The organism is Algoriphagus antarcticus, from assembly GCF_002150685.1.
Taxonomy (GTDB): Bacteria; Bacteroidota; Bacteroidia; order Cytophagales; family Cyclobacteriaceae; genus Algoriphagus; species Algoriphagus antarcticus.
This window is the reverse complement of the sequence record NZ_MSSW01000063.1, coordinates 1-57,671: the sequence shown is the minus strand read 5'-3', so window position 1 is coordinate 57,671 and position 57,671 is coordinate 1. Positions and strand designations below refer to the sequence as shown.

The window sequence follows — 57,671 nt, the reverse complement described above, 5'->3', positions numbered from 1 at the left end:
CTTGGTAGGAATCTTTTTTCTAGAACCCCCGTCCGCTCAGCTCTTGGGAACCTGCGTAAAATCAGGGTAAACCCACAGGTAGAGAAGAGAATTCTGAAATCTTTGGTCAATCCTGATCAGGATGTCACAGCCTTGCAATACCTCGTCGGGGGCACCATAAAGGTGCTCGGTCAGCCGCTAGGGGTAGGTCAGGGAAATAATCCTACCTGCCAATCAGCTAGAGGTATGAGTATGTGGAGTCAGCATTCCCCAGCCAAGCTCATTGACATGATCATCACGGTAGCTACCCAAAATAATTTGATCATGCGATTTGAAAACTACGATTTGGTATCCAATCAGCTTGGCAAAGGTCTGCTTGATCGTATGGATTACAATTTGGATGTGGTCTCAGTAGTACTAGTACCTCACTTAGATAAGATCTATAATGAAATGATGAAACTGGCTACTGGTCGCTGGGATGATCCGCATCGCTGGGTCAATCTTGCGATGTATGGACAATGGATTCAGGTAGGCTTTGCTTCATGTTATGACTACCTCAGTAATTCCATTTTGGATTTTAGAGGTTTCACCCGAATATTCTATGCATCATTTCACCCTAGCTACAACGGGGATCAGAAAATGGCTTTTCCCAATCCATTGGGAATTTTCATCACCAATAATAATGGGGTTATGCTTGGATTCCATGCCATTTCACTGTTGCGAGTAGATAAAAGCCCCACAGGTGAAATACGTGCTTATTTTCTCAACCCTAATAATGAAGGAAGACAGGATTGGGGACAGGGAATCCGCCCTTCAGTAAATGGTCAAGGCGAAAAACCCGGAGAATCCTCCTTACCCTTTTATCAGTTTTCCGCCAGGATTTATGCATTTCACTACAGCTCCCTGGATGTGAAAAGTTGGCTGGATGGTGTGCCTGAGGAAGAAATCACAAAAGTGGAGGAAATCGCAAAAGAGAGCTGGGGTAAATCCTACTTCTGGAACCAACAAATAAAACTATGGTAAAACACTCATCGAGAATAGAACTCAGTCAATCTTCACTTACTAAAAACGTCAATTTTCTGCTCAAAAAAGTGGGAGAGGGCGTCCGAATCTCCTCTGTAGTGAAGGCAAATGCCTATGGCCATGGGATCAAGCAATTTGTAAAAATGGCAGAAAAGGCTGGAATTGATCACTTCGCTACGGCTTCTGCTTTTGAAGCAGAGGAGGTACTGACTGCGAAAGCCAAAAGTAGCGATGTGATGATTATGGGTATTCTCTATGACGTTGATATTGCCTGGGCGATTCTAAATGAAATTGAATTTTACGTTTTCAATTATGCCCGACTTCCTTTGGTGTTGGAAAACGCAAAAAAATTAGGGATAAAAGCCAAAGTTCATATTGAGGTAGAAACTGGCGCCAACCGAACAGGCCTGCCTCAAAAAGAATTTTCAAAGACGCTTACTTTTCTTAAAAAGCATTCTGACCATTTAGTATTCAAAGGGCTTTGTACTCACTTTGGTGGCGCAGAGAGTTTTTCTAATATGTTTAAGATCAATTCACAGCATCAGCGGTACAAGAATTTTTTAAAAGAATGCAAGCAGAAGAATATCATGCCAGAAATCCGCCACATCGCCTGCTCAGCTGCAGCTTTGGCTTTTAAAGACACCGTCTATGACATGGTGAGAATCGGGGTCGCACAATATGGGTTTTGGCCAAGCCCCGATATTTATTATGCTCACCTTCAAGAGATAGGCAAGCAGTCTGACGGATCGCTGAGAAGAATATTTACTTGGAAAACCGATGTGATGGATGTCCGGGATGTGGATGTGGGAGAGTTTATAGGCTATGGTACTTCCTATCAGGCGACTCAGGATATGAAAGTAGCCGTGATGCCTTTGGGCTATTCCAACGGCTATCCCAAAGCACAATCAAATCAAGGACATGTGCTGATCAAAGGCAAGAAAGCATCCATAGTAGGGCTGATCAACATGAACTTATTCATGGTGGACGTGTCTCATATTGAAGGAGTGCAAGTCGGTGATGAAGTAGTACTTGTCGGAAGGCAAGGAAACAATACAATTAATATCAGCTCATTCACAGAAGTCACCCAATTGCTGAACAACGAGATGCTCAGCCGCCTTCCTGCTGCTATTCCGAGGGAAATAGTGTCATAGTAACTGTAGTGCGCCCTATCAGTTTAAAACGGTTGATGATCTCCCACTGCTCTAAATTCACTTTCAAAATCTCACCAATTCCATTTCCAGCCGCAGATACGTTACCATTTAAAGGATGTGCAATAACACAAGCGGGTTTGGTAGCGGTACGATACCTAGGAGCTGATTTGCTATCCGTCGTAAACTTTATCAATTGCAGTTATTCGTCTGCTTTTCTTTCCAAACTATGCTTTCGAGTCACTTTCAATTTGGCAGTAGAAATCTCGAAAAGCTCTCCTCCTAGGCACTTGAGAAAGTCTTCTTTTTACTAATCAAAGTAGCTACTTTCTTGTAAAATTTTACCCAAACCATTATTGCAGGGGTGTAAAAAGCATACAGTACACCTCCCAAAAAAGAAGCCCATCCAATTGAAAATGGGCGAATTAGCCAAACAATTAGAATTGATAGTAAGGGAAAACTAAACATTCTAATTCGTTGATATTTTGCATGCAAGTGCACATATGGATTTAAGACTAGGCCTTCTTTATTCCAAAACGCCAAATTATAAAACCAAAATAGTACAGTATAAGGCAAATGCGATAGAGCCATTATAGATCATTAAATCAGGAATTTCAATGAGGGAAATCTGTAACGTTAGTTCTGTGCCAAAGATCAAATTGGTCAAGAATAGTGTCAAAAACCGAAATGGATATAGACAGAAGATGATTTGTGCGAGAAAAAGTGAATTGAGAAAAATTAGCCATGGAGCTCGCATGGTTTAAATCTCAGAGAAGCGCACATGTTCTTGCCAAATCACTATCAAAAAACCTATGCTAATCAAAAATGCCGGAAGTGTTTTTGTAAACACAATTAAATCCTCAAGTGAATTTGCACTGGCCATGTTAAAGATTAGCGGTGTCACCGCAATTCCAAAAACAGCATCAGTTAGATTGTCAAGTCTTGAAGGGCTTTCACCTCGGTAAGTAAAGTTTGAATCTCTATTGTCAGATTTAAAAAGTTGATTTCGCATGGTCAAATTATTTCATCCTTTAAGAAAATCGATTTGAATCAGTGGAAAAATTAAGAAAAGTGAAAATCTTCGATCTGAAATTTTCAAGCTCAAATAAGCAATTCAGCCTATTAATCATTTGCCTTGAATGAAATCACAAGCTGTTTTGAAACTTTTCCATAACAACAAATAATAATCTCAATTCTTATTAGAGAAGAGTACTTTAAAAGCTCCTGTTGACCAAAGTGCCCAAATGATCAATACAGGCTGAAAAAACAACCTGATTAGACGCTTCTGATCTGTATCTAATCCAAAAGCATCTGTGCCATTTACATATTGAGCAATATTGCCAGGGAAAATAAGAACATAAAAAATGGCGAGTGCAATCCCAACTTTCACTTTATGCTTTGACAAGAAAATCATCCCAAAACCCAATGCAAATTCCACTAAGCCAGAAAGGATGACTACCAAGTCTTTGGCCAGAGGAATCCATTCTGGTACCTGTGCCTGAAATTCCTGTCTCTGGAAAGTCAAATGCCCGACAGCCGCCAAGATCATAAAAGCTCCCAGGATAATTCTAAAAACAATTTGGATAGTGGATGTTTTGGGATTCAGCATAAGGCATTAAATAGTAGTTGAAATTATTGATTTTGAGTAGATAGATATGGCTTATTAGTCAGTTTATTTGCGAATACTCTCTAAAATAAACTTAACAATAGGCGTAGGATCTTCCAAAGAATGTGGATGATGCCCAATGCCTTGCTTGGGAATTAACTTGATGGTTCCACCTGCTTTGCGGAATTGCTCTGCCAGCAAAGCAGTGTTTTCTTCATGAGGAACCACTTTATCTGAATCTCCATATACGTGAATCACTGGAATTCCAGCTTTCGCAACTTTAATACTTGTATAAATCGGAATGCCTTTGAAATCCATCACAGAAGCTGAATCCAAATCATAAGCCTTTAAGCATCTTCCCCAATCTGCTGGACTACCAGCACCTGCATACAGCCCTCCGGGCCAACTCTTAATATCACAAACTGGTGCGTCTGCATAGATGCTAAATACCTTCTTGGTATTTTGGGCAGCCCAGTTGTAGATGATAAGTCCGCCTCTGCTCATTCCTTCGAGAACTACTTTTTTGTTCAGACCGTATTTCTTTCGACAAAGTTTGTAAAACCTATTCCAAACCTCCACTGCTTCATCATTCCCATATAGATTTGCGACATCCACATAAACCACATGAAAGCCAAGATCCAGCAAAGCTTTATCTAGCTGTGGCTCATGCCCCCAAAATCTAGCTCTCCATATCCAAAGTTTCTCATCATTGGGTTTTGCAGGAAAAACAACCTTGGCATCTTGTCCTTCAAATGAAAACTCCTCTGATTTGTATTCACTGAAAACAGGATCCTGCCCATAGGAACTTAAGCTGATCAGAATAGCAATTATGGTAAAAAGTAGAGTCTTCTGAAGTTTCATCATTGTTCGGTAGCGTATCGATCAAAAAGATAGGGATTTTGATTGTTTACAGAAACAAAAAAAGCGACTGAGAATTAGTCCCAGTCGCTTTTTTCATGTTTGCCTTTCTCCTAATTTTTCAAAGAAGCCATATCTATTACAAATCTATAATGAACATCACCGGCGATTGTGCGCTCGTAAGCTTCATTGATCTGGTCGATCGAGATTACTTCGACATCTGAGACAATATTGTGCTCAGCGCAGAAATCCAACATTTCCTGCGTTTCTTTGATTCCTCCTACTAGGGAACCAACTAAGCTCCTTCGTCCAAAAATCAATGAGCCAGCATGGATCTCTTCCATTTGTGGTGGAACACCAAGTAGTACCATGGTGCCATCAGTTTTCAATAAACCCAAATAAGAATTATAATCATGTTGTCCTGAAACCGTGTCAATGATCAAGTTGAATGAGCTTGCCATTTTTTTCATGTTTTCTGGATTAGTAGTCAATTCGAAATGATGTGCACCTAGCGCGTCAGCATCTTTGGCTTTTTCTGGAGATCTGCTCAGCATGGTTACCTCCGCACCCATTGCTGCGGCAATTTTCACTGCCATATGCCCCAATCCACCAAGTCCTACAACGGCCACTTTATCGCCTTTTTTGACATTCCAATGCTTCAAAGGTGAATAAGTGGTGATTCCTGCGCAAAGCAAAGGAGCGACAGCTTCAAGAGCTAATTTGTCAGAAACGCTCAAGACAAACTTCTCAGTCACCACAATATGCGTGGAATATCCTCCGTAGGTAATCGTTTTCTTATCCTGAAGAAATGAATTGTAGGTTTGAGAATGACCATTTTCACAATATTGCTCTAGGTCTTCTTCACAATTATTGCAGTGACCACAGGAATCTACGAAGCAGCCTACACCTACTGTGTCGCCAACTTTGTGCTTGGTGACTTCAGAACCAACAGCAGAAACTTTTCCAACGATTTCGTGGCCAGGAACCACAGGGTACATGGTGCCACCCCATTCATTTCGGGCAGTGTGAATATCAGAGTGACATACTCCGCAATACAATATTTCAATCTCTACATCGGTTGGGCTTGGAGTTCTTCTATTAAGATCAAATGGAGCCAGTGGTTGATCAGCTTTCTGAGCTGCATATGCTTTTACCTGTGTCATTTAAGTATCAGTTAATGGTTTTTGTATGGTTTGTCAACAAAGGGTTGGAGGATTAAGTTTTTGGATTGAGATTAAATAATCACAATCGAAAACTTAAGAAAAAGCATTCAATCTGGCTGAAAGGTTAGTGATGTCCTTTAAAAATTATTAGAGATCTTGATTTGCGGTGAGGACAATACGAATGCCTGATCTTATCTCAAGCTTCTTTGGATTTGTTATTGGAACCAAAAATATATCCTAAAATGGCGGTAAGTACAGGTAAAAGTAAATTGAGTAGTATCAATTGTGCCGTTGAAATGAAAAACGCCCTCATGTCACTTTTCTCCTCCTTGACCAATTTAAATACCTCTAGTTTTTGAGTAAACAATGAATCTGCCGGATTTAATATAGAAATATCAAAATCCGAAGTAGCATCTAGTGGTGTGATCAGTAAGTAAATGAAGAAAAACAACAAGCATGCGCCAATTGTGCAAAGAACGAATAATGATAATTTGTAGCCAATAATTGGTAAAGATGGCTCCTTAACTATAGGTCTTGAAATGCCTCCCGAAATCACATCATCTTCTTCTGTAATCCCTGCTAAATCAATGCTTGCTGGGATAAAGATAGAGGGTTTCGCTCCCTCTTCTTTATCTTTATTTTCATCAGCCATAGCTACTTCTTGTATTTTGCCATTTCCAAGGTAGGCATTACCACCTTCTTTATATCTCCCCCTTTTTCATCAGTTGTAATGAGGACTCTCTTATTTCTAGCCTCATTCACTGCCCATTTATAGAATGTAAGTGCTTCAGCGGTTAACTGTGAAGCTTTATCAATACCCGTTTCTTTCTTGAGCTCTTCTATAAACTTATCATCGATATTCAATCTGATTTCAGCCATCTCTATTTGATTTGTTTTGTCTAATATAACGAGAAAACGGAGAAACTATCCAGATTTACGCCGCCTTTTTTCCAAAAAAAAGCGAGTTATTTCTGTGCTAATTTAAACCACTGGCCGCGTCCTGGTCCAAAAACCAGATCAATTCACCGTGCTTAGGCTGAACCAAGTTTGCTGGGTAGCTTGCAAAGTCCTTTTCTTTTTTGAAGATTTCCTGCACTTTCTCTGCCTTGCCCGCGCCAGTGACTAAAAAGGCAACTGCTTTGGCATTATTAACAATTTTGCCTGTGATGGTCACTCGTTTTTGGCCGGAATCAGGATGAACAGCCACGACACAATTTTCTTTATCATCCCATAATTTAATTGAATCCGGGAAAATAGAAACCGTGTGTCCGTCATCACCCATTCCTAGCATGACCAGATCAAACTGAGGAATGTCATTCAATTTTGGAAGCTCAGTATCCAGAAGCTGGCTGTATCGTACAGCTTCTGCCTTAGGCTCATTTTCACCCAAAACTCTAAAAATGTTCTCCTCTGGGATTTCTATCTTCGACAGTAAATGATCCACGGTCATCTTATAATTGCTTTCAGAATCGTCGGGAGCTACACAGCGCTCATCACCCCAGTAGAAATTGATTTTTGACCAGTCGATTTCATTTCCAAAATGGGTTGCCAAATAATCGAATATAATCTTTGGTGTACTGCCTCCTGAAAGTGCGACGTGGATTGTTTGATCGCTATTTGCCAAGTATCTGAAATATTCGGAAAACTCCTTCGCAACCTGCTCTTTGGTATCGTATATCTTAAGTTTCATTGGATTTTTGGATTTATGAAGTTTGTATCTGGTTAAAAGCTATCATGCCAATAGCCACGCCTTCTTTGCTTTACCAGTCCGAAGAACGAAGACGCCTGCCTTCCGGTAGTGGGGTGAAAGGCTACAGCGCGCAAGCTGAAGTGGCGAATTTGCTAGGGTTAATCATGTTTTGAAGAAAGTCCCAATTTTAAACTGCGCTCTCTGCGTAATACTCTGCGAACTCAGCGGTTTAATTTTTTTCTAAAGAATGCAGAAGCCAGTTTCGTCCGTCAGCCGATTTCCTGGATTTCTCCATCCAAAATTGCCTTCAAACATGTCATCGGAATTTCTTGGACCCCAAGTTCCAGCGGCGTAACCGTATGTTGGGACATCATCATTTTCCCAGTATTTCAAGATCGGATCCACAAACCTCCAAGCAGCTTCCACTTCGTCAGCTCTCGCATAAAGTGTCGCATCTCCTTGCATAGCATCTATTAGCAACCTCTCATACGCGTCCATAATCTCCGCTGAGTCGAGGTCGGAATAGTAGAAATCCATATTTGCCTGCTCCACATGGAATCCCAGTCCAGGCACTTTTACTCCGAATTTCATCAAGATTCCTTCATCAGGTTGGATACGGATGATGATTTTGTTGTCCTTTTTGTACGCATCCTGACTTTTGAAAACCTCATGCGCCGGGGACTTAAAGTGAATCACCACTTCAGTCACTTTTGTAGGCATGTATTTAGCTGTACGGACGTAGAACGGCACGTCTTTCCAGCGCCAATTGTCCACAAAAAATTTAACTGCAGCAAAAGTCTCTGTCTTGGAATTCGGATCTACCCCTTCTTCCTCACGATATCCTTTTACCTTTTTCCCATTGATGGTCGAGGCCACATATTGGCCTTTCATGGTGTGAGTTGCCAATTCCTCATCACTGCTCATCACCCTTAAAGACTTCAATGCTTTGACCTTTTCATCACGGATTTCCTCCGCACTGGAATTGATCGGTGGCTCCATTACGATGAGTGAAACTACCTGAAGCAAATGGCTTTGAAACATATCGCGAAGCGCACCCGATTTGTCATAATATCCACCTCGCTTTTCCACCCCTACGGTCTCAGCATTGGTGATTTCCACATGGTGAATGTATCGACGGTTCCAGGTTGGCTCGAAAATCGAATTGGAAAAACGCGTTACAAGTAAGTTTTGAACAGTTTCTTTACCCAGATAGTGATCAATTCTATACACCTGAGATTCGTTGAAATACTTTTGCAATCCCTCATTCAGCTCTTTTGCAGTAGCCAAACTATACCCAAATGGCTTCTCCACAATGATGCGTTTCCAGCCATTTTCTTCTTTGGTAAGATTTGCTTCGCAAAGATTCTTGGCAATTATCTCGTACAGACTTGGTGGTGTGGACAAATAGAAAATATAATTTTCTTCACAGCCTTTTTCCTTATTCAAGTCGCCGATCCGCTTAGCCAATCCTTTGTAGCTTCTATCGTAATTGTCTCCCAAGTCCTCATAAAACAACTTATTGGCAAAAGTGGAAATGAATTCTTTGTCCTCTTTACCGATTTTTTCCTTCATGAATTCGCTTTCCTGAACTACCTTTTGGCGAAATTCCTCATCAGTCATTGTACTTCTGCTAGCTCCCAAAACCACAAAATTTTCTGGAAGATGCTCACCTTTATAGAGGTTATAAATTGCCGGAACCAGTTTTCGTGCAGTCAAGTCACCTGATGCACCAAAAATTATTAGCATCTGGTTTTGTGTTTTTTTCATCAGTATAGGCGTATTTTTATGGTTTTGGTATCAAAACCCGACTTTGGGTGATCACAAATTTATCAATCTTACTATAAAGCCAACCTTCAATCCATTAATTTTGGACTGAAGAGACGTAAAAATAACCCATATTTATTTCTAACCTTGCAAGGGATAAGCCTTAGAAGCAAATTTGAAAATCAACAATTAGAAACGATGGAGTACACGAATTATGATTTTGGATTAGTTGGCCTTGGAGTAATGGGGCGAAATTTTATTTTGAATGTTGCGGACAACAATTTCAGCGCTTTTGGATATGATCTGAGTGTAGCACAGGTGGAGGCTCTGAAAGTAGAAGCTGGTGACATGAAGAATGTGAACGCAACCACTGATGTCAATACGTTTGTTCAGGCTCTGGCAACTCCAAGAAAAATCATGCTACTCGTTCCTGCCGGAAAAATTGTAGATCATGCGATAGAAAATCTTCTGCCTCTTCTAGACAAAGGAGATATAATTATAGATGGAGGAAATTCCTTTTTCACAGATACTGACCGAAGAGAGGCTTATTTGAAAGAAAAAGGAATTCACTTCTTTGGTTCTGGAGTATCTGGCGGGGCTGAAGGCGCTAGAAATGGGCCCAGCATCATGCCAGGTGGAGACAAAGAAGCTTATGCTCACGTAAAACCAATATTTGAAGCCGTTGCTGCAAAATATAAAGGCGAGCCTTGCGTCGCTTATTTGGGACCAAAATCAGCTGGAAACTATGTTAAAATGGTTCACAACGGCATTGAATATGCCATGATGCAGCTAACTTCTGAGATCTATGATTTGCTGAAAAAATCCTGTGATCTGTCAAATGAAGAACTTCATCAGGTATACGATACTTGGAATAAAGGTCGTTTACAATCATTTCTAGTAGAAATCACAGCTGAGATTTTCGCTCAAAAGGATGAGCTTACTGATGCAGATCTGATAGATATGATTTTGGATAAAGCCAAGCAAAAAGGAACTGGGAAATGGACTTCACAGAATGCTATGGATTTAGGAATTCCAGTTCCTACCATTGATATGGCGGTAAGTATGCGTGAGATATCTGCCTTAAAAGATGAGCGGGTTCAAGCTGACCAGCTTTATTCAAGACCAGAAGTGGCGCATATAGCAAAAGAGCAATTAATCTCTCAAGCTGAACAAGCGTTATATTTCTCCTTCATCATTGCTTATACTCAAGGATTGCATCAGCTTTCTTATGCTTCCAAGGAATATGGGTACGACCTAGATCTATCTACAATAGCTAAAATCTGGAGAGCTGGATGTATTATTCGCGCGGGGCTTTTGGCTGATATCGCGGAAGCTTACACTACAGATAATAAATTACCTAATTTGCTGCTTTCACCTTCGTTTGCGCCGAAAATTCAGGGCACTTTGCTTGCTGTTCGTGAGGTAGTCGGATTCGCCTCTAAAAATGGAATTCCTGTACCTGGACTTTCCAGCGCTTTGAGTTACTTCGATGCGTACACTTCTAGCAAACTTCCTTTAAATCTAATCCAAGCGCAGCGTGACCACTTCGGCTCACATACGTACGAGCGAACTGATCAAAATGGGATTTTCCATACAGAATGGGGGAAGGAATAGTTGGCAGTTTTCAGGCTGCAGTTTTCAGAAAAAATAATATAAAAGCTCGTTGGGGAATCGACGAACTTTTGTGTTAGATAGGAGCAGAGTCCTGCTTCTTGAGAAGCACAATCTCGACAAACATCAAAATCAAACTGTTGTGCTCTCTGCGTAGTCCTCAGCGGCCTTTGCGGTAAAAAAAAACCTCCCGATCACTCAGGAGGTTTTTGCATTTATATACCGGACTATAATTTCTTAATAGATCACTTTTACCATGCTCGTGATGACAGATGCCATACGGATGGATTCGAAGATTCTTTCTTCGCTGGTTCCCAATTCGATCAGGTGGTTCTCATGAGAAGCCACACACATCTGGCAGCCATTCACGGCAGAAACGGCAGTAGATATTAATTCAAAGAACTCTTTACCCAATACAGGAGTCATCATGATATTCATGCGAAGTCTGGCAGGGATTTGTCCGTACTTTTCCTTTTCCACGAAGTGGCGGAATCTGTACAATACGTTGTTGCTGCTTAGCAAAGAAGCGCAAGCTACTGCTTCACCGATTTCGGCTATATTAGCTTCATTTTCTTCTGCCAATTTTCTAAAAAACCGCTGAAGTGGATTGTTGGCTGCATTAGCTGCAAGAGCCAAACCCATCAAAGCAACTTCCTTTTGAGTTAACTTTTCTCCTTTGAGGATAGTCTTGAAGTTGAGTTTCAAATCCTTCACGTATCTGGAATCAGCATCGCCCAGATTTCTCAAAGATTCGTTGGTAAATTCTTCATTCAGGCCTACTACTTCCAAAAGTTCGGCTACTGATTGATTCATATTTAATACTTCCATGATGTTAGATTTTATGTTTTGAAACTAGCAAAGGAGACCATTAGATCTCCTTTGCATAATTAGATTCGAGATTTGAAATCTGAATTAATTCAGGTTCAATGTTTCTTCTCCTTTTTCCCAGTTGCATGGGCAAAGCTCGTCAGTCTGAAGCGCATCAAGCACTCTCAATACTTCCTCCACATTTCTTCCTACAGAGAGATCATAAGCAGATACCCAACGAACGATTCCTTGAGGATCGATGATGAAAGTAGCTCTGTAAGCGATTTTCTCAGTTGCTTCTAGGATACCAAGTTCTTCGGCAAGAGACTTAGAAGTGTCGGCTAGCATCGGGAATTTAAGGTCACGAAGATCTTCGTGGTTGTTTCTCCATGCCAAGTGGACGAATTCAGAATCTGTGGAAGCTCCTACCAAAACTGTATCTCTATCTGCAAATTCACCTGCATTATTGTTGAATTCAGCGATTTCTGTTGGACATACAAAAGTGAAATCTTTTGGCCACCAGAACATCACCATCCATTTGCCATTGGCGGTGTGGATATCATTGCTGATAGTCTGGAATTCTTTTCCTTTTTCTCTAGATACAACTGCGGTTTTTTCGAAGGCTGGGAATTGCGCTCCCAAGCCAAGCATACGATTGTTCATAATATTGTTGGTTTTAGTTTTCAAATTTGTTATTCAAAGTTGCCTCACATTTTTTCATAAATCAAATTAATAATTATTATGTATTCATAACTTTAGATTATATGACATTGGCCCAACTAGAGTATATCGTTGCCTTGGATAATTTCAGGCATTTTGTGACAGCAGCTGAAAGTTGCGATGTATCTCAGCCAAACCTTACTACACAGGTCAAAAAGTTGGAGCAAGAGATCGGAGTCAAAATTTTTGATCGTGACACAAAACCACTTCAACCAACAGTTGCTGGCAATTTGATTCTGCTAAAAGCGAGAAAAATTCTTTTAGAAGTTTCAGAATTAAAGGAATTTGTGCTCACTGAGAAAGAATCACTGGAAGGGGAATTCACTCTGGGTGTGATTCCTACAATTTCTCCGTATCTACTTCCGCTGTTTTTACCTGAATTTGTGAATACAAATCCTCATACCAAATTGAAAATTCGGGAAATGCAGACCGCTGAAATCATTCATGAGTTACAGCGTGGCACCTTGGATATAGGCCTGCTTGCAACTCCTTTGGAAGAAAAAACTATCCGAGAAATCCCACTTTTCTACGAGCCTTTTCTTCTGTATCTTCCAGAAAACCACCCTTTCCTAAAAAGAAATCACATAATCCCCGCAATGTTAGATGCCAATCAAATTTTGGTTTTGGATGAAGGTCATTGCTTTCGCGATCAGATTTTGTCGATTTGCGATAGCAAATCCACCAAAAACAACTTTGGATTTGAATTTCAAAGCGGCTCTATTGAGTCTCTAAAACGATTGGTAGACAAAGGGGTAGGCTATACACTAGTGCCAGAAATGGCTGTGATGGATAAAGAAGAATCTAAATTTCTCAGGAGATTTGATGCACCGGAACCTGTACGTGAAATCAGTTTGGCAGTGACCAAAAGCTTCACCAAAAACGTACTGATTCATGCGATGCGAAAATCAATATTGCTTTCGATCCCCGAACGATTTCAGAAAGAAGAACAGTATAAGATGATCAATTGGAAGTAGTAGGAAGCGGTAAAAAAATCTAAAAATTACCCAATCTTCAGTCGAAGTTCGCCTTGTCTTTTCACTACTTTCAAGTCGAAATGCTGGTTGATGAAAGCCTTGCAGTGATTTTCTGCCCATTCAGCACGTGACTCGGTATCAAAAAGTAAGGTCATTCTCAGCATTGTTTTCACGTATTGTTCATAACTGCCAAGATCACACACATATTCAATAAGCACAGCTGACCAGTCTTCTTGAAATTTTTCCAAATGGGTTCTTCCATCAAAAAGCATTTCCAGCTGATTATCACCGTGCTTGTAGCGATAGATGCCGCAAAGTTGTCGGTAGATTAGTCGAGCTCTTTCTCGGGGAAAATCAAACGTATCGAGAATCTGTGCATAAGTGGTATCCATGAGAAGAAGCGGATTATACAGGTAAGTATAGGAACGCTTCAATTCAAAAACCATTCGATCAATCAGCTCTTCTTCAAGCACGGATTGTGCCTGGCGAAGGATGTAATTTTTGTCTAATGGAAAGAGTTTCTGGATCATTGCTGCGCAAAAATAAGAAATTATCTTTTTAGGATGGATTTAAATTAGGCTTATTGTTGGGTGTAAGGTGTCGGATGCCCGATGACTTTCCCCGAATCTTAATCATTTGAAGTTCATCATTCTACATTCGCTATTATAAATTTTGTCGCTCCTATCATTTACTTGACAATTTTTACTTCTCACTACTTACTCCACTAATACTTTTTTCTTCGATCCCGATGGCTTTGCGAGGACGCTCAGACACCTGACATCGGACATCCAGCATCCAACATCGCACATCTACCCCCAATCCGCAGGCCTTCTGGCCTCATACGCTTCAATCTGATCGAGCAAATCTGATGGATCGTCTGAGATAATCAGTAATTCCTCTTGCTCCGGATACATAAATCCCTCCTTCATCGCATGGTTCAAAAAATCAATGAGTTTGTCAAAATAGCCATTTACATTATACACCGCCAGCGGCTTTTGGATGTAATGAAGTTGGTTCAGTGTCATGATCTCAAAAAGTTCTTCCAGCGTCCCGATTCCACCAGGCATAGCAATAAACGCATCTCCGCGCTCTGCCATTAGCCATTTTCGATCACGCATAGTCTCTACGATGATAAGTTCTGTACAGCCTCGGTGAGCCACTTCCCGATCTACCAGTTTCTGAGGAATGATGCCCAAGACCTCTTTCCCAGCTGCCAACATTTCGTCCGCAATCACTCCCATCAAACCTACTCTTCCTGCTCCATAAACCAATGAGTGGTCACGTTTGATCATTTCCTGAGCCAATGCTCGAGCACCAGCTTCATAGACTGTACTTTCTCCTTTTCGGGAACCGCAATATATGGTGATTTTCTTCATGTGATTAAAACTAAAGTGGAATCCAAAATTACATGAATCTTTTTTTGGGAGTTACTTTTTGCCACAAAGTGCATGAAGAAAGCGCAAAGGGCATATTCGTTTTATACTTGATATTTGAGTTTGACAATTGAATTTTGAGACTTTTTAAGGTCGCAGTTGTCCTGCTTCTCCAGAAGCTAGACTAGTTAATTATCAAATGCGTATCCACTTACCTAAACGTAAGTTAGTGCAAGCTATGATTGAAGTTCGAATTCGGCAATTCCCCCTTTTTTCAAAGGAGGCTAGGGAGATTTAGTCATGTGAAAACCAGTAATTTTTGTCAAATGGTATCGAGCCGAAAAGCTTTATACGCTATTTTTGATTATGAAAATTTGCTTTGCTACCAACAACCCCAATAAAATCGAAGAAGTAAAAGCTGCTCTCGGTGATAGTTTTGAAATAGTTTCTCTGAAGGCTATTGGTTGCTCAGATGAGCTTCCAGAGACTGGCGACACACTTGAGCATAATGCTTTTCAAAAAGCGAAGTATGTGAGAGAGCATTTTAGAGTGGATTGCTTTGCTGATGACACCGGATTGGAAGTGGATGCATTGGAAGGAGAGCCAGGAGTTTATTCAGGTAGATATGCAGGTGAGCCGAGAAGCGATGATCGAAATATAGACCTTTTGCTCAAAAATCTTGAAAATTCATCTATCCGCACTGCCCGATTTAAAACGGTGATTGTACTCCTTTTAGGAGATGAGGAATATAAGTTTGAAGGAGTGGCAGAAGGGGAAATATTGAAAGAGAGAAAGGGGGATGGAGGGTTTGGCTACGATCCGGTTTTCCTTCCGAAAGGATATTCCAAGTCCTTTGCGGAATTGAGTATGGCTGAGAAGAACCAAATCTCACATAGAGGAAAAGCAATCAGTGAGCTTATCACCTTTCTAAGCCATAGATAATTCTGTGATAAGCCGAAAATCACTTTAACTTTGCCGCATGAAAAAACCATTCATCGTCGGCATTACAGGTGGATCTGCCTCAGGAAAAACACTTTTTTTAGAGCGATTGCTGAGTTCCTTCGAAGACGGTGAAGTTTGCCTGATCTCGCAGGATAATTACTACAAGCCCAGAGAATTACAGCCGATAGATGATCATGGTGTACATAATTTTGACAGACCGGAGAGTATAGATTTTGAAGAATACGCATCCGATATCCGCAAAATTCAAGCTGGTGAAACGGTGCAGCGGGAAGAATATACATTCAATAACGCTGCAAAAAAGCCCAAAATGTTAACTTTTACTTCCTCACCTGTGGTAGTGGTGGAGGGGATTTTTGTGCTTTATTATCCAGAATTGGCAAATCTGCTTGATTTGAAAATTTTCATAGATGCCAAAGATCATATTAAGCTGAAGCGAAGAATCATCAGAGATAAGGTGGAGCGAGGCTACGATCTGGACGATGTGCTGTATCGCTACGAGCAGCACGTGATGCCAACGTATGAAAAATACATCAAGCCATTTATGAATGATGCGGATCTCATCGTGCCAAATAATCATAATTTCGACAAAGCACTAGAGGTCATTCGCACTTTTTTAAGGGCTAAAAATGTTTGATTTACTTCTTTTTCCTTTCGTTAATCAGCTGGTTTTAAATATTTTATTCTGATTTTGTCACCAAAAATCAGAAATTCAAGGATGAGAAACACTCCTTTTAAATATTTGGCTATATTTGCGCCGCATGAAAGCAACTAAACGACATAGCAACTTATTCCAACAGCGCCTTACGGTGATGCTGGCTTTGCTATTGTGTTTGTTTATTTCTAGCGTGGAGTATATCCCAGAAAATGGGGACGTGGTTAAAATCGAAAAGCAGGACAATGCTCCTTCAGATGATCAGAATCAAACTTTTTTGAATGTAGCGGTAGATGCCGTAGTGCCATTCGTGGTTCATGTATCTCAAAGTACACTATATTTAATATACAAAATTGTCCGGTCGGAAGGCTCTACCCTTATTACCGAATCCACTTCAGTTTTTCAACCCAATCAGCTCGTAGAAATACTTTTTGAGCGAATAATATCCACCAAAGGACCCTGATCCTACTTTATCTCTGGATCTCCAAAGCGCTTAACTGATTTGCAGTTTAGCCACAAATCTGTAATTACAATCAATTAATAATTTCAATTTCTCATGCAAAACAAAGGTGTCATTGTGTTTTTGACAGTGATCGTTACAGCGCTATGCTTGTACTATCTGTCATTCACATTTGTATCAAACAATATCCAGCAAAAGGCTCAGGAATACGCAACTGATGCGTCTGGCAACGTGGATTTTTCAAAAAGACAAAACTATCTGGATTCTATCTGGAGAGCTCCGGTTTACAATTTCTTAGGAGCAGATTATACTTTCCAAGAAGTAAAAGAAACAGAGCTTGGATTGGGTCTTGACCTTCAGGGCGGTATGCACGTTACATTGGAGGTTTCCCCGGTGGAAATTGTAAAAGGACTTGCAGGTAATCCAAAAGATGTTGCCTTCAATAAGTCTGTAGAGGAAGCTCGCGAAGAAGCGAAAACTACTACCACTAAATATGTTGATCTATTTTATACTGCTTGGCAGAAGAATAGCCCGGGAAAAAAGCTTAGCAGTATCTTCGCTACAGCTGCTAATAGAGGCCGGATTTCTTTGGAGTCTTCCGATTCCGAAATCATTGAAATCATCGATAACGAAGTTGAAAATGCAATCGAGCGTTCATTCAACATCCTTAGAACCCGTATCGATAGATTCGGTACTTCTCAGCCTAATATCCAGAGAATACAGGGTTCTGGTCGTATTCAGATCGAATTGCCAGGTGTGGACAATCAGGAAAGAGTTAGAAACCTACTTCAGGGCGTAGCTAAATTACAGTTCTGGCAAGTAGTAGAAGTAAACGAAATCGGTGCTGCCCTTGAAACTGTGAATAGCGCTTGGGTAGCTGCTAATCAGTCTACTGAGTCTGCAGCAGCTGACACAGTAGCTACAGAGAATCTTTCTGGGGAAGATTCCTTGAGAAATGCATTGGAAAAGCAATTGGCTGAGATCGATCCTACCAAGGCTGGTCGCAATAGCGTTTCGCCGTTGTTCAGTTTGCTTAAGCCTAATTATGGTTTGGCATATGAGCTTCGCGATACCATGGCTATCAACCGTATTTTGAAAAATGAGGATTATAAATCCTTGCTTCCCAGAGACATCAAATTGCTGTGGGGTGTGAAGCCTTTCAAAGCGGAAGATGGGGCTGAGATATTGGAGCTTTTTGCTATCCAAGCTGAAAGAGGAACTGACGAAGCTCCGCTGGAAGGCGATGTAGTGACTGATGCACGTCAGGTTTTAGACCAAACTTCCAGACCTGCAGTATCTATGCAGATGAATGCAGAAGGGGCTCGAAAATGGAGAAAATTGACTTCTGAAAATATAGGTAGAAGAATCGCTGTAGTATTGGATGACTATGTATACACTGCACCGGTAGTAAACGGTGAGATCCCAACAGGACAGTCTGAGATCTCTGGTAACTTCTCCCTACAGGAAGCTCAGGATTTGGCGAACATTCTGAAATCTGGTTCTCTTCCAGCTCCTACCCAAATAGTAGAAGAAAGCATTATTGGCCCAACATTGGGTAAAGAAGCCTTGAATCAAGGTTTGTTATCCATGGTTGCCGGTCTGGTAATTGTTGTTCTGTTCATGGTGGGTTACTATTCAAAAGGAGGTTTTGTCGCTATCGCAGCACTTGTTTTTAACATCTTCTTCATCCTTGGTATTCTAGCACAGTTGGGCACGGCATTGACCTTGCCGGGTATTGCAGGTATTGTATTGACGATAGGTATGTCCATTGATGCGAACGTTCTGATTTTCGAGCGTATCAAAGAAGAACTGCGAAATGGAGTGAGCCTCATGGCAGCCATTAGTGCAGGTTATAGCAAAGCATTCTCTGCGATTCTCGATTCTAACGTTACGACTTTCCTTACAGGTGCGATTCTTTTTGCTTTGGGTCAGGGCCCAGTAAAAGGCTTTGCAATCGTATTGATGATCGGTATCGCATCTTCATTCTTCTCTTCTGTATTCATCACTAGAGTGATTGTATCTTGGATGAGCAAAAAAGGAGACAAGAGCTCAATTAGCTTCGCTTCTCCTTTTGCCAAAAATTTATTGAGTGACTTGAATTTTGATTTCATGGGCAAAAGGAAAGTTGCTTACCTGATCTCTTCTGCAATTATTGTGATAGGTCTAGGTATCGCGGCTGTCAATGGATTGAAATTCGGTGTTGACTTCACAGGCGGTCGTTCTTACATCGTTGCATTCGACGAGCCAATGGCCGCTTCTGATTTGAAATCCGGATTGGATAGCGAGTTTGACGGATCTGTAGAAGTGAAAACTTACGGTTCTAATAATGTATTGAAAGTGACTACTTCTTATTTGGTAAATGAAGATGACGCCGCTTCTAATCTCGAAGTAGAGAGCAAAGTAAAAGAAGGAATAGCTTCTGTGACCGGATTATCCTTTACTGATGACGCTGCATCTCTAGCTGCTGGTCAATTCGCCATCACAGGTTCTTCGAAAGTGGGTGCTACTGTAGCTGATGATATCAAAGCGTCGTCAGCCGAAGCGATGATTGTGGCGTTGGTTGCGATCTTCTTGTACATCTTGTTGAGATTCCGCAAGTGGCAGTTCTCCTTGGCATCTATCATTGCCTTGATTCACGATACCTTGTTTGTGATCGCTGCTTTTGCCATCGCAAGCGCATTTGGAGCTACGTTTGAGATTGACCAGGTGTTTATCGCAGCGGTATTGACTGTGATCGGTTATTCTATTAACGATACTGTGATTGTCTTTGACCGTATTCGTGAGAATATAGAGAATAGAGGCACTAATAAATTGGTGAAAGTCTTCAATGATGCCATCAACCAGACTCTAGGACGTACGTTGATTACTTCTTTTACTACCTTGATCGTAGTGATCGTATTGTTGATCTTCGGTGGTGAGGTATTGAGAGGCTTCTCGTTTGCTTTATTTATTGGTGTTTTGGTGGGTACATATTCTTCTATCTATATAGCTACGCCAATTGTAGTGGATTTGATGAAAAGAGAAATTGATAACGAGAATGCTGCGAAGGAGGCTAAAAAGCTTGCTTAATTAGCTGATATAATTGATTATTTAAAGGAGCGGACGTCATACCCGCTCCTTTTTTCTTGTCTAATCGCAGATAAAATTCTTATCTTTTGGGGAATTATTTCTACACCTAAATGAATCTAACCTATTTTAAAATCACCTTAATATGAAAATCGAAAAGAAGGATTTCGAAAGCATGAAAGCCAAGTATAACAAAGAAGTGAAAAAGGGCAAGCCAGGTAAAGGCAAAAAAGACCGAGATAAAGACAACCAGACGAGCTGGATATTTTTAGATAGGGAAATGCTCGGGGGATTATTGGCTAAAGCAGACAAAGATCCTAAGGTAGGAGGAATTCAGTTTTACTTTACAGAATACACTGAGGAAACCGCAGAGAAGGCCTATCCTAAAGAAGCTGATGCATACATTGGGCAAATGACTCTGGTGATGCGTGCTGCCAATCTCAAGGAACAGAAACTGGTCACGATAGGCGGCGCCGAAGATGAATATCAAGGCAGAGGTTTAGAGTGCCCTTACCATTGTGAACCTGATCCTACGGACACCTAATTATGGACAGCAGATTTGTTCAGGCATTCTTCATTTCCTATGGAGAGTTTTTAATACCACTTGATCTATTTTTTATTATTGGTGTTGCTTGCTTTATCAAATTACCAAAAGAAACGAGAGCCGATATTCACTATTGGCTTCCTTTTTTGATTTTGGTATTCACTGCATTTTATGAAAATATGGGAGCTTATACCAATTACAATTATGAATTCAAAGCATCGGTTAATGCCTATTTGGGGAATACTGAATATCCAAAGTTTAACCTTTGGCTTAATAATATTACTAAAAGGGGGATCGGGGTTATTCTCTATTTGTTTTTGATCAAGTCGTGGCTGGAGCCTTCTAAAAAGAAATACATCAACTGGATGATTTACATTTTCATAGTTGTGGTAGTTATAATTCAGTATTCAGGAATAGAACCTCTCTATTTTAATCAGCCAATTATATTTACTTTTGGAGCCAATATAATATTGATCGGGAGTGGATTATATTTTATTGGGATGATCACACATGAACAATATTTGGCTAGTAATCCATTGCGGTTGCTTTCTTTTTGGCAGATGACTTTTATTATGTTCACTTTCACCTTGACTTATATCAGTTCAGTGGCTAAGTTTTATCTCTACGAAGTCAATCCTGTTTTGGGAGAGTCTTTATTCCAAATTGAATGGATAATGCAACTCATCAATTTAGGAATTCTAACGTTGACGGTTGCTTCACCACTTATGCCGGGAATATTTGAAAAAGAGCCATCCTATGAGTTTTCTTGAAAGCCAAGTTTACATAATAATTTTTTCTGCCTTATTTCTGGGAGGAGTCATGTCCACTTTCGTCATCTCCATGGTTTTTATTCACAGACAGAGGCAGGCACAAAACCGCCAGAAACTAGATCAAGTGAAATCCGAGCATGAAAAGACTTTGCTCGATATTGAGAATGAAATCCAGCAAGAAACGCTGACTCTTATCGGAAGAGAGCTTCACGATAATATTGGACAATTACTTTCTCTGGCAAAGCTGAATTTTGGGTCTATCAGACCAGAAAAACAAGCTGAAGGAAGAGATATACTTGGTCAGGCGATACAGGAGGTGCGTGGACTGTCTAAGCAATTAAACCTGGATTGGGTGGAGTCCCTCAGTATCAATGAATTCATCGGGCAGCAGCTGGAAAGAATACAGAATACTGGTTTTTGTGAGACTACACTGGACGCAGATTTTGAGCTTGTTGATTTGCCTAAAGACCAAAAGCTGGTTTTGATTCGGGTCATTCAAGAATCGTTAAACAATGCGATTAAGCATGCTTCACCTAATAAAATCCTGATTAGAATGCACGATAGTGGGAAAGGAAAACAAATCTGGATCAAAGATGATGGAAAAGGATTTGACTCTTCTCAAAAATCTAATGGCAGCGGAATGATCAATCTTAAGAAGAGAATGGAAACGATAGGCGGTGAATTCGAACTGACTTCTACTGTCGGAAATGGAACTGAAATCACTTTAACCTTGCCAAATTAGATTTTAGGGTATAATTTGAAGCTTAATCTCCCTGAAATACTAATCTCCCCCTCCCCATGATCAGGATCGCCCTGGCTGACGACCATAAGTTATTTGCAAAAGGAATAGAAGGAATTCTTGAAGACCAAGTGGATCTGGTCGTCGTCGGTGTCTTCCCAAATGGAAGAGAAATCTGCGAATACATTGCTGAAAACCAGGTTGATGTGGTTCTTACTGATCTCAACATGCCTATCCTGGATGGCTTTGGGGTTTTGGATCACTGCAAAGAACATCATCCCCATGTGAAGGTCGTAGTGCTTTCGATGTATGACGAGGAGAAGATTTACAAAAAGTGCATCGATCAGAATGCCGATGCTTTTATTCTTAAAGATGCCGACCCTGATGAGTTAATATTTACCATTCATGAAGTTTTTGAGGGTCGCCATGTGCTGAATTTTGACCGCGTAAAAAAACAAGCTTTACAAGGCGCTTATTTCGATGCTTTTCGAATGAAGTATAAGCTTTCTCGTAGAGAAACTGAAATCATTCAACTGATCAGAGATGGAAATCAAAACAAGAGAATTGCCGTAATGCTGAATCTAAGTAAGCAAACCGTAGAAACCCATCGTAAAAATATCCACCTGAAGCTTCAGGTCAGTTCGCGAATTGAGCTGGTGAATAAGGCACACGAAATGAATATTTAATCATGAGCAATCCTATAAAAACAGCCATCGTTGGCTTTGGCTCTGTAGCTGAAAAAATGCACGCGCCACTTATTGCAGTATGTCCGGATCTTAATCTCCTCGCCTCTGTCGAACGCCACACCAATCGCTGTGAAGAATTATATCCTGCTGTGACTACCTACAGAAGTTTGCAGGAATTGCTTGATGCAGATGCTGTAGATCTAATTGTGATCACCACACCAAATGAGTTTCACTTTCCCATGGCAATGCAATGTCTGGAGGCCGGGAAGCATGTGGTAGTCGATAAGCCCGTGACGATTTTCTCCCATGAAGCCGAGGAACTGAATAAGCTGGCTGAAGAGAAAGGTTTGATTTGCTCCGTCTTTCACAACCGTCGCTATGATGGGGATTTTATGACTTTGCAGAAATTGGTGAGAAAAGGAGATCTTGGAGATTTGGTCTATTTGGAATCTCATTTTGATCGCTTCCGACCGGATGTTTCAGATAATTGGAGAGAAAAGGAAGTTCCTGGAAACGGAATCACATTCGATCTAGGTTCGCATCTGATAGATCAGGTTGTCTTACTTTTTGGTTTGCCGAAATGGATTCAGGCGGACATTCGCAAGCAGCGAACAGGCGCAGTGGCAGATGACCACTTCGATATTATTTTGGATTATGGCTCGCTGAAAGCAAAAGTAACTGCGGGTACTTTGGTGAATGTAGCTACTCCTAAGTTTTTGCTATTGGGGAAAAATGGGTCTTATCAAAAGTTCGGTCTAGATGTACAGGAAGCTGCATTCAAACTCGGCGAAAAGCCAGAAGGAGCCAATTGGGGTGTGGAACCTGAGGAGAAGTGGGGTAAAATTTTCCTCAGTGAGGAAACAAAGGACTATGAAACTATCCCGGGCAATTACAGAATTCTATATCAGAACGTCGCTGACGCAATTCTAAAAGATGCAAATCTGGATATCACCATTCCTCAGACCATCAGTGTTTTGAAGATAATAGAAGCTTCATTCCTGAGCGCTGAGTCAGGTTGTAGAATATCTAAAGCAGAAGGAGGTTGGTAATTCTAGCTTTGTTTGGCTGAGGATTTGGACTAAGTGGTTCAGATTAAAAAACTGAATCATGAAATCGAGCATGACTCAAGCGTCACACTGAGATGATTATTGACCATGCGAGATTCTCCAGAATCAAGTTCTGGACAGGCTATTTGGCAATAAAAACAAATTATATACACATGAAAAAACTAGTACTTCTATCCCTCACATTATTCACGTTCATCTCACTTGCGCAGGCGCAAATCAGTGCCGGAGTCAATATCCAAAGTTCGGAGACATTCGTAACCGTAGGTACAGATCCCAATAATCAAATCTTCGGTGAAGGCCGAATAGGAACTGGCGGAGATATAGGTGTGGAACTGATGGGTGCTTACAATATTATCCAAAAAGATGATGTGAATTTCTACTTAGGTCTAGGCCTTGGCTTGGACGATGATCGTAAAAGTAATCGAGATGATGAAGATGACATTTATATCGCAATTCCATTTGGACTTTTAGTGACACCTTTCAACAGTAAAAATCTCGGACTTGTTTTGGAAGCTGCTCCAATTTTGGCCGATGATCACGGAGATTACTTCCGTGCAGGATTTGGCTTCAAATACACGTTTTGATAATTGAAAAAAGCCTCTGAATTTAATTATTCAGAGGCTTTTTGATTATAAAAAGATGGTCAATCCAAACCTTGGATCTATGAGAAATCCAGCTCGTAATTCGGATCGCGAATTTCCTGAATTTGGAGGAAGTTGAGCATTTTGGTACTGAATCAAATTAGTTTGCAGATGAACACCTAGCTTGGGGCTTATAAGATACTGAAGTCCCAAAATGGCTTGAGCTGAAAAAGTCCTCCTTCGGAGGTCAGCCCTCTTTCCGATAGGCTCATTATAATAATCCTTCTGCTTTCTCCAAGAAAACTCTGATCCTACCTCTGCAAAGAAAGAAAGGCTTTCGCTGATTTGTGCATATTTTCTAAGGAAAACACCACCACCATAACTTAGCATAGTGCCTCTTTTGAAATCCCCTGGAATATTGGAATCATAGCCTTTGTTTTTGCTCCAAGAACTTCCAAACAAACCTGAAATACCTACCGCCAAATTATCGGACAAGAAAAAACCTGCTTTTGGGTGAAGTGTGTATCCAGATGAAGGGCTGGATTTTTCTTCTATGTCTGGAAAAATAATCCTGCTTCTCGTCAAGCCAGCACTCCCTTCAACCATCCAAGTCCCTTGCTGCATTTGGGCTATCGCTTCTACCGATACTAAGCCTATAATTAATAATAGTATGAAAAGCTTTCTCATTTCATATTGAAGAAAAAGTGAGCACCCAGTTGAAAAGAATTTGATGTCAAATTAAAATTGAAAGTATTGGTATTGCCTTCAATAGTATTCGGACTTACTTCCTTTTGTCGGGTGATTTGGTGGGTAAATGTGAGTGGATTGATAGACAAATCCACACTCATCCAGTTAGTTGGGAAAAAAGCTAGTCCCAGTGAAGTGGATAGGTTTATCGCTTTGGTGGTTAGTTCAGAATTTTGATTCGGGAAGGAAGGATAAGTTAATTCTGTTTTCTGGTTACTGAATCCCAATTCCGCCTGACCATAAAAAGCAACCCATTCTTTCAGGGAAAAATATCTTCTTACAAATGGGCCAAAACCAAATTGATTGGAGTTAATTCTAAAAGACAATCCAGTGAGACCTGAACTTTCATTTGAATACGAATTAATATCGAACATCAGACCAACCACCGTACGGTCCGTTACAAAAAAACCTAGAGAAGGACTGACGTTGAAATTGTTTGTTTTATTTATTTGGCCTCCCGCAGCACCAGAATTATCCGAAGTAGTGGTCGAAGTCGAATAGTTGATAGTCCCTCCGAGGATCTTGTTTCCCTTTTGAAGTTGAGCGCTGGCGGCAAAAGTGATCAGTTGGAATACGAGAAATCCAAGTAAAAATTTTTTCATAGGTAAAGGATTTAGTTTAGGGTTCAAGTTTACACGATCTTGTGAACTATTTAGTTTCAGGATATTCTCCAAACCTGAAGAGTTTCATTTTTCTACGGGGATTCATTCATTTTCCTTATTTTTGCGCCTATGGCAAAAACAGAAACTCCTGCGGAAAACACGCAATTGAAAGATATTATTTCCCATGCCAAAGAGTATGGATTTGTTTACCCTAGTTCTGAGATCTACGACGGCTTGCAAGCTGTATATGATTATGGTGCTTATGGAGTAGAATTGAAAAACAACCTGAAGCGCCTGTGGTGGGAGACCATGACTCGTGTACAAGACAATATTGTGGGCATCGATGCGTCGATTTTTATGCATCCTACCACTTGGAAAGCATCTGGTCACATTGATAGCTTTAACGATCCGATGATCGATAATAAGGATTCTAAGAAGCGGTACCGTGCGGATGTGCTTGTAGAAGAGCATGCTGCGGTATTCGAAAGAGCTGGAGATATAGAAAAAGCAAATGCATTGACAGGAGCTTTGGCAAGAATGCTGGAAGCGGAAGATCTGGATGGAGTAAGAGATCTAATCACCAACGAAGGCATCAAATGCCCGATCAGCGGGTCTTCCAACTGGACAGACGTCCGTCAGTTCAACTTGATGTTTTCTACCCAAGTGGGTTCTGTGGCCGAAGATTCCACTACGATTTACCTGAGACCAGAGACGGCTCAGGGGATTTTTGTGAACTTCCTGAATGTGCAGAAAACCGCCAGAATGAAGGTTCCTTTCGGTATTGCTCAGATCGGTAAGGCTTTCCGAAATGAAATCGTTGCCCGTCAGTTTATTTTCCGTATGCGTGAGTTTGAGCAGATGGAGATGCAATTCTTCGTCCGTCCTGGTACTGAGCTGGAATGGTATCAGAAATGGGCTGAGACTAGAATGAGATGGCATTTGGCATTGGGTATCCCTCCGGAAAAACTTAGAAAACATGACCACGAGAAGCTTGCTCATTATGCAAATGCTGCAATGGATATTGAGTACGATTTCCCATTTGGATTCAAAGAAGTGGAAGGAATTCACTCTAGAACTGATTTTGATCTAAAGTCTCATCAGGAATTCTCCAGAAAGAAGCAGCAGTATTTCGATCCAGAAGTGAATCAGAATTACATTCCTTATGTAGTTGAGACTTCTATCGGTGCTGATCGTTTGTTCTTACTGACACTTTGCAACGCTTATACTGAAGAGAAAACGGAAGAGAAAAGCAGAACCTACTTGAAGCTTCATCCAGCGATTGCTCCTGTGAAAGCAGCGATCCTTCCGATCACGAAGAAGGACGGTTTGCCAGAGAAAGGTCAGGAGATAGTTGAGCTTTTGAAGTATGATTTCAATATCATCTATGAGGATGCGGCTTCCATCGGTAAGCGGTACGCACGTCAGGATCTGATCGGAACGCCATTCTGTATCGCTGTGGATCACCAAACTCTAGAGGACAACACAGTTACCATCCGTCATCGTGACACGACGGAGCAGGAGCGAGTGCCGATCTCTGAGCTTCACGGAAGAATCGCTGAGGCGACTAGCTTTAGAAGGATTTTCGAAAAGTTGTAAGAAGCGGAAAAGCATAAAAAAATCTCCCAAGAGCGATCTTGGGAGATTTTTTAGTTTTAGGGATTTAATTCTTCTGCTTTAGCCAGATGGATTTATCCCCTTCCTCTCTAAGTGAGCCATCTTCCAGTTTTTTAAAAGTCAACTCTAATCCAAACTGATCGCTTTTTTCAATCTTGATTATATCTCCTTTTATTTTATAGGAAGTTCTGGAAATTATATCTCCACCATATACCACATCGGCTACTCCACCTGCTGCAAGTATGATAATTCTGCTACAAGGGTACATAAGGCCGCCACCTGGAATGCATCCCTCAGTCATGTTGGTATAAGTTCCCAAAATCTCCGGTTCATCTAGTTTTTCACAGGAAAAGAAAATAAACCCTATTAAAGGAAGTAGTAATAAGTTTTTCAAAATAAAACAGCTAAGTGTACTGACCAGACGAAGTCATGATGGAGCTTGCTATAATTAGTCTAACATTTTTAAAAAATGCTAGTTTAGGGATTGAATAGAATTTCATGACAAAGAAAGCGCTTATTATCGGTTCTGGGATTGCTGGCATTGCCTCAGCGATTCGCTTAGCAATTAAAGGTTACGCTGTCGAGGTATTCGAGGCTAATTCTTATCCTGGCGGAAAACTCAGTGAGATCACATTGGGCGAATATCGATTTGATTCTGGGCCTTCGCTTTTTACACTTCCAGAGCAAGTAGATGCACTTTTTCGCTTAGCTGGTAAAAAAGCTGAAGATCACTTCGAATATGAGAAGTTGGATGTGGCTTGCCATTATTTCTGGGAAGATGGGACACGATTGAAAACTTATTCCGATCTCAATCAATTCGCAGAGGAAGTCGAGACAAAACTGGGAGAACCGGCATCAAATATTAGAGAAGCGCTTCGGAAATCGGCTTTCATGTACGACAGTCTCTCACCGCTTTTTATGAATCGCTCGCTTCATAAATTCAATACCTGGACAAATCCCCATGCGCTGAAATCCTATCTGAGGATGAGGAAACTGGGAATTTTCTCTACGATGAATGAAGCAAATGAGAAGCAGTTTTCCCATCCGAAATTGGTGCAGCTCTTCAATCGCTATGCAACTTATAACGGTTCAAATCCCTTTGAAACACCTGCCACGCTGAATATCATTCCTCATCTGGAATTTAATATCGGTGCATTTTTCCCCAAAAAAGGAATGCATGATATCACGCAAAGTCTCTTCAAACTTTCAGAAGAACTAGGGGTGAAATACCATTTTGGACAAAAGGCAGATAGGATCTTGGTAGAAAGCGGAGAAGCAAAAGGCATCAGCGTAAATGATCATGAAATCTATGCTGACGTAGTGGTAAATAACATGGATATGGTCAATGCTTACAAAACCATTCTCAAGGATCAGAAGCAACCGAAACTTTTGCTCAATCAGCCCAAATCAAGTTCTGCGTTGATATTCTATTGGGGAATCAAGCGAAATTTCCCTGAATTGGATTTGCATAATATTTTCTTCTCAGATAATTATGCTTTGGAATTCGAGCATATTTTCAAGAGGGGGACTATTTATGAAGATCCTACAGTCTATCTAAACATAACATCTACACACAAATCCGATGACGCTCCAGCTGATTCTATGAATTGGTTTACGATGGTCAATGTGCCCAATAACCAAGGGCAGAATTGGGATCAGCTGATAGCAGAAGCAAAAAGAAATATCATTCACAAGCTGAATAGAATCTTAAAAACAGATGTGGAGCCATTAATTGAAGTAGAAGAAATTCTTGATCCACGAACTATAGAGTCGAAAACTTCCAGTGCCCGAGGTGCGCTTTATGGCAATAGCTCAAACAATAAGTTTGCGGCATTTCTGCGTCACGCAAATTATTCTTCTTCGATAAAAAACCTGTATTTCTGTGGAGGCTCTGTACATCCTGGCGGTGGAATTCCGCTTTGCTTGCTTTCTGCGAAGATTATGAGCGAGATGATTGAAGGTTAGGGTTCAGTATTCAGTTTGCAGTCACAGTATTGAGTCGACTTTCTCAGCTGGGTATTCAAACAGTGACATGGTTCAAGGTTCATGACTTGGATCTACATCAATGAAGTTTTCAGACTTCTAATAATTTAGATTCGCCAAAAATCCACCTTGATGGCAGAGGGGATTGATTGTAAAGTGAAATGCAGTCTGAAGATTGCAATAAGAACAGACACAAGTCTGAAGACTTGCGCCAGTTTTGAGCTGCACACTGCTGATTACTGCAACTGAAAACTGTCACTGATCACTGTCACTGAAAATTGATCTCTGAATACTGCTCACTGAGAATCCAAACACTCAATCGCTTCCTTCACCAAATCCATCTCAAAACCTCTTGTCATCAAGTATTGGGTGACTTTATACTTTTTCTTAAAGGAGTCCGACTCGTGGGTGCTTTCCCATTTTTTTTCAGTTTGGCTTAAAAGTGTGTCGTAGTATTCTTCAGGATGGATTTCTGAGAGCCCTTTTCTAATCAGCTCTTCAGAGATTTCCCGCATTTTCAGTTCCATTCGGATACGGTTTCTACCCCATTTTTTCAGCCTGAATTTCCCTCGGGCAAAAGCTCGGGCATAGCGCTCCTCGTTCACAAATTCTTCTGCGATCAATTCCTCGATGAGCTGCTCTGCTTTTTCGTCAGTAATCCCTTTTTCATATAATTTGCGCCGAATTTCCCAAGGGCAACGTTCCTGATAGGCGCAGAAGGTGGTAAGCTTTTCGAAAGCTTCTTCCTGAGACCAGGAGTTTTTTCCTGACTCATTTGGCTTATATTTTCCGCAACTGGACATTTTCCGTAATTTTAAACCAAATTATAGCGAATCTATTTTTTATCAAACCTTATTAAATTTTCAAAACTCACTATGCGTAAGAAAATCGTAGCCGGCAACTGGAAAATGAACATGACTTTCGAAGAAGGTCAGACCCTTACTTCCGAAATATTGAATATGATGAAGGACGAGCATTCTGGCGATGCTATCGCTGTGCTGAATCCTCCTTTTCCTCATATTTTCCCAGTTAAGAAACTGATAGGAGAAGCGAAAGGCGTATTTATCGGTGCTCAAAACTGTTCTGACAAAGAGGCTGGTGCCTTTACAGGAGAGGTTTCTGCAAAGATCCTTGCATCTTTCGGTGTTCAGTATGTGATCATCGGTCACAGTGAGCGACGTGAATATTTCAAAGAAAGCAATGAAATGCTTGCTACGAAAGTGAAGCTCGCACTTGCAAATGGTTTGATTCCAATCTTTTGCTGTGGAGAATCCCTTGAGATCAGAACTGCAGGAACTCATGAGCCAAATGTGAAATTTCAATTGACAGAAGGTCTTTTTGATTTGAGTACTGAGGATTTCGCTAAGATCGTGATCGCTTATGAGCCGATCTGGGCGATCGGAACTGGCAAGACAGCAACCTCTGAGGAAGCTCAGGAAATGCACGCTGCCCTGAGAAGGCACGTAGCTTCTAAATATGGCAAAGACATCGCAGAGAACACTTCTATCCTTTATGGAGGTAGCTGTAATCCGAAGAATGCTCAGGAGCTTTTCGGAAAGCCTGACGTAGATGGCGGACTGATCGGTGGAGCTTCATTGAAGTCTCGTGACTTCGTTGACATTATCAAATCATTCTAATATAAAATGGATTACCTGGAGTTTAAAATCAAGTGCCTGGACCAATTCCGGGAAATCCTTATTGCTGAATTATCCATGATAGGCTTTGATTCCTTCCTCGAAACTGAGGAGGGAATCGATGCTTATATACTGGAGTCAGATTTTGATCGTACCGCATTTGATGAGTTGATTGCACAGTATCAAACCGATGCCAATATCAGGTTGGAAGAAGGCATAATGCCGAAAATCAACTGGAATGAAGAGTGGGAAAAGAATTACGATCCCATCGAAGTGGACGATCTAGTCTATGTCAGAGCCTCTTTTCACTCAAGTAAGCCCGAGTTTACCCATGAGATTGTGATCAATCCAAAAATGTCTTTCGGCACAGGTCATCATGCGACTACATTCCAGATGCTTAGACACCAAGGTCAGATCGATCATCAAGGCAAACGAGTATTGGACGTGGGTTCTGGAACTGGAATTCTAGCCATCATGGCACATTTGCTTGGAGCGAGCGAAGTTGAGGCTTTTGATATTGATGACTGGTGTGTGGAGAATGGCAATGAGAATTTTGACTTGAATGGATTGATTACCCGAATGGGACTTGGGACAATCCGTGAAGTAAAACCTCAAGGTGAATTTGACATCGTCCTAGCCAATATCAATAAAAATATCCTTCTGGACGAGATGGCTATTTATACTGATCTGCTGAAAGAAAAGGGGTTTTTATTGCTTAGCGGATTCTACACCCAGGACATTGAAGATCTGAATGACTGTGCTAAGCCACTCGGTCTGGAGTTGATTTCCCAGCAAAGCAAGGATAATTGGGCAGCATTGATTTTGAAGAAAAAAGTATGAAGACAGCAGACCGAAGACGGAAGTAAAAAATAGTGAATGGTAAGGTTTGTAAGTAGTATGGTTCAAATGACCCCATTCCTCAACTCTGTCTTGTACGCCGTAATTCGTAAATCAAAAATCGTAAATATCATCAGGACGTGACAAACCTTTACAACTTTAACCTCACAACTTAAATGACTGAACTCATTATTTACGCCGTCGTTTTTTTGTTGTTGATTGTACATTGTCTTTTTGCAGGAAAAATGTATCGTGCTGTCCATGAGGATTCCAGCTTGACTTTGACAGAGAAAAATGACTGGAAACTCAAAGCGCTCATCTTCCCGGCCTATTTTTGGGGAAAATACAAGGAAGTAAAAGGCTAGCTCTTTTTGCTTTCAAGTAAACTTTTGGGCTTCAATAGCCGATAATAGAACCAATACTTTTAATTAATAAAATCACAAGAAACTTAGTTTACTAAATTAGCTTCATGGAGTACCTCTGGAAACAAAAGCCCAAAATCTCACAAACAGCAATAGATCAGCTGAGCAAAGAGATCAATGTCAATCTGACATTGGCCAACATGCTGATTAATCGTGGGGTGGAAAGTTTTGAGCAGGCAAAGAGTTACTTCCGTCCTTCTTTGGTGATGCTTCACGATCCTTTTTTGATGAAGGATATGACAGAAGCGGTCGATAGAATACAAGTTGCTATTGCCAGTGAAGAAAAGATCATGGTCTATGGAGACTATGATGTGGATGGCACTACGGCTGTTTCGCTGATGTACGGGTTTCTGAAAAGCTTCTATCCACATGTGGTTTTTTATATCCCAGATCGCTACAAAGAAGGCTATGGTATCTCCGAGAGAGGAGTGAGATTCGCAGCTGAAAATGACATTAAGCTTATTGTTGCGTTGGATTGTGGAATTAAGGCAATAGAGAAAGTGGCTTTGGCCACGGAGCTCGGAGTTGATTTTATTATTTGTGATCACCATACACCAGGCGATGAATTGCCAGCTGCCATAGCCGTATTGGATTCGAAGCGGAAGGATTGCAATTATCCATACAAAGAACTTAGTGGAGCTGGAGTTGGCTTCAAATTGATTCAGGCTATTGCGATGAAACGTGGGATTGACAGCTCGCAGCTGGATGCCTATTTGGATTTGGTGGCAGTAAGTATTGCGGCGGATATAGTGCCGATCACAGGTGAAAACAGGATTCTTGCCTATTATGGCCTTGATCGGCTTAACAATACGCCTCGCCCTGGTTTGAAGGCTTTGATGCTGAGCAGCAATTTGGAAAAGGACATCGGCATTTCGGATGTGGTTTTCAAAATTGGCCCGAGAATCAATGCTTCTGGAAGGCTAGAGCATGCAAAAGCATCTGTGGAATTACTGATTTCCTCAGACTTGGAAGGCGCCATGGAGCGAGCCAAAGTCGTGGATGAAGTAAATGCCACCCGAAGAAATTTTGATGAGAATATCACCAAAGAAGCTTTCGAAATGATTGCTGCAAGGGAAGAACTTACGCAGTGGAATTCTACGGTACTTTTCAAGGAAGATTGGCACAAAGGTGTAATTGGAATCGTGGCAAGTCGCTGCATTGAGAAATATTACAGACCTACCATCATATTGACAGAGTCAAATGGAAAAGCCACAGGCAGCGCGAGATCGGTGGTTGATTTTAATATTTACGAAGCCATAGAAAAGTGCGCAGACTTACTGGATCAGTTTGGTGGGCATATGTATGCTGCTGGATTGACTCTTCCTGTGGAAAATGTGCCTGCATTTCAGGAGAAATTTGAAGCGGTGGTGAAGAGTAGAATAGAGGAAGTTCATCGTAAGCCCGTGATAGAAGTTGACGATGAATTGCTGTTAGATCAGATTAATTACAAGTTTTATAATATCTTGAAGCAAATGGCGCCTTTTGGCCCTGGAAATACGGAGCCGATTTTCCGAATCGCAAATGTATATGCCGAAGATGTGACTGTGCTCAAGGATAAACATTTGAGGTTCAAGATCGTGCAAGATGGGCAAGTAACCACGCCTGTTTGTCTGGGATTTGGGATGGCAGATAGGGCAAAAGACCCTGATTTGACGACGGTAAATATGCTTCGTGGAAAAATGCGATTTGATATAGTCGCGGAAATGAGAGAAAATGTGTTTCGTGATAAGAGTAGTTTGCAACTCTACGTGAAAGACATCAAATTTGACTGATATGATTCTTCGAGCCGAAAATTTAGTAAAAATCTATAAAGGTCGCCGAGTGGTGAATGACATCTCTGTGGAGGTGAGCCAAGGCGAGATCGTTGGGCTTTTAGGGCCAAATGGAGCAGGTAAAACTACTTCGTTTTATATGATCGTTGGTTTGATCCAGCCTAACGAAGGAAAAATTTTTCTGGAAGATGAGAATATCACCAAACTTCCCATGTACCGCCGAGCAAAGCTGGGAATAGGATATTTGGCGCAGGAAGCTTCAGTTTTCAGGAAGCTTTCGGTAGAAGAAAATTTAATGGCAGTGCTGGAAATGACCAAAATACCTAAGCAAGAGCGCAAAGAAAAAGTGGAGAGTTTGCTGGAAGAATTCAGTTTGACTCACGTGCGTAAAAATCTGGGAATGGTGCTTTCAGGCGGAGAAAGAAGAAGAACTGAGATCGCTAGAGCATTGGCAGTTGATCCTAAATTCGTCTTGTTGGATGAACCTTTTGCGGGCGTGGATCCCATTGCCGTGGAGGAAATCCAGACCATCGTAGCGAAGCTAAAAACTAAAAATATTGGCATTTTGATCACTGATCACAATGTGAACGAAACACTTTCTATCACCGACAGGGCATATTTGATGTTCGAAGGGAAACTGCTCAAAGCAGGCACAGCTGAGGAGCTAGCAGCTGATGAGCAAGTGAGAAAAGTGTATTTGGGGTCTAATTTTGTGTTGAAACGTAAAGTGTTTAATTGATGGAGGTTCTGAATTCCTTTATGACTTGGATCTTCAAGAGCCGCCTGGGTCAAATCGATAATTTCAAGCAAAATCCCATTTCTGTTCAAGAGACGATTTTCAAGTCGCTAATTGATGCTGGCAAGAAAACTGACTTCGGTAGAGAGCATGGATTTACAGAGATTAAAAGCTATGAGGATTTTGTAAGTAGAGTGCCAGTTAGGAACTATGAGACGTTTAAGCCCTACATCGATAAAGCTATGGAAGGCAAGGAAAATGTGCTCTGGAACACCGAAACGGAGTGGTTTGCTAAATCATCTGGTACCACCTCCAGTCGCAGCAAATACATTCCTGTCACCCATGAAAGCCTTGAGGAATGTCACTACAAAGGAGGAAAGGATATGGTGGCACTCTATATGGCCAATTTTCCCGATTCTAGACTTTTTGCGGGAAAATCTCTCACGATTGGTGGAACATTAGAAAATAATCCCCTCAACCCATTGGGAACTGCCAGAGCAGGAGACATCTCGGCAGTGATCATGGAGAACCTGCCTTTTTGGGCATATTTCGTCAGGACACCCTCCAAAGAAACTGCGCTAATGGGAGAATGGGAAGCCAAGATTGAAAAAATGGCCCGTGAGACTATGGACGAAGATGTGACCTGTATGGCTGGAGTTCCTACCTGGACGATTGTTCTTTTGCAAAAAGTATTGGAGTTGAAGAAAGCAAAAAATATCACTGAAGTTTGGCCTAATCTGGAGATTTTTTTCCATGGAGCAGTTGCTTTTGGTCCCTATAGAAGCCTTTTCAAAGAACTTATTCCTTCGGAAAAAATGCGGTACATGGAGACTTATAACGCCTCTGAGGGATTTTTTGGCATTCAGGATCAGAAGGATTCTGATGAGTTGTTGCTATTGTTGGATTATGGTATTTTCTATGAATTCATTTCCATGGAGGAGTGGGAAAATGAAAACCCAGAAGTGATTCCTCTGTTCCAAGTGGAGGTGGATAAGAATTATGCGCTGGTGATTACCACCAATGGCGGACTGTGGAGATATAAAATAGGAGATACTGTGAAGTTCACTTCTACTTTACCCTATCGATTCAGAATATCAGGTCGTACAAAGCATTTTCTCAATGCCTTTGGAGAAGAAGTAATTGTAGAAAATGCTGAGAGAGCAATTCAATTTGCCGCTGAGCATACAGAAGCCATGATCTCCAATTTCACTGCGGCTCCTGTATATTTTGGGGGATCAGGGTCAAAGGGAGCACATGAGTGGATCATTGAGTTTCAAAAGAATCCTTCTGATCCCGAGGAATTTAACAGGCTTTTAGATGAACATTTGAGAGAAATTAACTCGGACTACGATGCTAAGCGACATAAGGGTTTGGCATTGGTAGAACCTATTATTCATCATGTTCCAAGAGGTATTTTTGAAAAGTGGATGCGCAAAAGAGGGAAGTTAGGGGGGCAGCATAAAGTGCCACGACTTTCCAATTCCAGAGAGTATCTGGATGAGATATTGGGGATGATTGAAAAATCAGAAGCCTGACTTATAATTCTGAATCCATATAAAACACCAAAGCCCGGCGATATATCGTCGGGCTTTTTCTTTGTCACTTATACTATGAATTTCGAATTTTCTATGATGTAAGATAAGAGTAGTATAAAATATCTGTTTATACGCTATTCTGCCAGTAAGTGAATTCTCTTTGGTCAATGGGTTGGAAGACCGATGACCGAAGACCGGAGTAAATCAGAATTCAAGGTGTCTTTGGATTTTCGATCTTATAAATTTTCTACTGGCACGATTCCGCATAATCACATAAACTAAACCCTAATATAGATTGTAGGCTACATCGGTCACTCGACTTCTGTCTTATAGCCTCTGAATCATGGAGTAAAATGTAACTGGCATCATTGAGAATAGAAGCGAAAACTACACTTCCAGTCCTTTATCTCTCATCTTTTTGAACTCATCGAATCTTCTGAAGATCGCAACACTGAAACCAGCGAGCATAATGATTGTTCCAATCCAAAGTACGTTGATATATGGCTTTACAATCGCCTTCATTACCACGTAGTCTTTTTGGTATTGATTGACCTTGAAGACAAACTTGTTTTGTTCTGGCAAGATGTTTTCTAAGCTGATTTTAAGTCCCAACTCATTGTCGATCACTGGTAATTTTCCGACTTGATTGTTGCGGATAATGAAAGTTGGCTGAAGCAATTTCTCCACGTCATAATCAAGGATTCTAAGGTTCGCTCTTACCGCCACGTCACCTTCTTGAAGGACGTAGCCATCTAGTTCCTTCAGCACATCTGCACCGTCAAAATAAGTCACATAGTCTGCTACATGAAATTGCTCACCAGGCGCAACTTCATAGGTTTCATCTTCTTTCCATTCAGGATCTTCAGAATCATTCATCGCAGCAACATAGGTATAGAGATCTCTGTCGATAAATATCCTAGAGGCAGGCGAAGAGATCAATCCACCCATACCCTCATTGAACTGAGACATTGGGCTCAGAGAGAACTTCAGCACTTCATTTTGGTAATATTCGATCTGGAAATAATCATTCTCCTCCAATACGATATCTACTTTTTCGCCCTTTTGGAAGTAATCTTTATAATCCTCCAAAGCGAGTGCTTCATTTACTTCTCCGGTAGGTTCTAGAATCTTGGCAGGAACATTTTCAGAGATACCTTTAACCTTCTTCTGACGGCCACGGTAGATGACCGTGTAGTCTTTCATCTGGGTAGGCTTATTGATCCAAAGGAGTACATGTTCCTTATTCAGCTCATCTTCCCAGCTATTGCTATAGGTCAAGCCTGACATGTTGATAGAAATCGTGTCAGAATAGCCAGAGCTAAACATGATTCCGATGAGAATCATTCCAAGGCCGATATGTGCCAAAGAACCACCTGCGAGTTTGAAAGATGATTTTTTCAGGATTTTGAACAAAATCACCGAGTTAGCTGTGATCGTGAATGTACCTGCAAGAACTACGATGATGTATTGCCAATCATAAACTTTGGCAAGGACAATAATCGCTGCCGATAGCAAAACTGAAATTATATATGGAGTCAATAGCGCATCCTTTAGGGCTTTTTTGTCCATCTTCTGCCACCAGAAAAACTGCCCCACAGCTGTGAGCATAGCTAATACTACAGCAAACCATAGCTGAAATTTCGTGTAAAATTCAATCTGATCCGCAGGAGGAGCCATATTGGATATGCCTCCAAAGCTTTCCACCATCGCGTTCCATGCAGGAATAGAAGTAGGAAGGATGACCTGAAATGCCATCAATGAAAGTGTAGTCGCGCCGATGAAAACCCAAAATTCACGGGAGTAAACAGAAGCTTCTTTCTCTGATGTAGGGATGTTTTTCCATTCTTTCACGCAGAGAACCACGGCTACAAATAGGAAGAAAAGCATGTAAATCAGCAATTGACCGGAAAGGCCAAGGTCTGTGAAGGAGTGTACTGAAGCATCTCCCAGGACGCCGGATCTTACTAAGAAAGTAGCATAGAGAACCAGAATGAAGGTCATGATCACCAAGATCATCGAGGTCTTAAGGGCCGTAGCGCTTTTCTTGAAAGTGATCATGGTGTGAATCGATGCCACTAAGATGAGCCATGGCACGTACACTGCATTTTCCACGGGATCCCAGTTCCAATAGCCTCCAAAGTTAAGTGTCACATAGGCCCAATATGCCCCCATGATAATTCCCATTCCTAGGATCATAGCGGAAAAAATCGCCCAAGGTAAAGCAGGACGAATCCATTCTGAATATTTTTTGGTTACCAATCCACCCATTAGGAAGGCGAAAGGGACCAAAGTAGATGCATAGCCCAAGAATAAGGTAGGAGGGTGAATCACCATCCAGATGTTTTGAAGCAAAGGATTTAACCCTGTTCCATCCTCAGGAACAAAGTCAGGATTCATTTGGAAAATTGGTGCTTGAGTAGCTTCCCTTAAAAGGATAAACGGTGAACTACCGATTTTCAAATCACCTATTACCACACCCAAAATCATAGATACCAAGAATGCCTGAACGAGCGCAAATACGACCATGACAGGAGCTTCCCAGAACTTGTTGGTGAAAATCAGGATAGTACCCAACACCACGTTCCAGAAAATCCAAAGGATAAATGCCCCTTCTTGACCTTCCCAGAAGCTGGAAATCATGTAGTGAACTGGCAGTGCCTCCGAACTGTGTGAGTAAGCGTAGAAGTACTCGAAACGGTGATTGTAGATGATTTCAAACAGTGACACAGCTATCATCACTGCGGAAATGCCGTGAACAGCGAAACTGATTCTGCTGAATCTTCTCCAATTGGCTTTTTCTATTTCGTTTGCACGAAAATACTGAATGTATGCGTATGCGGTTGTCAGTGCACTGACAAAGGCCACTATGGTCATGAAGTGGCCAAGATTACCGATAAAGGTATTGATCATGGATTTTTTATTCTATCTACTCTAACTCACATACCTGCAGCCTGAACTTCCGTTTCTTGGTATTTGGAAGGACATTTCATCAGTATTTTATCGGCAATAAAGATCTCTTCGTTCTTATAAGAGCCTATTACCACTACGGATTCCGAGCGGGTGAAATCTGCCGGAACTGGCTCATTATAAAAGACCTCTTGCTCCACTCCTTCGTTATCCACCAGCATAAAAGTGAAGGAAACTTTATCCTCCCTTACATTCAAGCCAGTTACTTCGCCACTAGTATCTTTCTTTAGGTGTCCCACAACATGAATAGCCTTATCTTCTCCGTTATGTTTCATTTCTTTAGCCGTAGTGAAACTCTCGTAGCTACTTGCATCACCGATGGAAGTCATGATGATTACTATTGCTATTGCAATGATTCCTAATCCTATTATATGTCCTGTTTTCATGTGTTTATAAATGTTTTTTAGCGGTCACATAGAATCTCGCATTGCAGATAGTCATTTCAATGTGTAACGTACTGCGACATGCTCGATTTCATAAGTTCTGAATTTTAGGAATGAAGATTTTTTTCAAGGTTGCTAATCTTGCGATCGGTACTGATTAGATAGCCTGTGATCCCTGCGAAAATGATCGCGATCACACCTACCAAGACGTATATTTTACCATTTGATCTCATGATGTCTGCCATTTCTACTGAGCTATTTGTGTAGTCAGCTTCCGTAACAGGGATTTTCTCTTGTGCCAAAGCAGAAAGACTGAAAACCAAAAGAGCTATGGTAAGTAATTTTTTCATCTGTTTATAATTGATTTTATTTGGCCACATAGAATCTCGCATGGTTTATAATCATTCCGGTTATTGTTTGTTGCAACATGCTTGATTTCATCAATCAGGAATTAATCATTCGGTCTTCCATTATCCTCTCCACCCTACGCATTCTGACTCGTACAGTTGCGATCCAGCAGCCCAAAAGTGTCCATCCAATAATCGCCGGGTAGAAAACCATTCGAAGTTTGGAGTCCAAGTCGTAAGCATTGAAGCCCGGGTTGCCACCATTTCCAGGGTGCAAACTGTCTGTTAATCTTGGCAATACGAAGATAAGAGGAATAAAAGCAGCGAATGCGAAAATATTATAAATGGCTCCGATACGGGCTCTCTGCTGAGAATCAGTCAGGGAATTTCTTAGAATTAAATAGGCGAAATACATCAGGATTCCTATAGCTGCAGCGTTCTGTTTGGGATCACCACTCCAGTAATCTCCCCAGGTAAACTTGGCCCAGAGCATACCGGTGACGATTCCCAACACACCAAATAATATTGCAGAATTGGTGAATTCTATGGCTAAATCATCGTTGCTGATGTCATTGGTTCGAAGGTATTTGATACTGTAGTACACAGCCGCTACCAGCATAAGGATCATTCCGAACCACATAGTCACGTGAAAATGAAGTGCACGGATAGTTTCGTTGAGGATAGGAAGTCGTGGGGCCTCCATCAGCAAGCCTGCGATTAGCGTGTACAGCAGCAGGGCAATTGCTAGGATTTTCCACCAAGATTGGCGCATAGGGTATTTTTGCTAATTCAAGCGCAAAAATAAGGCATAAGTTCCTGAAAACGGCGATTTTTCTGACTTCTTTTAACAGCTGACTCCACGGGAATTATTACAGAGTTCGCTGTGGTTGGTGCACTTGAATTTGTGATGGAATTTGATTCTCTTAAAACAATCAATTAACAAGCTATATTAAATGTGTATATCTAAGAAAATCATATACATCATGAGAACGAATATAGAAATTGATGAAAAGCTAATGGAAGAAGCGATGAAAGCTTCTGGTTTGGCTACGAAGAAGGCTACCGTGGAAGAAGGTTTGAGGTTAATTCTGACCTTGAAAAAGCAGAAACGGATCAAAGAGTTTCGGGGCAAAATGAAATGGGAAGGTGATTTGTATAAAATGAGAACAGATTCGTGATGTTGCTGCATTCTTCGGTTTGGATAGACTATTTCAATGGAAAGGAGAATTTATAGGCGGAATTATCGCACGAGTCACTTTGGACGGAAATAATCTGCACGAGTGATTTGATCATGACGGAAGTGCTTTAGGGATTTACTTCTGACAGAAGCTTTTCGGAAGCAATAGGCTTCTTCGAAGAGCTATATTTTTTTAATTTAGGAGGAAAAGAATTAGCAATAGTGACAGTTGAAAATTTTAGATTTTTAAGGAAAAAGGGAGTAACCATCCGCAAAACAATAGACTCTGTGATTGCTACTTTTTTTATAAAAAATGAAATTGAGCTTTTACACAACGACAAAGACTTTGAGCCTTTTGTATCTCCTCTGGCCTTAAGATCAATTTTCTAATCATTCTACCTTGCGATTTTCATGAATTCGGCAAACTGGCTACTCAGAATGATACCAGGGAATTTTGCAATCTGTCATGGTCGACAAATTCTACCAATCTTGAATTACGAATGATGAATGTCGAATAATGAAGACTGTGAAATAATGAAGACTACGATCGCCACAAATAAGGAAACAAAATATATCCAGTCACAGCGACTATGGCGTTGATCGCTAAAAGTGTCACAAGTTTATCCACACTTACACTCCAATCCAGCCCGTCAAGTGCATTTTTAGAAATCCTTATTGCCATTAGAAGAATCGGGATAATTACAGGAAAGCTCAAAATCGCCATAAGCGTGGCGTTATTACCAGCTTTGGAAGCTATCGCACTGACCATCGTTAGACTTGCGGAAAATCCCATTGCTCCCAAAACTAAATTGAGTAAAAATAAGCCTTGATCCTGAACTGGATTTCCCAAAATCATTGAAATAACTCCATAACCCAAAAGTGCTAATATCAGAGTCAGGCCAGTATTGTAGATGATTTTGGAAAGTATGATCGCCTCAGGCGAAGCAATCATGTAATAATAAAGCTGGCGGCCTTGATGCTCTTGGACAAAGCTTTTGGCCACCGCATTCACAGCCGAGAAAAGAATAATAATCCAATAAAGAGCATTCCATGTCGGCGAGGAAATATTCCCCTGCCTAGCTCCTACACTCAAATAGGTGATGAAAACTGCGGAAACTACATAAAGTAAAATCCCATTTAGCGCGAATTTCTGGCGCCATTCCAGCGTAACTTCTTTGCTAATGAGAACCGAGATTTCTTTCCACATGACCCAAAAGTAAGTCAGAAGTTTGAGGTATTAAGTATGAAAGGGTGAATTTTCAGACTTCATAATTTAAATTTTAGAATTTGTTTCCCTGCCAAATTGACACCAAAACTCCTTTGGAACAACAGTTGCAATTCTGTGCCCGACAAACATTGTGTTTAACTAAACTAATTTATAGCCATGCAGGAAAAAGGCACGATCTCGATCCATACCGAGAACATTTTCCCGATTATCAAGAAGTTTCTCTATTCTGATAACGAGATTTTTCTAAGAGAACTCGTTTCTAACGCCGTCGATGCGACTCAAAAAATCAAGCGTTTAGCGACATTAGGTCAGTACACTGGCGAACTTGGTGACACCAAGGTGGAAGTAAGTTTCGATGAGAAAAAGAAAACCATTACTATCACTGACAGCGGTCTTGGGATGACTGCTGAGGAGATTAAAAAGTACATCAACCAAGTCGCTTTCTCAGGAGCTGAAGAGTTTGTTGAGAAATTCAAAGACGCCAAAGATGCCAATGAGATCATCGGTAAGTTTGGTTTGGGTTTCTATTCTGCGTTCATGGTCTCTGACAAAGTGGAGATTCATACACTTTCCTACCAAGAAGGAGCGGAAGCTGCAAAATGGACCTGTGACGGTTCTACTTCCTTTGAAATCTCCAAAGGAAAAAGAAAACAGCGCGGAACGGACATTATCCTTCATATCAACAAAGATTCTGAAGAGTTTTTGGACAAATGGAAGCTTCAGGGAATCCTTGACAAATACGCGAAGTTCCTTCCAGTACCTATCAAATTTGGCACAAAAACCGAATCTGTAGAAGATGGAGAAGATGACAAAGGCGAGAAGAAATGGAAGTCAGTAGAAGTTGACAATTTCGTTAACACGACTGCTCCGATCTGGACAAAATCTCCTGGTGATCTGACAGATGAAGATTATCTGAAGTTCTACAAGGAACTTTATCCAATGTCTGAGGATCCACTTTTCTGGATTCACCTGAACGTGGATTATCCGTTCAACTTGACGGGTGTTTTGTATTTCCCGAAAGTGAAAAACGAATTTGAACTTCAGAGAAATAAGATCAAGCTTTTCAGCCGTCAGGTATTTATCACTGACGAGGTAAAAGACATCGTTCCTGAGTTCTTGATGTTGCTTCATGGAGTGATTGATTCTCCAGACATTCCTCTGAACGTGTCCAGAAGTTTCTTGCAAGCTGACAGTAGCGTGAAGAAAATCAATAGCTACATCACCAAGAAAGTAGCGGATAAACTGGCTGAGCTTTATAAGAAAGACAGAAAGGCTTACGAGCAGAAGTGGGGTGATATCGGACTTTTCGTGAAATACGGAATGATTTCTGAGGAGAAATTCTACGAGAAAGGAAAAGACTTCGCTTTGCTTAAAAACACAAATGGAGAATTTTTCACCATCGAAGAATATCAGTCCAAAATAAAAGCAAATCAGACAGATAAGAATGACCAAGCTGTCATCTTATATGCGACTGATCTAGACAAGCAGGATAGTTTTATCCAGTCTGCTAACAACAAGGGCTATGATGTCTTGGTGATGGATTCTCCGATTGATAGTCACTTTATCCAAAACTTGGAATCCAAGCTGGAGAAAACACAGCTGAAGCGAGTGGATGCTGATGTAGCTGAGAAGCTGATCCAGAAGGATGAGACTTACGCGAATCTTCTTACGGAAGATCAGAGTAAGGAAGTGAAGGATATTTTCGATAAGGCGATCAACAATAAGACTTACACTGTTCAGGTGGAAGGTTTAAGTCCTGAAGAGCTTCCGGTGACGATCACTATGGAGGAATTCATGCGCAGAATGAAGGAAATGGCTGCTACCGGTGGCGGAGGAATGGGCTTCTACGGTTCCCTTCCTGATGCTTATAAAGTAGCCATCAACGGAAATCACCCTGCGGTGGACAAAGTGCTTAAAGCAGCTACCGAAGAAGAAAAGATCAAGATTGCTAAGCAGTCCTTTGATCTAGCGCTACTTTCTCAAGGCTTGCTTACAGGCAAAGACCTGACTGCTTTTGTAAAAAGAAGTGTGGAGTTGCTTTAAGAGCATTAATAACCTTTGATCTCGAAATTTTCGGGATCAAAGGTTTATTCAGCACCATAATCCCCAGATCATATTGGGGATTTTCTTGTTTCATCTATTTTTTCCGAGAATATGTGTTATTAAAATCTCTGCCCAGTTGCATTTACTTATTTTTTGATAAATATTGAATAGAAATGCAGTAGTTCTAATTTGAAACAAGTTTCGACTATATCTGCCAAAACAATACTTATCATGACTTATTCCTTAGCAGTTAAATATTTGAATCTAATTGTTGTTTCACCGGGAGATGTACCGTGGGAACGTAATAAAATAGGTGAAATCGTAGCGGATTTAAACAGTATTTTTTTGGCTCAATTTGGATTAGCTATTCAGGTTTGGCGCTGGGAGGTAGATGCCTATCCCGGGTTTCACATCGAGGGCTTACAGGGGCAGATTGACAAAAACTTACAAATCGACAACTGTGACATCATGGTTGGTATCTTTTGGAAAAGATTTGGCACACCCGTGAAAGATGCAGATTCTGGAACTGAGCATGAATTAAATCGGGCATATAATTCATGGAAAGCAAGTGGTGGAAATCGTCCTCAAACGTTGGTGTATTTCAATACCAAGCCATATAAATGTAAAAACAGCAACGAGGAAGAGCAGAAAGTAAAGGTTTTGGAATATAAAAAGAAGCTCATGGCGGTAGCTCTATCTGGAGAATACGCTACAAGAAATGAGTTTGAAAATAAAGTAAGGAATCATCTGCTTAAATATCTTCTTGACAATACAGGCGAACTGGGAGGCAGAACTTACACTATGGTCAGATCTGCCACAGATCTGCTGAATCATAATCAGCGAATAATTCTTGAAGCGAAAGAGCATTTATATATGACTGGATCCCGTACGCGAGATCAGATATACCTGACTGCCATAGAGGATAAACTTAAACAATTTCCAGTAATGGTGCACCATAGAGTACTCTTCGGGCCTCCACATCATCAAATGCTAAAAGATCACTTAATTGAGTTATTGAAGACAAGAGATCCCGATGATCGGCAATACGGTCAAAAAACTATTCACCTTGGCGTTTTCGATGATTATAAGAGGCAGTTTGAGACGTTTATACTTGGAAATGAACGCGAAGCTTTGGTTTTGCTACCTTCACTTCTTGGAGTTGGAGAATATAATTCGGGGATTTTATTTACAGGAAAAGACGATGTGGATGGATTACGTAGATTTGTAAAAGACCTATACGGCTGGAGCCAAAAAATTGAAACTTTGAAAGCCGTTGATTCACTTAATTGCTTGAATGGTTCCCGTAAATCGGGTAATCCCGAAGCAGAGGCAAACATATGAGAGAGGAAATTATTAAGTTAACATCTGAACTGGTTAAAATACCATCCAGGGCTGGGATAGATTCTGTAGAAAAAATTCAAAACTATCTGGAGAAATGGTTTGAGAAAAGAGAAATAGCCGTTATCCCGCTTTTGGATAGAGAGGATCTCAAAGTCGGGTTTTATCTACATATTCATAGTGACATCCCTGGGCCTGCTATTTGTTTAAATTCCTGCCTAGATACTGCGCCTTTTGGGGATGAAGGTCAATGGATCTATTCGCCTACATCAGGCATAGAGAAGGACGAATATCTTTATGGAAGAGGATCAGCTGATTCAAAAGTGGCAGTTTCCATTTTTAGTCACCTGGCAGACTATTTTCAGAAAAACAAATCACTTCTTGCTGGAGATCTATTTTTCGTATTTGATGCAGATGAACACACCGGGAATTTCCAGGGTATCCGGAGTTTTTTAGACCAAAGTCCAATCAAGCCTGATGCTGTTCTAATCGGCTACCCAGGCAACGACAAATTGATTATTGGTTCAAGAGGGTTTTTACGTGCAGAAATAACTGTTTATGGGGCTTCTGCGCATTCCGGGTCGAGTAGCAAAACAGGTATAAATGCTATTTCTGAGATGGCTAAGATTATTCAGTCAATTAAAGAGAAATCTTTGCCTAAAGAAAATAATACTTCTTTCGGAATGGGACCCAAAGTGACTATCACAGAAGTAAATGGAGGGGATGGATATAATCTGGTGCCTGACCGATGCAGTTGTAAACTTGATTTCCGGCTTACACCTAATGTGAATAAGGAAGTTGCAGAGAGATGGATTGAGTCGATTATCTATAACAATAGATTAGTTGATGGAATTAAACCGCCACAAATAAAATATAGGGAGAGCTGGCCGGCATTCCATTTGCCAGTTGAAAGTGAGTTCGTCCAGCTTTTTTTGGAAATTGCCCAAAGAGTATTTCAGAAAAATATAGTCCCCTCTGTAAGTGGCCCATCCAACATCGGTAATTTTTTAGCGTCCAGAGGCATTCCAGCTCTAAGTGGTTTTGGAGTCAGTTATGATCAAATACATGCTACTGACGAGCGGGTACATCTTGAGACGGTAATGCCAGTATATGAGGTGTATCGTCAAGTCATTCTATCCATGATGAAATCAAAAAAGCAATTTGTTGTCCAAAAGGAGTGAGGGACAAGGAGTACTTTGATTTATGCAAAAGTGGTTTTATTCAAAATGGAGAAAACCCAGCTGAAGCGTGTATATTCAGATGTAGCTGAGAAACTAATCCAGAAGGATGAGACTTACGCTAACTTACTGACTGAAGAGTCAAAGCAAGGAAGTGAAGGAAATCTTCAATAAAGCGATCAACAACAAAACGTACACAGTAGAAGTGGAAGGCTTGAGTCCTGAAGAGCTTCCGGTGACGATCACTATGGAGGAATTCATGCGCAGAATGAAGGAAATGGCTGCTACTGGCGGCGGAGGAATGGGCTTTTACGGCTCACTTCCTGACGCTTACAAAGTAGCGATCAACGGAAATCACCCTGCGGTGGACAAAGTCCTGAAAGCAGCAACTGAAGAAGAAAAGATCAAGATTGCTAAGCAGTCTTTCGATCTAGCATTACTTTCCCAAGGCTTGCTTACAGGTAAAGACCTGACAGCTTTTGTGAAGAGAAGTGTGGAATTGCTGTAAAAAGTAATAGCTACTACTCTCCAAGGCCCGCGATAGCTATCGGGGCTAACCCTTGGAGAGTTTGATTATCCAAAAATCCCCGAAAACCTCGGGGATTTTTTTGTTTCTGGGTTTTCAAACGTAAATCTCTGCAGTATGCATTTAGATTTTTGTATTCGATTAAGTAATTGAATTATAATAGGTTATGAATAGCATTATATCGTGAACCAAAAATTTAATAGCTGATTAACAAGCGCTTAACTAAATTGTCTAAAATTCCTCAAACTATCAATTGGATTTATAAATTGGGGGGAGTATGTTTGTTCAAGTTCAAGGAAACGAGGACTTTTAAATCATTCTTTTAATTAAAATTTCTAAAAATGAAGAAAGTAGCGTACAGTTTTATTTTAACAATTTTATTTAGTATTGGCAGTAGTCTGGATGCGAATGCTCTTAATGAATGTCAACCAGGCGGGTTGGCAAATGTATATTGCCCTTATTGGGATGTTACCTATGAAGTTACCGCTGGATTTTGGCCTTGGTCAGATCCAACTATAAGTATTACTTGTACTACAGGTGGGGAATTCAAATGTGAAAAACAAACACAACCCGTTTAAATATTTAAAAAATTCAAGCTCGATTAGATCTATAATCGGGCCTATTTATTATGACTTTAAGAAATACCTTAATTATTTTGATCTTACCTATTATTTATAGTTGCAATTTTAAAAATTCAAATATAAGTACTATCGATTTTAAAAAAACAGAGATTATACTTCGTGAAAATTTAAATCCTATATCTCCTATCATCTCTTTTTCTATGTTAAAGGATGGTACATTTGTAGGCATAACGGAGACCAGAGAAATTGTACATTATTCTTCATCTGGAGAGCAGCTAAATTTCATTTCAAATTTTGGACAAGGTGAAAAAGAAGTTTACTCGCCACATATAATTAAATCCTACAAAGATGGATATATAATTTGGGATAAAGATCTTTTGAAAATGATTGAATATAATAATTTAGATGAGCCAATTAATGAATATAATGGTTTCGATCATGCTGTAAAAGATTTTGTTGTTGATAAAAATTATATATATACATATATCAGCCCCTTGCCTTCAAAACCTTTTATTCAAATTTATGACAAAACATCCAATAAGATTATAGAAAGTTTAGGTAATGCTGAAAATGAGCAAGTATTAGCTAACTTGAATGTTTGTGCTGGCGGCATTAGTCTCTTCAATGATACGATGATATTTCTTTCATCAACAAGTCTTAATGTCTTTCAAGTTAATACTAAAAATATTAATGATATTAAAGTAAAGCTTCTGAATGATGAATCTATTGTTTTTAATAAATTTGATGGAAATCCAGTAGATTTGATAAACACTGAAATACAAAAAGCAATTCAAATTTCTTTGAATTCTAGTATTGTTACCGGTGTTTATAAACTTAATGACAAAATTTTAATTAAGGGAGAAACCGGTATTGCTGAGGTGGAAAGAGGAAATGTTGATTTAAGTAATAGATATTCTTTTATGTTGCTATTGAATGAAGATTATAAGATAGTTGGAAAATATTTTGAGAAGTATGATGTTAATATATTATGTAAGTTATGGAGTGAAGGTCCAAATGAGGTTGCAAGGATAGTAAGAAAAGAAGGTGAAGATGAATACAATTACGTCATTGAATTGCTATCATATGAATAAAATGTTATTGTATTAATATTTTGCATGCACATATAATTATCAAAAAAACCAAAAATTCTTAGCAGTCCTTCGATCTAGCCTTACTTTCCCAAGGCTTGCTGACACATAAGAACTTACCTGCTTTTGTGAAGAGAAGTGTGGAGTGGCTGTAAAAAGTAATAGCTACTACTCTCCAAGGCCCGCGATAGCTTTCGGGGTTAACCCTTGGAGAGTTTGATTATCCAAAAATCCCCGAATTCCTCGGGGATTTTCTTGTTTCTGGCTTTTCAAACGTAAATCTCTGCAGTTTGAAATCAGCTTTCTGTATTCGGCTAATTAATTGAATTATAACAGGTTATGAATAGTATTTTACTGTGAACTAAAAATATAATAGCTGATTATCAGCTTGTTAACTAAATCTTACAAACATTTCTCCACTAAAATTTGGATTTATAAATTGGTGGGGGTATGTTTAGTTCAAGTTCAAGTTCAAGGCGCTGAAGACTTTTTAATCAATTAACAACTCTAAAGTTTTTAAGAAAAAATGAAGACAATAAAACTAGTGGCAGTGGTATGCTTAGCATACTTTGCCTCCGCATGTGAATTGGATCAAACGGAAATTATCCCGAATGATGATTCATTAGAGATCAATAAGGATTACAATATAATTCAATCAATATTAGATGATTCTTTAACCAAAGAATATTTTAATTCATTGAATGGGGTATTTGAAACTCGTGAACTAAAAAAAGGAAATTTGGATGTTCGTAATCTTAGGGCTACAGATTTTAATTCTTTAGAAGAATTTGAAGGATATATTTTTGATAATTTTGAAAATCCTGAAGAAATATATCAAAAAATTCATAATTCAGCTTCTTTAGGTCAAGAGATTAGAAAAAAATATCCTGAAATTGATAATTTGAATCAAAAAGAATTTAATACTTTGCTGAACCAAATGTTAATGTCATTTAAGAATTCAAAATCTGACAATGCCAGAATGGGGCCATGTGAGGCTAATTTGGACAATAGCGAAGATACTTGCAGGGATACAGCTTTATTAGAAGCTGCTGGTTGTGGTCTTTTATCACCTACCTTGCTTCTTGCCCTTGGGTGTGGTGGCATATTTATTTAGTTGAACTAGTATGTATAGATGGAGCACAGGATGCCTATTTTATATGTGTAGACAATCAAGTATAATGAAAAGAATAAAAACAATTGAACAGTTTTCAATACTAATTGCTCTTGCTGTTATAATCTCGGCATCTTCACTGAAATCTATACCTATTGCATTATCTATATTGCTATTTGGCGTAATTTTTCAAATTTATATATATATTTTGTATAAGAAGGAAGGTAAAGGAGGGGAATTCCTAAAAGGTAGAGTTGGGCCTTTACTTGTCGGAGTTTCTCTTATTATCTTCTTCTTGTTTAAAGATTGATATCAGATAATGAGAAACCGATGAAGAAAAGATCAAGATTGCTAAGCAGTCATTTGATCTGGCACGTCTTTCCCAAGGCTTGCTTACTGGTAAAGAACTGACTGCATTTGTTAAGAGAAGTGTGGAATTGCTTTAATGAGTACATAACCCTTCAATCCCAAAATAATCGAGATCGAAGGGTTTGGCTATAAATTCATGAGACCATTGAGTTCTAAAAAACCTCAATGGTTTTTTTATTTTTAAACCTTTGGGGTTTCTGAAACCCAAAGATTATCAAAGCCTACTCCCACACTAGGGTATTCCATCAAAAAGCTTATTTTTGTCTATGCTTTCTAAAAAGACCAAATACGCCCTGCATGCTCTGACCTACTTGGGCAAGCACAAAGACGAGAAGACAGTTTTGATTCAAGAGATTTCAGAAGAGTATGGGATCTCTCATAAGTTTCTGGAGAATATTCTACTTGAACTCAAGAAGGCCGGAATGCTGGGGAGCAAAAAGGGTAAGGGTGGAGGTTATTACCTGATCAAGGAGCCTAAAGATATCCCTCTTTCAAAGGTGATTCGATTGCTGGATGGGCCGATAGCAATGCTTCCTTGTGTAAGCTTAAATTATTACGAGCCTTGCGATGAGTGCAAGAATGAAGCTGTCTGTGGGATTAATAGAGTCATGATTCAGGTGAGGGATGAGACGCTTAAAATACTGGAAAACAAGTCCTTAGAAGATATTCTCAAGGAAGAGTAAAATTTTTTTGTAATTAACCCTATATAATTTATAGGGTTTATATACTTTTGTGTTTGACTCTCGTAATAAACCAAGTATGATTTTAGACCAGCCACTTAAAAAGCTATTCTCTAGCAAGTCCGGAAGGGACAGCAATGCTAAAAGTTTGCTTAAGTCGATTTCCTGGAGAATTGTAGGGACCATTGACACGATTATCATTTCCTATTTCGTGACAGGGCAGCTGGTGATGGCCCTCTCTATTGGATCTGTAGAGGTCTTCTCTAAGATTATCCTGTATTATTTCCACGAGAGAGTTTGGGAAAGCACTCCAAAAGCACAAGCAGATGACACTCAAAAAGAATATGCATGAATTGGAAGCTCAGCTGTCTGAGCTGAGTGCACAAGAAGGATTAGCTCTCGTAGCTGACTTATTTCCTGGAAAAGTGACTTTTTCGACCTCCTTAGGTCAGGAAGATCAGGTGATCACACTGCTGATTGCTGATGCACACTTACCTATCTCAATATTTTCTTTGGACACGGGAAGACTTTTTCCTGAGACGTTAGACCTGTTATCAAGAACTGAAGCTAAATACAAGCAAAATATAAAGGTTTATTATCCTACTACATCCTCCGTGGAGAATTTGGTAAGTGAAATCGGAATCAACGGTTTTTATGACTCTGTTGAAAATAGAAAGTCTTGCTGCTTTGTACGCAAGGTGGAGCCTCTTCGAAGAGCTCTGGCTGGAAATGATGTCTGGGTTACTGGACTTCGTGCCGAGCAATCAGCTAATAGAAGTGAAATGAAGCGCATCGAGTGGGATGAGGGAAATCAAATCCTGAAATTCAATCCATTGCTGGATTGGACTTTTGATGAGATGATTGCTTATATCAGCGAAAAGAAAATCCCCTATAATCCACTTCATGATAAAGGCTTTGTCAGCATCGGCTGTGCGCCTTGTACCCGAGCAATTGCCGAAGGCGAAGATGCCCGGGCAGGCCGATGGTGGTGGGAAGACTCGAAGAAGGAATGTGGGTTGCATAGTAAGTGACGGATGTTGGATGTCCGATGTCGGGTGAGCGGTGCACACTTCGATATTCATTATTGAACATTCATCATTCGACATTAAAAATTTAGAAGTAAGACAAAAAAGCTTAAAGACTTAGACAGTGAAAATTTGAAATTCCTCATTTGAAAAATAATGAATGTAGAATGATGAATTACGAATAATGAAGTGGAAAAGTGCAAATCATAAATACCATGAACAACCTATTAATACCTAATCCAAAAGAAGCAGAATCGATCCACATCATCCGTGAAGTGGCGGCGCAGTTTGAGCGTCCGGTTTTGCTTTTTTCTGGAGGCAAGGACTCCATCACGCTAGTTAGACTGGCTCAGAAAGCTTTTTATCCAGCGAGAATTCCTTTCCCTTTACTACACGTGGACACAGGTCATAATTTCCCTGAGACTATCGAGTTCAGAGATAGACTAGTTGAAGAACTTGGATTGGAGTTGATCGTGAGGAATGTACAGGATTCTATTGATCAAGGAAAAGTTCGTGAGGAGCGGGGAAGGTATTCCAGCAGAAACTCGCTTCAGACTACCACGCTTTTGGATGCCATTGAAGAATTCAAGTTTGATGCTTGTATTGGAGGAGCGAGAAGGGATGAGGAAAAAGCCCGAGCAAAAGAACGAGTTTTCTCTGTAAGAGATGACTTTGGTCAGTGGGATGAGAAAAACCAACGCCCGGAGCTATTTGATATGCTGAATGGTAAAATCCATAATGGCCAGAATGTGCGTTGTTTCCCGATTTCTAACTGGACAGAATTGGATGTTTGGGAGTATATCAGAACTGAAAATATTGAGATTCCATCGATCTATTTTGCGCATGAGCGCGAGGTATTCCTTCGTGATGGGCTGATCTGGACTGCCAATGAGCACGTGTTTAGAGAAGAACATGAGGAGGTATTAGTGAAAATGGTACGATTCCGAACTGTAGGTGACATGACCTGTACTGCAGCTGTATTTTCAGAAGCCGTATCGCTGGATGATGTGGTAGGAGAAATTCGAGATTCCTCAATATCCGAGCGTGGTGCTAGAATCGATGACAAGCGATCCGAAGCCGCCATGGAGAAAAGAAAGAAAGTCGGATACTTTTAGAAAAAGTAGTAAGTCTCAAGTACAAAGTATCAAGTATTCGCGGCAGCCCACTTTCGTTATGCTGCTTCTCCAGAAGCAGCGTAGCTCACAAAATCCAGATTATCCTTTAACTAGAACTAACATGTCTGAAAATAGAAAACTTATAAAAATCGCTACTGCAGGTTCTGTCGATGATGGCAAGAGCACACTGATAGGGCGACTACTTTACGATACAAAATCGCTCACAACGGATAAAATCGAAGCAATCGAGCGTAGCTCCAAGCAACGTGGATATGATTACCTGGATTTCTCCTTGGCTACCGACGGCTTGGTAGCTGAGCGTGAGCAAGGAATCACAATAGACGTGGCACATATTTATTTCAATACGGATAAGACAAATTTCATCGTAGCCGATACGCCTGGCCATGTGGAATACACACGAAACATGGTGACTGGTGCATCGACTTCTCAAGTGGCGATCATCCTGATTGATGCAAGAAAAGGCGTGATAGAGCAGACTTATCGCCACTTCTTCATTGCTAATTTATTGCGCATCAGCCATGTGGTCGTAGCGATCAATAAGATGGATTTGGTGGGTTATGAGGAAGATGTCTATTTGAAAATCAAAGCGGATTTCGATGCGTTGGTTGCCAAATCAGATTTTACTGAAGATCAGATCACCTTTATACCTGTTTCTGCTTTGAAAGGAGAAAATATAGCAAGACAGTCGGAAGAAATGCCTTGGTATGTAGGGAATACACTTTTGGATCACTTAGAAGTATTGGAGCCTGCCGATTTGGAAGTAAGTTCCCTTGCCCGATTCCCTGTGCAATATGTCATTCGTCCTAAGACGGAAGCTTGGCATGACTTCAGAGGTTTCTCGGGAATGCTCTATGGAGGAAACTTAAAAGTAGGCGATGAAGTCACGCTCCTGCCTTCACTGAATACTTCTAAAATCAAAAGCATTCACTATTTCGATCAGGAAATCCAAGAAGCCGCTGCAGGCAGTTCCATAGCGATCACACTAGATACAGAAGTGGATTTGAGTCGTGGAGATATGCTGGTGAAAAGCGGAGAATTGCCGACAAGCGAGAAGCGATTGACTGCCACTATCTGCCAGGTGAACAATAAGCCTTTGAGAGTAGGTAGTAAATACATTTTGCAACATGGTGTAAACCGTGTAATGGCAAAAGTAGATCAGATCGAATCCAGAATTCACACTGACTTTACAGGAACTGAGGAAGCGGGACAGCTTAAACTGAATGATATCGGAAGAGTTCATTTCCGCCTGAGCAAGCCGATCCATTTTGATTCTTATCATACAAATAAGTCAAATGGGAGCTTTATCCTGATCGACGAAGCAGAATACGATACCGTTTCAGTTGGATTTATAGAATAGCGAGTCTTCGCTGTTCATCATTCAAAATTCGATATTCATTATTATTTGAGGAGATTTCTCTCTCGCTCTTGGCGGTCTGAAATGAGTGAAAATCCCAAACCATAAAACCTATTACAGCCATGCAAAGCTTTAGAACAGAACTCGAAAACAATATAGTAGAACAGGATATCATCGATTTAGAAAAGAAAATTTCGCTTTTCAAAGCAGGTAATATCGATGAAGAAAAATTCCGTAGTCTTCGTCTGGCCCGTGGCGTCTATGGACAGCGTCAGCCAGGGGTGCAGATGATTCGTATCAAATTACCCTATGGCCGTGTTTCTTCGGATCAACTACGCAGGATCTGTAAAGTATCCGATGAATATTCTACAGGAAGACTTCATATCACCACGCGTCAGGATATTCAGATTCACTATGTGAGTTTGGATAGGACGCCCGAGCTTTGGGCGGAATTGGAGCGGGATGATGTCACTATCCGGGAGGCTTGCGGAAATACCGTAAGAAATGTCACTGCTTCAGAAACTGCAGGAATTGATGTCAATGAGCCATTTGATGTCACTCCATACGCTGATGCGGTTTTCAAATATTTTTTGAGAAATCCTATCTCCCAAGAAATGGGAAGGAAGTTCAAAATTTCCTTTTCCTCTTCAGATGAAGATACGGGCTTGAGCTATTTGCACGATTTGGGTTTTATCCCGAAAGTGAAAGTGATCGACGGCGAGGAAGTTCGTGGATTTAAAGTGATGCTTGGTGGAGGTTTAGGATCTCAGCCACGTCATGCAGATGCGATTTCTGACTTTGTGGAAACTGATCAAATCATTCCTGTTGCAGATGCCGTCATTAGAATCTTTGACCGACATGGCGAGCGAGCTAAGCGCATGAAAGCCAGAATGAAGTTTTTGATCAAGGATATGGGCGTTGAAGCGTTTTTGGAATTGGTGGAAAATGAGAAAAAAGCACTTTCCTTCAAGTCTTATCCAATAGATTTTGAAGATTATGAAGCTGCGCAAAAGCTTCCCAATGCTCCTTCCGCGAATGTGGAAGAGGAACTTGGGTTGGATTTCGAGCATTTCAAACTCACTAATATTCTACCTCAAAAGCAAGAAGGATATGTCTCTTTGGGAATAAGAGTTACGCTTGGCGATTTCTACACAGATCAGGCGAGAAAGCTGGCTGATTTAGTAGAGAAATATGCCAATTCGGAGATCCGTTTTACTCTTCGTCAAAACTTCCTGATTCGGGATGTACGTGAAGATTTGGTTCCGTATTTCTACAAGGAGTTAAAAGAAATTGGTTTGGCAGCTGCTGGCTATAATTCATTGGGAGATATCACCGCTTGCCCTGGAACGGATACCTGTAATCTTGGAATTGCGAGTTCTACAGGTATCGCTGCAGAATTGGAAAAAGTAATCCTTGCGGAGTATCCTCAGTATTTGAAAAATCAGAATTTGGTGATCAAGATCTCAGGTTGTATGAACGCCTGTGGTCAGCATAACATGGCTCATATTGGTTTTCAGGGCATGTCCATGAAATCTGGAAAAGTTGTAATTCCAGCACTTCAAGTGTTGCTTGGTGGAGGAAATATGGGCGATGGAAACGGGCGCTTTGCAGATAAAGTGACAAAGATTCCTAGCAAAAGAGGCCCTCAGGCATTGAGGGTTCTACTAGATGATTTTGAAGCAAATGCCAGCGGACAGGATTTCTTAAGCTATTACGACAAAAAAGGCCAGATATATTTCTATGAATTGTTGAAAGAATTGGGTGATGCTTCTACAGTAACCCCGGCAGATTATGTGGATTGGGGAAATACCGAAGAATATAAAATCGCGGTTGGTGTGGGTGAATGTGCCGGTGTGGTGCTTGACTTGGTTGCTACTTTGCTTTTGGAAGCCAAGGAGAAAATCGACATCGCTCAAAAATGTCTGGAAGAAGGCCGCTGGTCAGATAGTATTTACCATCATTACGCAGGTTTGATCAATGCGGCAAAAGCAATTTTGCTAAGTGAAAGCTTAAGTGCTAACTCCTATGCAAACATTATCGCTCAGTTTGACGAGGCTTTTATAGCAAGCGGAAAAATAGATTTGGGAGGAACTTTCGCAGAAAAGATCTACCAGATCAATCAAAATGAGCCTACAGAGCAATTTGCGAATACGTACGCTGCAAACACATTGGAAATTTACGGTTTGCTCAAAAGCTATCGCGAAGAGGAAGTTACAGCATGAGACCAATCATTCAACCAAAGGTAACGCTGGTCGGAGCTGGCCCAGGTGATCCTGAATTAATCACACTTAAGGCTGTTTTGGCACTAAACAATGCCGATGTGGTCTTGTATGACGCGCTGATAGATCCAGTTTTACTTGATCATGCGCCGCAGACAGCCCTCAAAATATTTGTTGGCAAACGTGTAGGAAAGCATTCCCATCCACAAGAGGACACCAATCAACTTTGCGTCAGCTTAGCAAAAAAGCACGGGCATGTCGTTCGTCTGAAAGGTGGAGATCCATTTGTTTTTGGACGTGGATCGGAAGAGATAGAATATATAGAAGCATTTGGAGTAACTACTAAATTGATTCCCGGTATTACTTCGGCTGTTGCTGTTCCTGCTTCGGCTGGAATTCCAGTGACGAAGAGAGGAGTTTCTGAGAGTTTTTGGGTAGTGACTGGTACTACTTCAGCTGGTGAACTTTCCAAGGACCTGGCTTTGGCTGCACAATCCACTGCAACTGTTGTCGTGTTGATGGGAACCAAGAAGCTGGCTGAGATTTCGGAGGTTTATAGTAAGTTTGGAAAAGCTGACTTGCCTATAGCGATTATCCAAAGTGGAACGACACGTGAAGAAAAAATTGTGGCTGGATATATTTCAGACATTGAGCAAAAAGCTGAAGATTCCAAAGTAGAAGCTCCAGCAATCATCATCATTGGTGAGGTAGTGCGTGAAAGCATGAAGCTTGCGGCGCTGTATCGGGAAGTGGTTTTGGGAGCTGGCAGACAGTAGACGGAAGACTGAAGAATCT

Annotated in this window: 58 protein-coding genes and 1 pseudogene (1 of these 59 running past the window's edge); 38 read left to right on the top strand and 21 right to left on the bottom strand. The window is 40.6% G+C overall.

What is annotated here, in order from left to right; translation table 11 throughout:
* Positions 1-1,002, top strand: partial view of a hypothetical protein gene (locus BVH04_RS19510; RefSeq protein ID WP_086543151.1) — the 3' portion only. Its footprint begins 987 nt before the window's first position; the window shows 1,002 of its 1,989 coding nt (coding positions 988-1,989); the start codon falls outside the window, past its left edge; it ends in the stop codon at positions 1,000-1,002.
* Positions 996-2,153, top strand: a complete 1,158-nt coding sequence (gene alr, locus BVH04_RS19505; protein WP_086543150.1) for an alanine racemase — start codon at positions 996-998, stop codon at positions 2,151-2,153. The genes BVH04_RS19510 and alr overlap by 7 nt, the downstream gene beginning before the upstream one ends.
* Positions 2,154-2,910: 757 nt before the next feature.
* Here alr and BVH04_RS26200 read toward each other — a convergent pair.
* The 8 genes from BVH04_RS26200 to zwf all read right to left on the bottom strand — a co-directional run bounded on the left by BVH04_RS26200 (position 2,911) and on the right by zwf (position 9,234).
* Entirely contained in the window at positions 2,911-3,162 is a 252-nt protein-coding gene (locus BVH04_RS26200) for a TMEM175 family protein (RefSeq protein ID WP_240510986.1), read from the bottom strand.
* Positions 3,163-3,339: 177 nt separating this feature from the next.
* The gene (locus tag BVH04_RS19495) at positions 3,340-3,759 is read right to left on the bottom strand and encodes a DoxX family protein (RefSeq protein WP_086543149.1); all 420 of its coding nucleotides are present in this window, start codon (positions 3,757-3,759) and stop codon (positions 3,340-3,342) included.
* A 63-nt stretch (positions 3,760-3,822) separates the two neighbouring features.
* Entirely contained in the window at positions 3,823-4,620 is a 798-nt protein-coding gene (locus tag BVH04_RS19490) for an alpha/beta fold hydrolase (RefSeq protein WP_240510985.1), read from the bottom strand.
* Positions 4,621-4,727: 107 nt separating this feature from the next.
* Positions 4,728-5,777, bottom strand: coding sequence for an NAD(P)-dependent alcohol dehydrogenase (locus tag BVH04_RS19485; protein WP_086543148.1), 1,050 nt, complete (start codon positions 5,775-5,777; stop codon positions 4,728-4,730).
* Between the two features lie 196 nt (positions 5,778-5,973).
* Positions 5,974-6,429 carry a hypothetical protein gene (locus tag BVH04_RS19480; RefSeq protein WP_086543147.1) on the bottom strand — a complete coding sequence of 152 codons (456 nt, stop codon included), beginning with the start codon at positions 6,427-6,429 and terminating at the stop codon, positions 5,974-5,976.
* A gap of 2 nt (positions 6,430-6,431) precedes the next feature.
* On the bottom strand, positions 6,432-6,656 hold the full coding sequence (locus BVH04_RS19475; RefSeq protein WP_086543146.1) for a hypothetical protein: 225 nt from the start codon (positions 6,654-6,656) through the stop codon (positions 6,432-6,434).
* A 97-nt stretch (positions 6,657-6,753) separates the two neighbouring features.
* Positions 6,754-7,467, bottom strand: coding sequence for a 6-phosphogluconolactonase (pgl, locus tag BVH04_RS19470; protein WP_086543145.1), 714 nt, complete (start codon positions 7,465-7,467; stop codon positions 6,754-6,756).
* A gap of 240 nt (positions 7,468-7,707) precedes the next feature.
* Complete coding sequence (gene zwf, locus BVH04_RS19465; protein WP_086543144.1) at positions 7,708-9,234, bottom strand: glucose-6-phosphate dehydrogenase; 1,527 nt, start codon at positions 9,232-9,234, stop codon at positions 7,708-7,710.
* Positions 9,235-9,429: 195 nt separating this feature from the next.
* On the opposite strand from zwf, the gene gndA reads away from it, so the two are divergent.
* Positions 9,430-10,845, top strand: a complete 1,416-nt coding sequence (gene gndA / locus BVH04_RS19460; protein WP_086543143.1) for an NADP-dependent phosphogluconate dehydrogenase — start codon at positions 9,430-9,432, stop codon at positions 10,843-10,845.
* A gap of 234 nt (positions 10,846-11,079) precedes the next feature.
* Here the strand turns inward: gndA and BVH04_RS19455 are convergent, their stop codons facing one another.
* On the bottom strand, positions 11,080-11,670 hold the full coding sequence (locus BVH04_RS19455) for a carboxymuconolactone decarboxylase family protein (protein WP_205635887.1): 591 nt from the start codon (positions 11,668-11,670) through the stop codon (positions 11,080-11,082).
* 84 nt (positions 11,671-11,754) lie between these two features.
* Entirely contained in the window at positions 11,755-12,312 is a 558-nt protein-coding gene (locus tag BVH04_RS19450; protein ID WP_086543142.1) for a peroxiredoxin, read from the bottom strand.
* Positions 12,313-12,413: 101 nt separating this feature from the next.
* Here BVH04_RS19450 and BVH04_RS19445 point away from each other — a divergent pair, with 101 nt between their 5' ends.
* Entirely contained in the window at positions 12,414-13,343 is a 930-nt protein-coding gene (locus BVH04_RS19445; protein ID WP_086543141.1) for a hydrogen peroxide-inducible genes activator, read from the top strand.
* Positions 13,344-13,369: 26 nt separating this feature from the next.
* Here the strand turns inward: BVH04_RS19445 and BVH04_RS19440 are convergent, their stop codons facing one another.
* Together BVH04_RS19440 and BVH04_RS19435 are read right to left on the bottom strand one after the other, a co-directional pair.
* On the bottom strand, positions 13,370-13,873 hold the full coding sequence (locus tag BVH04_RS19440) for a hypothetical protein (RefSeq protein WP_086543140.1): 504 nt from the start codon (positions 13,871-13,873) through the stop codon (positions 13,370-13,372).
* A 279-nt stretch (positions 13,874-14,152) separates the two neighbouring features.
* Positions 14,153-14,719, bottom strand: coding sequence for an LOG family protein (locus tag BVH04_RS19435; protein ID WP_086543139.1), 567 nt, complete (start codon positions 14,717-14,719; stop codon positions 14,153-14,155).
* Positions 14,720-15,082: 363 nt separating this feature from the next.
* Here BVH04_RS19435 and BVH04_RS19430 point away from each other — a divergent pair, with 363 nt between their 5' ends.
* From BVH04_RS19430 to BVH04_RS19385, 10 genes are all read left to right on the top strand, one after another.
* Positions 15,083-15,658 carry a non-canonical purine NTP diphosphatase gene (locus BVH04_RS19430; protein WP_086543138.1) on the top strand — a complete coding sequence of 192 codons (576 nt, stop codon included), beginning with the start codon at positions 15,083-15,085 and terminating at the stop codon, positions 15,656-15,658.
* 37 nt (positions 15,659-15,695) lie between these two features.
* Complete coding sequence (locus BVH04_RS19425; protein WP_086543137.1) at positions 15,696-16,313, top strand: uridine kinase family protein; 618 nt, start codon at positions 15,696-15,698, stop codon at positions 16,311-16,313.
* 124 nt (positions 16,314-16,437) lie between these two features.
* A complete protein-coding gene (locus BVH04_RS19420) occupies positions 16,438-16,794 on the top strand; it encodes a hypothetical protein (RefSeq protein ID WP_086543136.1) in 357 nt (118 codons plus the stop codon).
* A 93-nt stretch (positions 16,795-16,887) separates the two neighbouring features.
* Entirely contained in the window at positions 16,888-19,860 is a 2,973-nt protein-coding gene (gene secDF / locus BVH04_RS19415) for a protein translocase subunit SecDF (protein ID WP_086543135.1), read from the top strand.
* Positions 19,861-20,002: 142 nt separating this feature from the next.
* Positions 20,003-20,401: a molecular chaperone DnaK gene (locus tag BVH04_RS19410; protein WP_086543134.1), complete on the top strand. Its 399-nt coding sequence runs from the start codon at positions 20,003-20,005 to the stop codon at positions 20,399-20,401.
* Between the two features lie 2 nt (positions 20,402-20,403).
* Positions 20,404-21,171 (top strand): histidine kinase, encoded by a 768-nt coding sequence (locus tag BVH04_RS19405; RefSeq protein ID WP_086543133.1) that lies wholly within the window; start codon positions 20,404-20,406, stop codon positions 21,169-21,171.
* A complete protein-coding gene (locus BVH04_RS19400; RefSeq protein ID WP_086543132.1) occupies positions 21,158-21,913 on the top strand; it encodes a sensor histidine kinase in 756 nt (251 codons plus the stop codon). The genes BVH04_RS19405 and BVH04_RS19400 overlap by 14 nt, the downstream gene beginning before the upstream one ends.
* A gap of 56 nt (positions 21,914-21,969) precedes the next feature.
* Entirely contained in the window at positions 21,970-22,596 is a 627-nt protein-coding gene (locus BVH04_RS19395; protein WP_086543131.1) for a response regulator transcription factor, read from the top strand.
* Positions 22,597-22,598: 2 nt separating this feature from the next.
* Entirely contained in the window at positions 22,599-23,645 is a 1,047-nt protein-coding gene (locus BVH04_RS19390; RefSeq protein WP_086543130.1) for an oxidoreductase, read from the top strand.
* Positions 23,646-23,815: 170 nt separating this feature from the next.
* The gene (locus BVH04_RS19385; protein WP_086543129.1) at positions 23,816-24,247 is read left to right on the top strand and encodes an outer membrane insertion C- signal; all 432 of its coding nucleotides are present in this window, start codon (positions 23,816-23,818) and stop codon (positions 24,245-24,247) included.
* Positions 24,248-24,292: 45 nt separating this feature from the next.
* Here the strand turns inward: BVH04_RS19385 and BVH04_RS19380 are convergent, their stop codons facing one another.
* Together BVH04_RS19380 and BVH04_RS19375 are read right to left on the bottom strand one after the other, a co-directional pair.
* Positions 24,293-24,931, bottom strand: a complete 639-nt coding sequence (locus BVH04_RS19380) for an outer membrane beta-barrel protein (RefSeq protein ID WP_086543128.1) — start codon at positions 24,929-24,931, stop codon at positions 24,293-24,295.
* Entirely contained in the window at positions 24,928-25,593 is a 666-nt protein-coding gene (locus tag BVH04_RS19375; RefSeq protein WP_086543127.1) for an outer membrane beta-barrel protein, read from the bottom strand. Before BVH04_RS19375 ends, BVH04_RS19380 begins: the two co-directional genes overlap by 4 nt.
* A 129-nt stretch (positions 25,594-25,722) precedes the next feature.
* On the opposite strand from BVH04_RS19375, the gene BVH04_RS19370 reads away from it, so the two are divergent.
* Positions 25,723-27,189, top strand: coding sequence for a glycine--tRNA ligase (locus tag BVH04_RS19370; RefSeq protein WP_086543126.1), 1,467 nt, complete (start codon positions 25,723-25,725; stop codon positions 27,187-27,189).
* A 64-nt stretch (positions 27,190-27,253) separates the two neighbouring features.
* On the opposite strand, the gene BVH04_RS19365 is transcribed toward BVH04_RS19370, so the two are convergent.
* Positions 27,254-27,601 (bottom strand): hypothetical protein, encoded by a 348-nt coding sequence (locus BVH04_RS19365; protein WP_086543125.1) that lies wholly within the window; start codon positions 27,599-27,601, stop codon positions 27,254-27,256.
* A 104-nt stretch (positions 27,602-27,705) separates the two neighbouring features.
* On the opposite strand from BVH04_RS19365, the gene crtD reads away from it, so the two are divergent.
* A complete protein-coding gene (gene crtD / locus BVH04_RS19360) occupies positions 27,706-29,172 on the top strand; it encodes a 1-hydroxycarotenoid 3,4-desaturase CrtD (protein WP_086543124.1) in 1,467 nt (488 codons plus the stop codon).
* Between the two features lie 314 nt (positions 29,173-29,486).
* Here crtD and BVH04_RS19355 read toward each other — a convergent pair whose 3' ends face one another.
* A complete protein-coding gene (locus tag BVH04_RS19355; RefSeq protein ID WP_086543123.1) occupies positions 29,487-29,993 on the bottom strand; it encodes a regulatory protein RecX in 507 nt (168 codons plus the stop codon).
* Positions 29,994-30,065: 72 nt separating this feature from the next.
* Between BVH04_RS19355 and tpiA the strand changes: the two genes are divergently transcribed.
* The 6 genes from tpiA (at position 30,066) to BVH04_RS19325 (ending at position 36,126) form a co-directional block, all read left to right on the top strand.
* Positions 30,066-30,827 carry a triose-phosphate isomerase gene (gene tpiA / locus BVH04_RS19350; protein WP_086543122.1) on the top strand — a complete coding sequence of 254 codons (762 nt, stop codon included), beginning with the start codon at positions 30,066-30,068 and terminating at the stop codon, positions 30,825-30,827.
* A gap of 6 nt (positions 30,828-30,833) precedes the next feature.
* Positions 30,834-31,664 (top strand): 50S ribosomal protein L11 methyltransferase, encoded by an 831-nt coding sequence (gene prmA, locus BVH04_RS19345; RefSeq protein ID WP_086543121.1) that lies wholly within the window; start codon positions 30,834-30,836, stop codon positions 31,662-31,664.
* Between the two features lie 173 nt (positions 31,665-31,837).
* The gene (locus BVH04_RS19340) at positions 31,838-32,026 is read left to right on the top strand and encodes a hypothetical protein (protein WP_086543120.1); all 189 of its coding nucleotides are present in this window, start codon (positions 31,838-31,840) and stop codon (positions 32,024-32,026) included.
* A gap of 104 nt (positions 32,027-32,130) precedes the next feature.
* Complete coding sequence (gene recJ / locus BVH04_RS19335; RefSeq protein ID WP_086543119.1) at positions 32,131-33,855, top strand: single-stranded-DNA-specific exonuclease RecJ; 1,725 nt, start codon at positions 32,131-32,133, stop codon at positions 33,853-33,855.
* Between the two features lies 1 nt (position 33,856).
* Positions 33,857-34,594, top strand: coding sequence for an LPS export ABC transporter ATP-binding protein (gene lptB, locus BVH04_RS19330; RefSeq protein ID WP_086543118.1), 738 nt, complete (start codon positions 33,857-33,859; stop codon positions 34,592-34,594).
* A complete protein-coding gene (locus BVH04_RS19325) occupies positions 34,594-36,126 on the top strand; it encodes a GH3 auxin-responsive promoter family protein (protein WP_086543117.1) in 1,533 nt (510 codons plus the stop codon). The genes lptB and BVH04_RS19325 overlap by 1 nt, the downstream gene beginning before the upstream one ends.
* Positions 36,127-36,513: 387 nt before the next feature.
* Here BVH04_RS19325 and ccsA (BVH04_RS19320) read toward each other — a convergent pair whose 3' ends face one another.
* The 4 genes from ccsA (BVH04_RS19320) to ccsA (BVH04_RS19305) all read right to left on the bottom strand — a co-directional run bounded on the left by ccsA (BVH04_RS19320) (position 36,514) and on the right by ccsA (BVH04_RS19305) (position 40,595).
* Positions 36,514-39,036, bottom strand: coding sequence for a cytochrome c biogenesis protein CcsA (gene ccsA, locus BVH04_RS19320; protein WP_086543116.1), 2,523 nt, complete (start codon positions 39,034-39,036; stop codon positions 36,514-36,516).
* Between the two features lie 26 nt (positions 39,037-39,062).
* Positions 39,063-39,479: a cytochrome c maturation protein CcmE domain-containing protein gene (locus BVH04_RS19315; protein WP_086543115.1), complete on the bottom strand. Its 417-nt coding sequence runs from the start codon at positions 39,477-39,479 to the stop codon at positions 39,063-39,065.
* 104 nt (positions 39,480-39,583) lie between these two features.
* Positions 39,584-39,826 (bottom strand): CcmD family protein, encoded by a 243-nt coding sequence (locus BVH04_RS19310; RefSeq protein WP_205635886.1) that lies wholly within the window; start codon positions 39,824-39,826, stop codon positions 39,584-39,586.
* 94 nt (positions 39,827-39,920) lie between these two features.
* Positions 39,921-40,595: a cytochrome c biogenesis protein CcsA gene (gene ccsA, locus BVH04_RS19305; protein WP_086543114.1), complete on the bottom strand. Its 675-nt coding sequence runs from the start codon at positions 40,593-40,595 to the stop codon at positions 39,921-39,923.
* A gap of 211 nt (positions 40,596-40,806) precedes the next feature.
* Between ccsA (BVH04_RS19305) and BVH04_RS19300 the strand changes: the two genes are divergently transcribed.
* Positions 40,807-41,001, top strand: a complete 195-nt coding sequence (locus BVH04_RS19300) for a type II toxin-antitoxin system VapB family antitoxin (RefSeq protein WP_086543113.1) — start codon at positions 40,807-40,809, stop codon at positions 40,999-41,001.
* Positions 41,002-41,541: 540 nt separating this feature from the next.
* Here BVH04_RS19300 and BVH04_RS19290 read toward each other — a convergent pair.
* On the bottom strand, positions 41,542-42,207 hold the full coding sequence (locus BVH04_RS19290) for a heme exporter protein CcmB (RefSeq protein ID WP_086543112.1): 666 nt from the start codon (positions 42,205-42,207) through the stop codon (positions 41,542-41,544).
* Positions 42,208-42,384: 177 nt separating this feature from the next.
* On the opposite strand from BVH04_RS19290, the gene htpG reads away from it, so the two are divergent.
* From htpG to cobA, 15 genes and pseudogenes are all read left to right on the top strand, one after another.
* Positions 42,385-44,271, top strand: a complete 1,887-nt coding sequence (gene htpG / locus BVH04_RS19285; protein WP_086543111.1) for a molecular chaperone HtpG — start codon at positions 42,385-42,387, stop codon at positions 44,269-44,271.
* A gap of 231 nt (positions 44,272-44,502) precedes the next feature.
* A complete protein-coding gene (locus BVH04_RS19280; protein WP_086543110.1) occupies positions 44,503-45,612 on the top strand; it encodes a hypothetical protein in 1,110 nt (369 codons plus the stop codon).
* Positions 45,609-46,790: a M20 family metallopeptidase gene (locus tag BVH04_RS19275; protein ID WP_086543109.1), complete on the top strand. Its 1,182-nt coding sequence runs from the start codon at positions 45,609-45,611 to the stop codon at positions 46,788-46,790. The genes BVH04_RS19280 and BVH04_RS19275 overlap by 4 nt, the downstream gene beginning before the upstream one ends.
* Positions 46,791-46,832: 42 nt before the next feature.
* Positions 46,833-47,295 (top strand): annotated as a pseudogene (locus BVH04_RS19270) (molecular chaperone HtpG); the annotation flags it as partial.
* Positions 47,296-47,654: 359 nt separating this feature from the next.
* Positions 47,655-47,891 carry a hypothetical protein gene (locus tag BVH04_RS19265; RefSeq protein WP_086543107.1) on the top strand — a complete coding sequence of 79 codons (237 nt, stop codon included), beginning with the start codon at positions 47,655-47,657 and terminating at the stop codon, positions 47,889-47,891.
* Positions 47,892-47,941: 50 nt separating this feature from the next.
* Positions 47,942-48,985: a hypothetical protein gene (locus BVH04_RS19260; RefSeq protein ID WP_086543106.1), complete on the top strand. Its 1,044-nt coding sequence runs from the start codon at positions 47,942-47,944 to the stop codon at positions 48,983-48,985.
* A gap of 523 nt (positions 48,986-49,508) precedes the next feature.
* Positions 49,509-50,096, top strand: a complete 588-nt coding sequence (locus tag BVH04_RS19255; RefSeq protein WP_086543105.1) for a hypothetical protein — start codon at positions 49,509-49,511, stop codon at positions 50,094-50,096.
* Between the two features lie 64 nt (positions 50,097-50,160).
* Positions 50,161-50,403: a hypothetical protein gene (locus tag BVH04_RS19250; RefSeq protein ID WP_086543104.1), complete on the top strand. Its 243-nt coding sequence runs from the start codon at positions 50,161-50,163 to the stop codon at positions 50,401-50,403.
* 325 nt (positions 50,404-50,728) lie between these two features.
* Positions 50,729-51,145, top strand: coding sequence for an RrF2 family transcriptional regulator (locus tag BVH04_RS19245; RefSeq protein WP_086543103.1), 417 nt, complete (start codon positions 50,729-50,731; stop codon positions 51,143-51,145).
* 76 nt (positions 51,146-51,221) lie between these two features.
* Positions 51,222-51,494 carry a DUF2061 domain-containing protein gene (locus BVH04_RS19240; protein WP_086543102.1) on the top strand — a complete coding sequence of 91 codons (273 nt, stop codon included), beginning with the start codon at positions 51,222-51,224 and terminating at the stop codon, positions 51,492-51,494.
* Positions 51,469-52,173 carry a phosphoadenylyl-sulfate reductase gene (locus BVH04_RS19235; protein ID WP_086543101.1) on the top strand — a complete coding sequence of 235 codons (705 nt, stop codon included), beginning with the start codon at positions 51,469-51,471 and terminating at the stop codon, positions 52,171-52,173. The genes BVH04_RS19240 and BVH04_RS19235 overlap by 26 nt, the downstream gene beginning before the upstream one ends.
* A 209-nt stretch (positions 52,174-52,382) precedes the next feature.
* A complete protein-coding gene (gene cysD / locus BVH04_RS19230) occupies positions 52,383-53,282 on the top strand; it encodes a sulfate adenylyltransferase subunit CysD (protein WP_086543166.1) in 900 nt (299 codons plus the stop codon).
* Positions 53,283-53,403: 121 nt separating this feature from the next.
* Positions 53,404-54,660, top strand: a complete 1,257-nt coding sequence (locus tag BVH04_RS19225; protein WP_086543165.1) for a sulfate adenylyltransferase subunit 1 — start codon at positions 53,404-53,406, stop codon at positions 54,658-54,660.
* A gap of 119 nt (positions 54,661-54,779) precedes the next feature.
* Positions 54,780-56,879, top strand: coding sequence for a HEPN domain-containing protein (locus tag BVH04_RS19220; RefSeq protein ID WP_086543100.1), 2,100 nt, complete (start codon positions 54,780-54,782; stop codon positions 56,877-56,879).
* Positions 56,876-57,652 (top strand): uroporphyrinogen-III C-methyltransferase, encoded by a 777-nt coding sequence (gene cobA / locus BVH04_RS19215; RefSeq protein WP_086543099.1) that lies wholly within the window; start codon positions 56,876-56,878, stop codon positions 57,650-57,652. Before BVH04_RS19220 ends, cobA begins: the two co-directional genes overlap by 4 nt.
* The last annotated feature ends 19 nt before the right edge of the window (positions 57,653-57,671 follow it).

Bases quoted from the DNA above. Each gene is read 5' to 3' on its own strand.
- BVH04_RS19355 (WP_086543123.1), bottom strand. From the start codon at position 29,993: ATGTCCAGTTGCGGAAAATATAAGCCAAATGAGTCAGGAAAAAACTCC.
- BVH04_RS19390 (WP_086543130.1), top strand. From the start codon at position 22,599: ATGAGCAATCCTATAAAAACAGCCATCGTTGGCTTTGGCTCTGTAGCT.
- BVH04_RS19260 (WP_086543106.1), top strand. From the start codon at position 47,942: ATGACTTTAAGAAATACCTTAATTATTTTGATCTTACCTATTATTTAT.
- BVH04_RS19480 (WP_086543147.1), bottom strand. From the start codon at position 6,429: ATGGCTGATGAAAATAAAGATAAAGAAGAGGGAGCGAAACCCTCTATC.
- ccsA (WP_086543116.1), bottom strand. From the start codon at position 39,036: ATGATCAATACCTTTATCGGTAATCTTGGCCACTTCATGACCATAGTG.
- BVH04_RS19435 (WP_086543139.1), bottom strand. From the start codon at position 14,719: ATGAAGAAAATCACCATATATTGCGGTTCCCGAAAAGGAGAAAGTACA.
- BVH04_RS19495 (WP_086543149.1), bottom strand. From the start codon at position 3,759: ATGCTGAATCCCAAAACATCCACTATCCAAATTGTTTTTAGAATTATC.
- recJ (WP_086543119.1), top strand. From the start codon at position 32,131: ATGGAGTACCTCTGGAAACAAAAGCCCAAAATCTCACAAACAGCAATA.
- secDF (WP_086543135.1), top strand. From the start codon at position 16,888: ATGCAAAACAAAGGTGTCATTGTGTTTTTGACAGTGATCGTTACAGCG.
- BVH04_RS26200 (WP_240510986.1), bottom strand. From the start codon at position 3,162: ATGCGAAATCAACTTTTTAAATCTGACAATAGAGATTCAAACTTTACT.
- BVH04_RS19475 (WP_086543146.1), bottom strand. From the start codon at position 6,656: ATGGCTGAAATCAGATTGAATATCGATGATAAGTTTATAGAAGAGCTC.
- BVH04_RS19405 (WP_086543133.1), top strand. From the start codon at position 20,404: ATGGACAGCAGATTTGTTCAGGCATTCTTCATTTCCTATGGAGAGTTT.
- lptB (WP_086543118.1), top strand. From the start codon at position 33,857: ATGATTCTTCGAGCCGAAAATTTAGTAAAAATCTATAAAGGTCGCCGA.
- crtD (WP_086543124.1), top strand. From the start codon at position 27,706: ATGACAAAGAAAGCGCTTATTATCGGTTCTGGGATTGCTGGCATTGCC.
- BVH04_RS19425 (WP_086543137.1), top strand. From the start codon at position 15,696: ATGAAAAAACCATTCATCGTCGGCATTACAGGTGGATCTGCCTCAGGA.
- cysD (WP_086543166.1), top strand. From the start codon at position 52,383: ATGAACAACCTATTAATACCTAATCCAAAAGAAGCAGAATCGATCCAC.
- BVH04_RS19245 (WP_086543103.1), top strand. From the start codon at position 50,729: ATGCTTTCTAAAAAGACCAAATACGCCCTGCATGCTCTGACCTACTTG.
- BVH04_RS19235 (WP_086543101.1), top strand. From the start codon at position 51,469: ATGACACTCAAAAAGAATATGCATGAATTGGAAGCTCAGCTGTCTGAG.
- BVH04_RS19420 (WP_086543136.1), top strand. From the start codon at position 16,438: ATGAAAGCAACTAAACGACATAGCAACTTATTCCAACAGCGCCTTACG.
- zwf (WP_086543144.1), bottom strand. From the start codon at position 9,234: ATGAAAAAAACACAAAACCAGATGCTAATAATTTTTGGTGCATCAGGT.
- BVH04_RS19275 (WP_086543109.1), top strand. From the start codon at position 45,609: ATGAGAGAGGAAATTATTAAGTTAACATCTGAACTGGTTAAAATACCA.
- gndA (WP_086543143.1), top strand. From the start codon at position 9,430: ATGGAGTACACGAATTATGATTTTGGATTAGTTGGCCTTGGAGTAATG.
- ccsA (WP_086543114.1), bottom strand. From the start codon at position 40,595: ATGCGCCAATCTTGGTGGAAAATCCTAGCAATTGCCCTGCTGCTGTAC.
- BVH04_RS19315 (WP_086543115.1), bottom strand. From the start codon at position 39,479: ATGAAAACAGGACATATAATAGGATTAGGAATCATTGCAATAGCAATA.
- BVH04_RS19370 (WP_086543126.1), top strand. From the start codon at position 25,723: ATGGCAAAAACAGAAACTCCTGCGGAAAACACGCAATTGAAAGATATT.
- BVH04_RS19265 (WP_086543107.1), top strand. From the start codon at position 47,655: ATGAAGAAAGTAGCGTACAGTTTTATTTTAACAATTTTATTTAGTATT.
- prmA (WP_086543121.1), top strand. From the start codon at position 30,834: ATGGATTACCTGGAGTTTAAAATCAAGTGCCTGGACCAATTCCGGGAA.
- BVH04_RS19380 (WP_086543128.1), bottom strand. From the start codon at position 24,931: ATGAGAAAGCTTTTCATACTATTATTAATTATAGGCTTAGTATCGGTA.
- htpG (WP_086543111.1), top strand. From the start codon at position 42,385: ATGCAGGAAAAAGGCACGATCTCGATCCATACCGAGAACATTTTCCCG.
- BVH04_RS19450 (WP_086543142.1), bottom strand. From the start codon at position 12,312: ATGAACAATCGTATGCTTGGCTTGGGAGCGCAATTCCCAGCCTTCGAA.
- BVH04_RS19255 (WP_086543105.1), top strand. From the start codon at position 49,509: ATGAAGACAATAAAACTAGTGGCAGTGGTATGCTTAGCATACTTTGCC.
- tpiA (WP_086543122.1), top strand. From the start codon at position 30,066: ATGCGTAAGAAAATCGTAGCCGGCAACTGGAAAATGAACATGACTTTC.
- BVH04_RS19280 (WP_086543110.1), top strand. From the start codon at position 44,503: ATGACTTATTCCTTAGCAGTTAAATATTTGAATCTAATTGTTGTTTCA.
- BVH04_RS19220 (WP_086543100.1), top strand. From the start codon at position 54,780: ATGCAAAGCTTTAGAACAGAACTCGAAAACAATATAGTAGAACAGGAT.
- BVH04_RS19375 (WP_086543127.1), bottom strand. From the start codon at position 25,593: ATGAAAAAATTTTTACTTGGATTTCTCGTATTCCAACTGATCACTTTT.
- BVH04_RS19310 (WP_205635886.1), bottom strand. From the start codon at position 39,826: ATGAAAAAATTACTTACCATAGCTCTTTTGGTTTTCAGTCTTTCTGCT.
- BVH04_RS19300 (WP_086543113.1), top strand. From the start codon at position 40,807: ATGAGAACGAATATAGAAATTGATGAAAAGCTAATGGAAGAAGCGATG.
- BVH04_RS19340 (WP_086543120.1), top strand. From the start codon at position 31,838: ATGACTGAACTCATTATTTACGCCGTCGTTTTTTTGTTGTTGATTGTA.
- BVH04_RS19325 (WP_086543117.1), top strand. From the start codon at position 34,594: ATGGAGGTTCTGAATTCCTTTATGACTTGGATCTTCAAGAGCCGCCTG.
- BVH04_RS19445 (WP_086543141.1), top strand. From the start codon at position 12,414: ATGACATTGGCCCAACTAGAGTATATCGTTGCCTTGGATAATTTCAGG.
- BVH04_RS19440 (WP_086543140.1), bottom strand. From the start codon at position 13,873: ATGATCCAGAAACTCTTTCCATTAGACAAAAATTACATCCTTCGCCAG.
- BVH04_RS19430 (WP_086543138.1), top strand. From the start codon at position 15,083: ATGAAAATTTGCTTTGCTACCAACAACCCCAATAAAATCGAAGAAGTA.
- BVH04_RS19485 (WP_086543148.1), bottom strand. From the start codon at position 5,777: ATGACACAGGTAAAAGCATATGCAGCTCAGAAAGCTGATCAACCACTG.
- BVH04_RS19400 (WP_086543132.1), top strand. From the start codon at position 21,158: ATGAGTTTTCTTGAAAGCCAAGTTTACATAATAATTTTTTCTGCCTTA.
- BVH04_RS19240 (WP_086543102.1), top strand. From the start codon at position 51,222: ATGATTTTAGACCAGCCACTTAAAAAGCTATTCTCTAGCAAGTCCGGA.
- alr (WP_086543150.1), top strand. From the start codon at position 996: ATGGTAAAACACTCATCGAGAATAGAACTCAGTCAATCTTCACTTACT.
- cobA (WP_086543099.1), top strand. From the start codon at position 56,876: ATGAGACCAATCATTCAACCAAAGGTAACGCTGGTCGGAGCTGGCCCA.
- BVH04_RS19385 (WP_086543129.1), top strand. From the start codon at position 23,816: ATGAAAAAACTAGTACTTCTATCCCTCACATTATTCACGTTCATCTCA.
- BVH04_RS19410 (WP_086543134.1), top strand. From the start codon at position 20,003: ATGAAAATCGAAAAGAAGGATTTCGAAAGCATGAAAGCCAAGTATAAC.
- BVH04_RS19395 (WP_086543131.1), top strand. From the start codon at position 21,970: ATGATCAGGATCGCCCTGGCTGACGACCATAAGTTATTTGCAAAAGGA.
- pgl (WP_086543145.1), bottom strand. From the start codon at position 7,467: ATGAAACTTAAGATATACGATACCAAAGAGCAGGTTGCGAAGGAGTTT.
- BVH04_RS19250 (WP_086543104.1), top strand. From the start codon at position 50,161: ATGAAAAGAATAAAAACAATTGAACAGTTTTCAATACTAATTGCTCTT.
- BVH04_RS19290 (WP_086543112.1), bottom strand. From the start codon at position 42,207: ATGTGGAAAGAAATCTCGGTTCTCATTAGCAAAGAAGTTACGCTGGAA.
- BVH04_RS19455 (WP_205635887.1), bottom strand. From the start codon at position 11,670: ATGGAAGTATTAAATATGAATCAATCAGTAGCCGAACTTTTGGAAGTA.
- BVH04_RS19490 (WP_240510985.1), bottom strand. From the start codon at position 4,620: ATGATGAAACTTCAGAAGACTCTACTTTTTACCATAATTGCTATTCTG.
- BVH04_RS19225 (WP_086543165.1), top strand. From the start codon at position 53,404: ATGTCTGAAAATAGAAAACTTATAAAAATCGCTACTGCAGGTTCTGTC.